The sequence below is a fragment of the Oerskovia turbata genome (assembly GCF_000718325.1).
GTDB lineage: Bacteria > Actinomycetota > Actinomycetes > Actinomycetales > Cellulomonadaceae > Oerskovia > Oerskovia turbata.
The window spans coordinates 57,672-114,351 of record NZ_JOFV01000011.1 but is presented as its reverse complement, the minus strand read 5'-3'; the positions used below and the strand labels follow the sequence as shown (position 1 = coordinate 114,351).

52 protein-coding genes (1 of these 52 running past the window's edge) are annotated in these 56,680 nt (G+C 72.4%); 33 read left to right on the top strand and 19 right to left on the bottom strand.

The annotated features are described in order from the left end of the window. From IE95_RS0113115 to csrA, 5 genes are all read left to right on the top strand, one after another. A protein-coding gene (locus IE95_RS0113115; protein ID WP_030152071.1) for a flagellar biosynthetic protein FliR crosses the window boundary here: on the top strand, nt 1-70 show its end. It extends 683 nt beyond the left edge of the window; the window shows 70 of its 753 coding nt (coding positions 684-753); its start codon lies off the left edge, out of view; the stop codon is at nt 68-70. Further along, complete coding sequence (locus IE95_RS0113110) at nt 70-1,221, top strand: EscU/YscU/HrcU family type III secretion system export apparatus switch protein (RefSeq protein WP_051703088.1); 1,152 nt, start codon at nt 70-72, stop codon at nt 1,219-1,221. The genes IE95_RS0113115 and IE95_RS0113110 overlap by 1 nt, the downstream gene beginning before the upstream one ends. A gap of 176 nt (nt 1,222-1,397) precedes the next feature. Continuing rightward, nucleotides 1,398-3,446 (top strand): flagellar biosynthesis protein FlhA, encoded by a 2,049-nt coding sequence (locus IE95_RS0113105; protein ID WP_030152069.1) that lies wholly within the window; start codon nt 1,398-1,400, stop codon nt 3,444-3,446. Continuing rightward, nucleotides 3,418-4,257, top strand: a complete 840-nt coding sequence (locus tag IE95_RS0113100) for a hypothetical protein (RefSeq protein ID WP_030152068.1) — start codon at nt 3,418-3,420, stop codon at nt 4,255-4,257. The genes IE95_RS0113105 and IE95_RS0113100 overlap by 29 nt, the downstream gene beginning before the upstream one ends. 68 nt (nt 4,258-4,325) lie before the next feature. Beyond that, nucleotides 4,326-4,562 (top strand): carbon storage regulator CsrA, encoded by a 237-nt coding sequence (gene csrA / locus IE95_RS0113095; protein WP_030152067.1) that lies wholly within the window; start codon nt 4,326-4,328, stop codon nt 4,560-4,562. 95 nt (nt 4,563-4,657) lie between these two features. Here the strand turns inward: csrA and IE95_RS19670 are convergent, their stop codons facing one another. After that, nucleotides 4,658-6,007: a lysophospholipid acyltransferase family protein gene (locus IE95_RS19670; RefSeq protein ID WP_051703087.1), complete on the bottom strand. Its 1,350-nt coding sequence runs from the start codon at nt 6,005-6,007 to the stop codon at nt 4,658-4,660. Between the two features lie 153 nt (nt 6,008-6,160). Continuing rightward, nucleotides 6,161-7,120 carry a hypothetical protein gene (locus IE95_RS0113080; protein WP_030152065.1) on the bottom strand — a complete coding sequence of 320 codons (960 nt, stop codon included), beginning with the start codon at nt 7,118-7,120 and terminating at the stop codon, nt 6,161-6,163. A gap of 383 nt (nt 7,121-7,503) precedes the next feature. On the opposite strand from IE95_RS0113080, the gene IE95_RS0113075 reads away from it, so the two are divergent. Continuing rightward, the gene (locus IE95_RS0113075) at nt 7,504-8,103 is read left to right on the top strand and encodes a hypothetical protein (protein ID WP_030152064.1); all 600 of its coding nucleotides are present in this window, start codon (nt 7,504-7,506) and stop codon (nt 8,101-8,103) included. 22 nt (nt 8,104-8,125) lie between these two features. On the opposite strand, the gene IE95_RS0113070 is transcribed toward IE95_RS0113075, so the two are convergent. From IE95_RS0113070 to IE95_RS0113050, 5 genes are all read right to left on the bottom strand, one after another. Continuing rightward, the gene (locus IE95_RS0113070) at nt 8,126-10,756 is read right to left on the bottom strand and encodes a winged helix-turn-helix domain-containing protein (protein WP_164984144.1); all 2,631 of its coding nucleotides are present in this window, start codon (nt 10,754-10,756) and stop codon (nt 8,126-8,128) included. 234 nt (nt 10,757-10,990) lie between these two features. Further along, a complete protein-coding gene (locus tag IE95_RS0113065) occupies nt 10,991-12,289 on the bottom strand; it encodes an alpha/beta fold hydrolase (protein WP_030152062.1) in 1,299 nt (432 codons plus the stop codon). An 82-nt stretch (nt 12,290-12,371) separates the two neighbouring features. After that, nucleotides 12,372-13,889, bottom strand: a complete 1,518-nt coding sequence (gene glpK, locus IE95_RS0113060) for a glycerol kinase GlpK (RefSeq protein WP_030152061.1) — start codon at nt 13,887-13,889, stop codon at nt 12,372-12,374. Between the two features lie 148 nt (nt 13,890-14,037). Beyond that, entirely contained in the window at nt 14,038-14,799 is a 762-nt protein-coding gene (locus IE95_RS0113055) for an MIP/aquaporin family protein (protein ID WP_030152060.1), read from the bottom strand. 228 nt (nt 14,800-15,027) lie between these two features. Beyond that, a complete protein-coding gene (locus IE95_RS0113050) occupies nt 15,028-16,776 on the bottom strand; it encodes a glycerol-3-phosphate dehydrogenase/oxidase (RefSeq protein ID WP_030152059.1) in 1,749 nt (582 codons plus the stop codon). 251 nt (nt 16,777-17,027) lie between these two features. On the opposite strand from IE95_RS0113050, the gene IE95_RS0113045 reads away from it, so the two are divergent. Continuing rightward, nucleotides 17,028-18,032, top strand: coding sequence for a sugar-binding transcriptional regulator (locus IE95_RS0113045; protein ID WP_030152058.1), 1,005 nt, complete (start codon nt 17,028-17,030; stop codon nt 18,030-18,032). Nucleotides 18,033-18,069: 37 nt separating this feature from the next. After that, the gene (locus IE95_RS0113040; protein WP_030152057.1) at nt 18,070-18,597 is read left to right on the top strand and encodes an amino-acid N-acetyltransferase; all 528 of its coding nucleotides are present in this window, start codon (nt 18,070-18,072) and stop codon (nt 18,595-18,597) included. 11 nt (nt 18,598-18,608) lie between these two features. Here the strand turns inward: IE95_RS0113040 and IE95_RS0113035 are convergent, their stop codons facing one another. Then, nucleotides 18,609-19,592 (bottom strand): HhH-GPD family protein, encoded by a 984-nt coding sequence (locus IE95_RS0113035; RefSeq protein ID WP_084690241.1) that lies wholly within the window; start codon nt 19,590-19,592, stop codon nt 18,609-18,611. A 156-nt stretch (nt 19,593-19,748) separates the two neighbouring features. On the opposite strand from IE95_RS0113035, the gene IE95_RS19665 reads away from it, so the two are divergent. Further along, nucleotides 19,749-20,585 (top strand): hypothetical protein, encoded by an 837-nt coding sequence (locus tag IE95_RS19665; RefSeq protein WP_129429601.1) that lies wholly within the window; start codon nt 19,749-19,751, stop codon nt 20,583-20,585. A gap of 45 nt (nt 20,586-20,630) precedes the next feature. On the opposite strand, the gene disA is transcribed toward IE95_RS19665, so the two are convergent. Together disA and radA are read right to left on the bottom strand one after the other, a co-directional pair. Beyond that, on the bottom strand, nt 20,631-21,686 hold the full coding sequence (disA, locus tag IE95_RS0113025; protein WP_129429609.1) for a DNA integrity scanning diadenylate cyclase DisA: 1,056 nt from the start codon (nt 21,684-21,686) through the stop codon (nt 20,631-20,633). A 116-nt stretch (nt 21,687-21,802) separates the two neighbouring features. Continuing rightward, the gene (gene radA / locus IE95_RS0113020) at nt 21,803-23,287 is read right to left on the bottom strand and encodes a DNA repair protein RadA (RefSeq protein WP_051703094.1); all 1,485 of its coding nucleotides are present in this window, start codon (nt 23,285-23,287) and stop codon (nt 21,803-21,805) included. Nucleotides 23,288-23,379: 92 nt separating this feature from the next. Here radA and IE95_RS0113015 point away from each other — a divergent pair, with 92 nt between their 5' ends. From IE95_RS0113015 to araA, 8 genes are all read left to right on the top strand, one after another. Further along, on the top strand, nt 23,380-23,970 hold the full coding sequence (locus IE95_RS0113015) for a potassium channel family protein (RefSeq protein ID WP_051703085.1): 591 nt from the start codon (nt 23,380-23,382) through the stop codon (nt 23,968-23,970). Between the two features lie 243 nt (nt 23,971-24,213). Continuing rightward, nucleotides 24,214-28,782 carry an Ig-like domain-containing protein gene (locus tag IE95_RS0113010; protein ID WP_240666386.1) on the top strand — a complete coding sequence of 1,523 codons (4,569 nt, stop codon included), beginning with the start codon at nt 24,214-24,216 and terminating at the stop codon, nt 28,780-28,782. Nucleotides 28,783-28,972: 190 nt separating this feature from the next. Further along, complete coding sequence (locus IE95_RS0113000) at nt 28,973-29,671, top strand: hypothetical protein (protein WP_129429600.1); 699 nt, start codon at nt 28,973-28,975, stop codon at nt 29,669-29,671. Nucleotides 29,672-29,779: 108 nt separating this feature from the next. Further along, nucleotides 29,780-30,646, top strand: a complete 867-nt coding sequence (proC, locus tag IE95_RS0112990; protein ID WP_030152049.1) for a pyrroline-5-carboxylate reductase — start codon at nt 29,780-29,782, stop codon at nt 30,644-30,646. 32 nt (nt 30,647-30,678) lie between these two features. Beyond that, entirely contained in the window at nt 30,679-31,713 is a 1,035-nt protein-coding gene (locus IE95_RS0112985) for a LacI family DNA-binding transcriptional regulator (RefSeq protein WP_030152048.1), read from the top strand. Between the two features lie 244 nt (nt 31,714-31,957). Further along, nucleotides 31,958-33,571: a xylulokinase gene (locus IE95_RS0112980; protein ID WP_030152047.1), complete on the top strand. Its 1,614-nt coding sequence runs from the start codon at nt 31,958-31,960 to the stop codon at nt 33,569-33,571. 19 nt (nt 33,572-33,590) lie between these two features. After that, a complete protein-coding gene (locus IE95_RS0112975) occupies nt 33,591-34,373 on the top strand; it encodes an L-ribulose-5-phosphate 4-epimerase (protein WP_084690236.1) in 783 nt (260 codons plus the stop codon). A 99-nt stretch (nt 34,374-34,472) separates the two neighbouring features. Beyond that, a complete protein-coding gene (araA, locus tag IE95_RS0112970; RefSeq protein WP_030152045.1) occupies nt 34,473-35,981 on the top strand; it encodes an L-arabinose isomerase in 1,509 nt (502 codons plus the stop codon). Nucleotides 35,982-36,112: 131 nt separating this feature from the next. Here the strand turns inward: araA and IE95_RS21275 are convergent, their stop codons facing one another. From IE95_RS21275 to IE95_RS0112955, 3 genes are all read right to left on the bottom strand, one after another. Then, nucleotides 36,113-36,238, bottom strand: a complete 126-nt coding sequence (locus IE95_RS21275) for a hypothetical protein (protein WP_276319055.1) — start codon at nt 36,236-36,238, stop codon at nt 36,113-36,115. An 82-nt stretch (nt 36,239-36,320) separates the two neighbouring features. Beyond that, nucleotides 36,321-36,992 (bottom strand): potassium channel family protein, encoded by a 672-nt coding sequence (locus IE95_RS0112960; protein WP_030152044.1) that lies wholly within the window; start codon nt 36,990-36,992, stop codon nt 36,321-36,323. Between the two features lie 98 nt (nt 36,993-37,090). Then, on the bottom strand, nt 37,091-38,467 hold the full coding sequence (locus IE95_RS0112955; protein ID WP_030152043.1) for a TrkH family potassium uptake protein: 1,377 nt from the start codon (nt 38,465-38,467) through the stop codon (nt 37,091-37,093). Nucleotides 38,468-38,682: 215 nt separating this feature from the next. On the opposite strand from IE95_RS0112955, the gene IE95_RS0112950 reads away from it, so the two are divergent. From IE95_RS0112950 to IE95_RS20460, 4 genes are all read left to right on the top strand, one after another. Then, nucleotides 38,683-39,879, top strand: coding sequence for an acetoin utilization protein AcuC (locus IE95_RS0112950; protein WP_030152042.1), 1,197 nt, complete (start codon nt 38,683-38,685; stop codon nt 39,877-39,879). Between the two features lie 192 nt (nt 39,880-40,071). Next, a complete protein-coding gene (locus IE95_RS20175; RefSeq protein WP_003792170.1) occupies nt 40,072-40,170 on the top strand; it encodes a 30S ribosomal protein bS22 in 99 nt (32 codons plus the stop codon). A 376-nt stretch (nt 40,171-40,546) separates the two neighbouring features. Further along, nucleotides 40,547-40,909, top strand: a complete 363-nt coding sequence (locus tag IE95_RS0112940) for a hypothetical protein (protein ID WP_129429599.1) — start codon at nt 40,547-40,549, stop codon at nt 40,907-40,909. 29 nt (nt 40,910-40,938) lie between these two features. Then, complete coding sequence (locus IE95_RS20460; protein ID WP_129429598.1) at nt 40,939-41,208, top strand: hypothetical protein; 270 nt, start codon at nt 40,939-40,941, stop codon at nt 41,206-41,208. A gap of 130 nt (nt 41,209-41,338) precedes the next feature. On the opposite strand, the gene IE95_RS0112930 is transcribed toward IE95_RS20460, so the two are convergent. Beyond that, a complete protein-coding gene (locus IE95_RS0112930) occupies nt 41,339-42,148 on the bottom strand; it encodes an HAD family hydrolase (protein ID WP_036571990.1) in 810 nt (269 codons plus the stop codon). Nucleotides 42,149-42,254: 106 nt separating this feature from the next. Between IE95_RS0112930 and IE95_RS0112925 the strand changes: the two genes are divergently transcribed. Further along, on the top strand, nt 42,255-42,590 hold the full coding sequence (locus IE95_RS0112925) for a glutaredoxin family protein (protein WP_338068459.1): 336 nt from the start codon (nt 42,255-42,257) through the stop codon (nt 42,588-42,590). A gap of 95 nt (nt 42,591-42,685) precedes the next feature. Further along, the gene (locus IE95_RS0112920; protein WP_084690235.1) at nt 42,686-43,387 is read left to right on the top strand and encodes a redox-sensing transcriptional repressor Rex; all 702 of its coding nucleotides are present in this window, start codon (nt 42,686-42,688) and stop codon (nt 43,385-43,387) included. Nucleotides 43,388-43,495: 108 nt separating this feature from the next. Here IE95_RS0112920 and IE95_RS0112915 read toward each other — a convergent pair whose 3' ends face one another. Continuing rightward, the gene (locus tag IE95_RS0112915) at nt 43,496-44,047 is read right to left on the bottom strand and encodes a YceI family protein (protein WP_030152037.1); all 552 of its coding nucleotides are present in this window, start codon (nt 44,045-44,047) and stop codon (nt 43,496-43,498) included. Nucleotides 44,048-44,241: 194 nt separating this feature from the next. Between IE95_RS0112915 and IE95_RS0112910 the strand changes: the two genes are divergently transcribed. The 7 genes from IE95_RS0112910 to IE95_RS0112880 all read left to right on the top strand — a co-directional run bounded on the left by IE95_RS0112910 (nt 44,242) and on the right by IE95_RS0112880 (nt 51,277). After that, the gene (locus tag IE95_RS0112910; protein ID WP_030152036.1) at nt 44,242-44,766 is read left to right on the top strand and encodes a MarR family winged helix-turn-helix transcriptional regulator; all 525 of its coding nucleotides are present in this window, start codon (nt 44,242-44,244) and stop codon (nt 44,764-44,766) included. Nucleotides 44,767-44,848: 82 nt separating this feature from the next. Then, a complete protein-coding gene (locus IE95_RS0112905; RefSeq protein ID WP_030152035.1) occupies nt 44,849-45,538 on the top strand; it encodes a histidine phosphatase family protein in 690 nt (229 codons plus the stop codon). A 52-nt stretch (nt 45,539-45,590) separates the two neighbouring features. After that, a complete protein-coding gene (locus IE95_RS0112900; RefSeq protein ID WP_051703083.1) occupies nt 45,591-46,208 on the top strand; it encodes a TlpA family protein disulfide reductase in 618 nt (205 codons plus the stop codon). Nucleotides 46,209-46,211: 3 nt separating this feature from the next. Next, complete coding sequence (locus IE95_RS0112895) at nt 46,212-47,036, top strand: cytochrome c biogenesis CcdA family protein (protein ID WP_030152033.1); 825 nt, start codon at nt 46,212-46,214, stop codon at nt 47,034-47,036. Further along, entirely contained in the window at nt 47,036-48,949 is a 1,914-nt protein-coding gene (resB, locus tag IE95_RS0112890; protein ID WP_084690234.1) for a cytochrome c biogenesis protein ResB, read from the top strand. The genes IE95_RS0112895 and resB overlap by 1 nt, the downstream gene beginning before the upstream one ends. Continuing rightward, nucleotides 48,946-49,911, top strand: coding sequence for a c-type cytochrome biogenesis protein CcsB (ccsB, locus tag IE95_RS0112885; protein ID WP_030152031.1), 966 nt, complete (start codon nt 48,946-48,948; stop codon nt 49,909-49,911). The genes resB and ccsB overlap by 4 nt, the downstream gene beginning before the upstream one ends. A 67-nt stretch (nt 49,912-49,978) precedes the next feature. Continuing rightward, a complete protein-coding gene (locus IE95_RS0112880; protein ID WP_051703082.1) occupies nt 49,979-51,277 on the top strand; it encodes an LCP family protein in 1,299 nt (432 codons plus the stop codon). Between the two features lie 76 nt (nt 51,278-51,353). On the opposite strand, the gene IE95_RS20170 is transcribed toward IE95_RS0112880, so the two are convergent. After that, nucleotides 51,354-51,839 (bottom strand): PLD nuclease N-terminal domain-containing protein, encoded by a 486-nt coding sequence (locus IE95_RS20170; protein ID WP_084690232.1) that lies wholly within the window; start codon nt 51,837-51,839, stop codon nt 51,354-51,356. Between the two features lie 90 nt (nt 51,840-51,929). Between IE95_RS20170 and IE95_RS0112870 the strand changes: the two genes are divergently transcribed. Continuing rightward, nucleotides 51,930-52,298, top strand: a complete 369-nt coding sequence (locus IE95_RS0112870) for a DUF4229 domain-containing protein (RefSeq protein ID WP_051703081.1) — start codon at nt 51,930-51,932, stop codon at nt 52,296-52,298. Here the strand turns inward: IE95_RS0112870 and IE95_RS0112865 are convergent. Both IE95_RS0112865 and IE95_RS0112860 read right to left on the bottom strand, forming a co-directional pair. Next, nucleotides 52,295-53,164, bottom strand: coding sequence for a 1,4-dihydroxy-2-naphthoate polyprenyltransferase (locus IE95_RS0112865; RefSeq protein ID WP_030152027.1), 870 nt, complete (start codon nt 53,162-53,164; stop codon nt 52,295-52,297). The two genes, IE95_RS0112870 and IE95_RS0112865, sit on opposite strands and share 4 nt — an antisense overlap. A 10-nt stretch (nt 53,165-53,174) precedes the next feature. Continuing rightward, complete coding sequence (locus IE95_RS0112860) at nt 53,175-54,398, bottom strand: AMP-binding protein (protein ID WP_036571989.1); 1,224 nt, start codon at nt 54,396-54,398, stop codon at nt 53,175-53,177. A 64-nt stretch (nt 54,399-54,462) separates the two neighbouring features. On the opposite strand from IE95_RS0112860, the gene IE95_RS0112855 reads away from it, so the two are divergent. Continuing rightward, a complete protein-coding gene (locus tag IE95_RS0112855) occupies nt 54,463-55,527 on the top strand; it encodes a DUF3048 domain-containing protein (RefSeq protein WP_036571988.1) in 1,065 nt (354 codons plus the stop codon). A 3-nt stretch (nt 55,528-55,530) separates the two neighbouring features. Here the strand turns inward: IE95_RS0112855 and IE95_RS0112850 are convergent, their stop codons facing one another. Then, a complete protein-coding gene (locus IE95_RS0112850; RefSeq protein ID WP_051703080.1) occupies nt 55,531-56,190 on the bottom strand; it encodes an RBBP9/YdeN family alpha/beta hydrolase in 660 nt (219 codons plus the stop codon). A gap of 186 nt (nt 56,191-56,376) precedes the next feature. On the opposite strand from IE95_RS0112850, the gene IE95_RS0112845 reads away from it, so the two are divergent. Continuing rightward, entirely contained in the window at nt 56,377-56,631 is a 255-nt protein-coding gene (locus tag IE95_RS0112845; protein WP_030152023.1) for a hypothetical protein, read from the top strand. Nucleotides 56,632-56,680 lie beyond the last annotated feature (49 nt).

Genomic DNA, 56,680 nt, shown 5'->3' with positions numbered 1-56,680 from the left:
CATCGCCCTGCCGCACGCCCTGTCCGCGCTCACGGCACAGGCCCTGGAACTGATGGGAGGGGTCGGCTGATGGCGGACACGTCCGAGGAGAGGACCGAGCAGGCCACCGAGCGCAAGATGAAGGAGGTCCGCGAGAAGGGGCAGCTCGGCCGGTCGCAGGACCTCACGGCATGGGTCGGGATCGCGGTCGCGGGTGCGCTGCTCCCGCTGACGCTCGGCAACGCGGCCGGGGCCGCGACCGAGCAGGTCCTGTCGATCCGCACCGTGATCGAGAACCCCGAGCCGGCCGTCGCGGTCGTGCTCCTGCAGGAGGCGTTGCGCTCGATCCTGCCCACGATCGGCATGCTGCTCGCGGCGGTCGCGCTCGCTGCGATCATCGGCTCGGTCGTCCAGGGCGGGCTGCACCTGAAGAAGTTCCGCGGCGAGTTCCAGCAGTTCAACCCGGTCTCGGGGTTCAAGCGGATCCTCGGTCCCCAGGCGTTGTGGAACGGCGTCAAGGCGCTCCTCAAGACGACCGTGGTCGGGGTCGTGCTGTACGTCGTGATCCAGTCGCTCATGCCCGTGCTGCTCTCGGCGGGCGGTCTGCCCGTGGCCTCGCTCCTGGAGGCCGCCGGGTCGGGGGTCAAGGCGCTGCTGCTGTGGGCGACGGCGGCAGGGATCTCGCTCGCGCTGCTCGACGTGCTCGTCGTCGCCAAGCGCAACCGCAAGAAGACGCGCATGACGAAGAAGGAGGTCAAGGACGAGCACAAGAACAGCGACGGCGACCCCATGGTGAAGTCGCAGCGCCGGTCGATGGCCCGCGCGCTGTCCCGCAACCGCATGCTCGCCGCGGTCGCGGACGCCGACGTCGTGATCGTCAACCCCACGCACGTCGCCGTCGCGATCCGGTACGAGGCGGGGAAGTCCGCGCCGCGCGTCGTCGCCAAGGGGGCGGACCACCTGGCTGCGCGCATCCGTGAGAAGGCCGAGGAGGCCCGGGTGCCGATGGTCCGCGACGTCCAGCTCGCTCGCGCGCTCCACAAGGTGTGCGACGTCGGGCAGGAGGTCCCGGTCGAGCTCTACATGGCCGTCGCGCGCGTCCTCGCGTTCGTCATGGCCCTCTCGCGCCGCGGGGCCGCGGTCTCGTCCGTGCCGCACCGGCTGGGGCGCCCGGCGATCGCGCCGGGGGAGTGGCCGGCGGACGAGGACCCCACGGGAGCGGGCGAGGCGCGCACGGCATGAGGCGCGCCGTACCCACCGCACGGCGGCCGGCGGGCGGTACCCGGCCGACACCGCCGCCGACCCTGCTGCCGACCCTGCTGCCGACGATCCGACGTGCATAGGGCCTCACGGCAGCACCTGCCACCGCTCCGGACCGGGAAGGACCAGGGTTCCGCGTGAAGAACCGCTCCCTCGCCATGATCGCCGTCCCGCTCGGCGTCGTCGGCATCGTCCTGCTGCTCGTCGTGCCGATCCCCGCAGGGATGCTCGACGTGCTCATCATCGTCAACATCCTGCTCTCGCTCGTGATCCTGCTGACGTCGATGTTCGTCACCAAGCCGCTCGACTTCTCGGTCTTCCCGTCGTTGCTGCTCGTCGCGACGCTGTTCCGCCTGGGCCTCAACGTCGCCTCGACCCGCCTCGTGCTGGGCAACGGGTACGCGGGCGAGGTCATCAGCGCGTTCGGTCACGTCGTGGTCAACGGGAACATCGTCATCGGCATGGTCGTGTTCCTGATCCTGGTGGTCATCCAGTTCCTCGTGATCACCAAGGGCGCCGAGCGCGTCGCCGAGGTCGGTGCACGCTTCACCCTCGACGCGATGCCGGGCAAGCAGATGGCGATCGACGCGGACCTCAACGCAGGGCTCATCTCAGAGACCGACGCCCGCGCACGACGCGCCGAGGTGTCCGCGGAGGCGGACTTCTACGGTGCGATGGACGGCGCCTCGAAGTTCGTCAAGGGGGACGCCATCGCGGGCGTCGTCATCACGATCATCAACCTGGTCGGCGGCATCGTCATCGGCGTCGTCATGCACGCCATGCCCGTGGGGGAGTCGGTCGACACCTACTCGATCCTGACGATCGGCGACGGTCTCGTGACCCAGGTCCCGGCGCTGCTCATGGCCGTCGCGACGGGCATGATCGTGACCCGCTCCAACTCGGGCGAGGGCGACGTCGGCTCGCAGGCCTCGAGCCAGCTCGTCCAGTCGCGCCACGCCATCGCGATCGCGGGCGTCGCCTCGTTCGCGATGGCGCTCATCGAGGGCATGCCCAAGCTGCCGTTCTTCGTCCTGGGGATCGGGCTCCTCGTCGCCGCGCAGCAGATCAAGGTGCGCCAGGAACGGGCCGAGGTCGCGCGGGCCGCTGCCGAGCAGCTCGAGAAGGGCGCGGCTGCGTCGTCGGACGGCACCGAGAACCTCATCGAGCAGATGCGCGTGCACGCCCTGGAGATCCTCCTGGCCCCCGACCTCGTCGACCTCGTCACGGGGGCGCACGACGATCTCCTGGGACGCGTGCGCGCGCTGCGACGCAAGATCGCGATGGACCTGGGCGTCGTCGTGCCGCCCGTGCGCACCCGTGACTCGATCGAGCTGGTCGCCTCGAGCTACGCCGTGCGGATCGCTGGGGTCGAGGCAGGCCGGGGACAGGCGCCCGCGGGCAAGGTCCTCGCGCTGGGCGACAACCTGGCGTCCCTGCCCGGGCAGGTCACGGTGGACCCGGTGTTCGGCATGGAGGGCAAGTGGGTGCCCGTCGAGATGCGGCACAGCGCCGAGATGGCCGGGGCGACGGTCGTCGACCGCGTCTCGGTCCTCGTCACCCACCTGTCGGCGATCATCTCGGCCAACGCCGCCAGGCTGCTCTCGCGCGAGGACGTCCGGGTGCTCACCGACGAGGTCAAGCGCACCAACCCCTCCGCGGTCGACGAGCTCACGCCGACCCTGCTGTCCCTCGCCGAGATCCAGCGCGTGCTCCAGGGGCTGCTCGAGGAGCGCGTGGCGGTCAACGACCTGCCCCGCATCTACGAGGGGCTCGCGCTCGCGGCGAGGCGCTCCACGGACGCCGAGCACCTGGTCGAGTCGGCGCGGTCCGTCCTCGGCCCCGCGATCCCGGCACGGTACACGGTCGACGGCACGATCCGCGTCGTGACGATCGCGCCCGTGCTCGAGCAGGCCATGCTGGCGGGGCGGCAGCCGGGTGGGGAGCACGGCACGGTCATCGTCGTGGACCCGGCGCGGCTCGACGCGTTCCGCACCTCGGTCGCCGACGTGGTCGAGGCCGCCCGAGGTGCCGGCCACGACGTCGTCCTGGTCTGCGCGCCGTCCCTTCGTCCGGCAGTCCGTCGCCTCGTGGCGACCCAGCTGCCCGACCTGGCGGTGCTCTCGTACACGGAGGTCACCTCGGGGAACGCCCTCATCGAGACCGTCGGGGTGGTGAACGATGCCCCGGCGCTTGCTGCTCGCGGGTGACACCCTCGAGGGCATCCTCGACGAGGCCCGGCGCGCGCACGGCCCGGACGTGCGGATCGTGTCGGCCGAGCGAGTCATCACGGGCGGCATCAAGGGACTCTTCGGCCGGCAGCACTACGAGGCCGTGATCGAGGTCTCCTCCCCGACCACGTTCGCCGTCCCCGACCACCCCGTCCGCTTCCCGGCGGCGCGCCGGGCGGGGATCGCCGCCCTGCTCGACGACGCCGACGACGCCGACCGGCTCGAGCCGTCGAGGTCCCAGGACCTCGAGGTGTCGACCGGGGGAGACGACTTCGCGGCGATGCTCGACGAGCTGATCGCCGAGACGGCCCTCCCCGAGCGTTCTGGGGGGCCGAGGGAGACGGGCCCGTCGACGGCCCCGGGCGACCTCGTCGCGCTCGTCGGCCTGGGCGACGACGCCGTGGCCGTCGCGCGCGCCATGCACGGTCGCCTCGGTCTCCTCACGGCGTCGGCAGGGCAGGCGCTCGACGTCGACGCCCCCCGGGTCGGCGACCCTCGCAGCGCGACAGAGGCGAGGGCCCGCGGCGTGCACGCCGGTACGTCGACCGTGGTCGCGGTCGGCGTCTCGACCGACCTCGCCGACGGGCTCCGGATCCTCGACGACCTCGGACCCGAGCAGGTGTGGGTCGTGGTCGACGCCTCGCGCAAGCACGCGGACACCGCCGCCTGGGTCGACGGGCTGCGCGGGGTCGTGCACGTGCATGCCATGGTGGTCGTGGGGCGGTCGCTGACCCGGACCCCCGAGACCGTCCAGCTCCTCGGGCTGCCCGAGGGGTGGGACGCGGGCTGACGGACGCCCGGCGCGCATAGGTGCACCGGAAGGTCAGGACGACATTCACGAACGTCAGGAGGACGTCGATGCTGGTGCTGGGGCGCAAGGTGGGCGAACGGATCCTCGTCGGCGAGGACATCGTCCTGACGGTGGTCTCCGCGGGACGCGACGGGGTGCGGATCGGGATCGAGGCGCCGCGCGACGTGCGGATCCACCGGGCCGAGATCGTCGACCAGGTCGCCGAGGGCAACCGTGCAGCCGTCGCGACCGAGGCGACCGCCGACGAGGTGCGTGCCCTGCTCACGCTGCGTCCGGCATCCTGAGCCCTCGACGACGCGACGCAGTCCCCAGGTCCCCGGGCCCCTCGGGAGTCGTGCGAGAGGGACGGGCTGCTGCGCTGCCGGGGCGCACGTGCGCGCTAGGGGTGCGGGACCGAGACCGCTGGGCCGTGCCGACGCTCGCTGGTGCTCCGGCCCCGGCCGAGCGACCTGTCCGACCGGTCGGTGCGGTGGCTGCTGCGACGGTCGTCGTCACGGTCACGGTCACGGTCACGGTCACGGTCCCGGTCCCGGTCCCGGTCTCCGTCGTCGTCCCGGTCGCGGTCGCCACGCCCCTGGCCCCGCTGCTCGGTGCACCCGTGCTGGTCACCACGCCGGTCGTCGTCCCGGTCGCCGCGGCGGTCGTCGTCCCGGTCCTTGTGCCGGTCCTCGTGCCGGTCGTCGCGCTCGTACCACCCTCCGCGCCCGAGGCCGTCGTGGTCGCACCAGTCGTTGTCGTTGCCGTTGCCGTTACCGGGTCGGCCGCCCTCCTGGGGCACCTGCGCGGCTCCGGTCCCGGAGCCCGGGACGGGCACAGCGGGCACAGCGGGCGCGACGGGTGGTTGGGGGACCGTCGGAACCGGTGCCTGCTGCACGGCGGGAGGCGGGGTCGTGGGGGAAGCGACGGGCACCGGCACGACGACGTCGGGGGCCTTGTCCTTGCCGTTCCCCACGAGGTTGTCCCACAAGCCGACGATGGGCATCGTGAGCCGGTCGACGAACGTCACGTTCGACGTGGTCGTGCCGTCGGCCGGACGTTCCTCGGCGGGGGCGACCGCCGCGCCGACCACGATCGTCACGGTCGACAGGAGCGCCGCCGCACTCCATCGCAGCGACGTGCGGGGCGACATGCCGTGCCCCAGGACGGTCCCGGCCCTGCCACGGGCGTGCCGGGGCGTGCCCGCCGCCCCGGCGCGCCCGTGGGCCGCGAGCTCGACCGGGATCTTCGGGACCGGAGTCGCCGCGGGCGAACCGACGGTGACCACGGCCGGTCGAGGGCTCACACGAGGGCTCGCACGAGGGGGCGCAGCAGGAGGGACGTCGGCAGCGGCCGTCTCGCGCACCGCGAGCAGGTTCGCACGCTGTGCTGCGAGACGCTGCCGGTACGGGGCCACGGCGACGACGCCCTGGGCAGCCCACCGGAGGACGGCCCGTGCCGACTCGGCGCGCACGGTAGCGACCCAGCTGCAGGGATCGATGCTCCGGCGCCCCGCCGCGATGTCGCGCAGCAGCGCCTGCTGGGCCGTCGTCACGGCGTCGAGCGCGGCCGAGCGGTCGGCCGGAGCCACCAGGTGGGCCCGCACGACGCGCCGTGCTTCGCGGGCGAGCTCGCCGGCGCGAGAGGCCCAGAACTCCGCGAGGGCACGGTCGCGGGCGCCGGCGGGCAGCGCGGCGAGGCCGGACAGGGCGTCGACCCCGAGGGGGCCGTGCGCAGGACGTGCGTCAGACATGCAGCGTTCTCCCCTGCCCACGGGTGCGCAGGCTGGTACGGCCGTCGTCGCGGCGGTGGTGCGGCAGAGCGAGGGCACGCCGGTCTGGGGTCGTCGCGCCGACGAGCGACGTGGCCGAGCCCTGCGGCGAGACGTCCGGGCGGGGGTTCGCGTTCACGCCGACTCCAGGAGGTCGGCGCCGATGCCCATCGCCCGCAGCCGTGCGGCGGCGAGCTCGCGGACCCGGTCGATGTGCGCGACGGTGCTCCGGCGGGGCAGTCCGAGCGTCCGGGAGATCCACACGACCGTGTCCTGCCCCGGGAGGGGCCCGCCGCCGTCGTACGCCTCGGCCATCCACAGGGCGGCCACCTTGCCGCGCGTCGAGCTCTCCGCCCGCGCCGCGTCGACGACCGAGCGCACCAGGGTGGGCGCCTCGGCCGGGTGCAGCACGCAGTCGAGCTCGTCCTGGACGAGACCGGGGGAGTCGAGCGCCTCGTCGAACGACAGCGCGCCGGACAGCACGAGCTCGTCGGCCTCGGTGACGACCATCCCCTGCCGCACGACGTCGGATCGGTGTGCGGCGAGCCGGTCGTTGGTCGCCTGCACGGCCTCCCGCACGGTCGGCACCGTGCCGCGCAGGGCCGCGAGCTCGGCACGTGTGCGCGCGAGCTCGCGTCGGCGTCGCTGGGCTGCGACCATGCCCGACGCGGGAGCCGTCGCGTGGTCGACGAACGAACGCACCCTCGGGCGTGCGGTGTAGACGACGATGGCGAGGAACGAGCGCATGCCGGCCAGGTAGGCCGGGTCCTGCCGCGACCTCTCGAGCATCTCCCAGACGGTCTCCACGACGATCGACTCGACGTCCTCGAGGTACTGGGCGGGCTGCACCGAGTTCGTGCGGCACAGCCGGGCGGCGATGCGTCGCCAGTGGTCGCGGTGGCCTGCGATGAAGGTGGAGACCTCGACGCCGTAGCGGGCGTCGTCGCCGAGCGCGACGATGCGCGCGACCTCCGAGCGGACCGCGTCTGCGGGCGCGTCGTGGTCGTCGTCGAGGTTCGGCTCCTCCGCGACACGCAGGGAGCGCGCTTCGCGTGCCCGATCCGGGCACGTGCCGGAGGGGGGCCGCACGTTCATGCCATCAGCATGCGGCCGCTTCGCACTACTTTCACGTCTGAACACGGTTTTCACACCGGAGTTCACCCTCGCTGGTGCTATGGGTGGTGCCATGCTGGGAGTTGCCGCGGCCCGAGCCCGGGAATTCACCCGGACGGGCGGCGGTTCATGTCGTTCGCCCCTTCTGCACCGGCACCGGGGATGGATACACTTCCGCGTCGGCGATGGCTCGCCGACCTGGGCGCGGACACGCAGACGAGCAGGAGGTGGAGCATGGGCGGCAGGACCTGCGCACCGTTGTCGGCGACGAGTCGAGGCCAGGGCGCTCGCCCGTGCGTCTCGTTCTCGTCAGGCACGCCTGCTGCCGCTGCGGGCCGACGACGACGCGCCGAGGCGATCCCGCGATGACGACCTCGGCGCCGTGGGACGACACCACGTGGGCGGCCTGGGCCGTCGGGCTCGTCGAGCCCCTGATCGATCCCTACGACCGCGTCGCCGATCTCGAGGCCATGCGGGAACAGGCCCGAGGGCAACGGCTGCGAGCCGTGACCCTCCTCGCGGGAACCCTCACCGACCTCCTCGACTCGTTGCCGGACGAAGATCCGTGGCGCCACGTGAACCCCGCGACGTTCGGGACCTACCGCGACGGGCTGGACCTCGTGCCGACCGAGGCCACCGAGATCCGGGAGGACATCGGTCTTGCCGCGCTCGCTCGTCCGCTGGGCCGCGAGGGCGCCAAGCTCATGAGCGACGCCCAGCACGGTTGGGAGAACGTCGCGCACCGGGCCAGCGAGCTCGACGACCCGGTCCCCGTGCTGGCCCGCGTCGTCTCCTGGGCGTCCTGGCGCCGCCGCGTGTACGTCGGCGAGGACACCTATCCCGTCCTGGTCGTCTTCTCGTGGCTCCGCCGCGCGGCACTGGTCGCGGCGGGCCGGCAGATCGACGACGCCGAGTCGCACGAACGGACCAGGACCTCGGCCAGGATCGTCGACGACCTCGTGTGACGCACGACGTGGTGGCCGGACGTCACCACCGCTCGTGCCGTGCGGACGCCGGGTCGACGTGGTCGGCCACGATGAGCCCCAGGTCGATCCCCTTCGCGAGAGCGTCCTCCCGGCGGCGCACGCCGAGCTTGCGGTAGACCGACCGGAGCTGGCTCTTGACGGTGTTGACCGAGACGGTCAGGCTCAACGAGATCTCGACCGCGGTCGCGTGCCGTCGCAGGCTGTCGAGCACCACGATCTCGCGGTCCGTCAGGGCCTGCGGGAAGCCCACCATCGCTGCGAACCTCTCGGGGACGGGACCCGCCGCCGCGAGGACCCGTTGCGCCGTCCGGTCCTTGCTGCGCGCGGCCAGGTCGACGAGCGCGAGGAGCTCTCGTCGCGGGGGGAGCGTGAGGGCGAAGAGCAGCTGACGGTCGTCGGCGACGGCCGCGAACTTGCCCAGCGCGTCGCAGGCGTGCGACTCGTCGGAGCCGTTGACGAGCGCCGCTGCGAGGAGCAGGGAGTGGGCGACCCTCAGGCGCGGCGACGCGTCGACCGGTGGGGTGTGTTCGACCAGGACGTCCCGTGCGACCTGCCAGGACTCGGTGAGCAGCGCGAGGTGGGCGCGCAGGAGGGGAGCGGTCGCCGACGACGAGGACGCGCCTCGCAGGGTCGCGTGGACCGCCCCGAGCCGGCCACGGGCGAGGTCGAGCAGGCCGGCGGCGTAGCCGAGCTGGTCGGTGTCCCGCACGGAGATCCGTTGCCTGCCCCGCTCGGACTCGATGTACCGGCGCAGCCGCTCGGCGCCCAGCGCCGGCTCGAACGCCAGGAGGTCGACCGAGGCCTGGGCCAGCGCGAACTGCGGTCGAGACTCGAGCGTGGAGAGGTAGGGCCGCACGGCGTCCAGGTGGGCCTGCGCGCCGCGCGCGTCGAACCGTTCGATGCGCACGAGCGCGTGCGCCAGGTGGTACAGGTCCTGGCTGCGCGGCGAGGAACGCTCGTCGTGATGGGACGCCTCGGCCGCGGCAAGGTCCCGGCGCGCCTCGGGCATGTTGCCGTGCACGGCGTGGGCGAGCGCACGGAGCGCGAGACCGTGCGGCGCGGTCGCCTCACCGGGGGACTCGCCCGGTGGGTCACCGAGGTCCTCCAGGATCGCGAGGGCCTCGTGCTCGGCACCGCCGCGAAACAACGACCGTGCGATCTCGGTGCGCAGCAGAGGCAGGTCGCGTGCCATGGAGCGACGCTCGGTGACCCGGAGCTCGTTCAGCATGCGGCCTGCGCGGCGCGCCGGGTAGAGCGCCCGCTCGGCCGATCCGGTCGCCCGCAGCGCGAGGCTCTCGAGGACCTCGAGCACCACGCGCTCGCTCGGGGTCGCGGGGCGCGGCGCGACACGCAGCCCGGCCAGTGCTGCGTGGTAGAGCTCGATCGCCTCGTCCCGTCCGCCGGGGACGGCGTCGTAGTGACGGGCGAGCGCACCCGCGAGCAGGGGCCAGGGGCGCAGCTCGGCGACCGGGACCGCCCGCAGGACGTCGAGGCTCGCCAGCGTGCGCTCCTCGAAGACCCGGGTCCAGTAGCGCGACACCGCGGCGGAGGCGATCGCGAGGTCGCCTGCCGCCACCGCGTGACGGACGGCCTCGACGGGGTAGCCGTGCTGGAGGTACCACCGGGCGGCCGCCGCCTCGACCACGCGGGACGCCTCGGGGTCCTCGAGCCGGAACGTCTCCAGGAGCAGGGATCGCACGACCGGGAAGAGCACGAAGACGCGTCCCGTAGGTCGCCGCTCCCACGTGCCGAGGCCACGCGCCTCGAGGTCGGACAGGAGCTCTGGAGCGTCCGGGTCGAGGGTGAGCGCTACCGCGAGGTCCCCGGTGAGGGTGTCGGGGACGACGCACCGCGTGAGGAACTGCTCGAGCCGGTGCTGCGTGTGCCCCTGGAGCTGCTTGTCGACCGCTGCACGCAGCAGCTCGGCCGCGACCTGGACGTGGGCGGGCGTGCCGTGGGACCCGGCGAGCTCGGCGGCGAGCATCGCGACCCGCAGGTAGAGAGGCTGGCCGCCCGTGCTCACGTGCGTCTGCGCCGGGTCGAGGTCGGCCCCGACCTGGCGCAGCATCCATGCGGTCTCGTCCAGGGTGAGCGGGAGCTGGTCGGCGGTGATCACCGTCCGGTTCATCTCGAGGCCGACGACGGGCGCCTCGAGCATCGAGCACGTGGTCGTGGCGAGCGCGACCGACAGGTTCGGGCAGGCGCGCAGCAGCGCGAGGACGTCCTCGTGGACCTCCTCGTCCCGGACGTTCTGGTAGTCGTCGACGACGACGAGAACCTCGCCCCGGACCGTGAGGAACGCCTCGGCCAGCCGTACGGTCAGGGCGCGGGTCGACAGCTCGTCGAGGCCGGTCGTCGTCTCCGAGCGCAGCAGCCCGGACTGGGTGGCCCGACGAGCGAGGGTGCGCCAGAGCTCGGTCCGGGTCGTGCCGGGTGCGGTCGCGATCCAGACCCCTTCCGCGCCCCGCCGTCGGGCCCACTCCGCGAGGAGCGAGGTCTTCCCACCCCCTGACGGGCCTCGGACGACTCGCAGGGCCGCGTCGGCGTCGAGCCGGTCGACGAGCCGTTCCCGCACGAGCTCGAGGTGAGGTGGGCGCGGAGCGCCGTGCAGTCTGCCGGGGGACGTGCTCACTACCGGCATCCCGCCTCCTGCCCTCTCCTCATGAGGTGCCCGGGCAGCCTGCCGTCGGCCGCGTCGCCTCTGGCACTGGAGCCGGCACCGCGCCGCTCTCCGAAGTGCCACTTTAAGTGACGGCGGACGATTTCGCGGGCTACGTGGTGAGCGACACCCCGTCGTCGTGCGACGACCCGCCGGGAAACGACGGTCGACGGCGTCCGGGTGGGTCGGCTGCGGGTCGGCTGCGGGTCAGCTGCGGGGCAGCGGCCCGCCCTGCTGGTCCACGAGCGGGAGCAGCCGCTCCAGGACGTCGCCCGTGCGCAGCCCGTCGTGCTCGAACTCGTTCGTGACGAGCGCCTGCACGTTCCCCACGCGGGAGGCCGTGTCGAGCGAGAGGTGCGCGTCGACGAACATGTCGTCGTAGTAGACGGCCGCGGCGACGGGGACCTCGTTGGCCGCGAGCGCCGCGAGGTCGTACAGCTCGCTCCAGTCCTCACGCAGCGCCAGCTCCTCGGCCGCGCCGCGGAAGGCGCGCAGGCCCGCGATCTCCTCGAACATCCAGGGGTAGATCATCTCGCCCGTGAAGAGCAGCGGTCGGGCTGCGGGGTCGAACTCCGGGTGCTCGGCGCGCACACGCTCGGCGGCCCAGCCCGTGGCCCCGTGGCCCGACGCGTAGATCGACTCGTGCAGCACCGCGTACAGCGGGTTCGTCCAGAAGGACGTGAGGTCTCTGACCTCGCTGAGGAACGTGTCGCTCAGGTCGTCGTCGCCGTGGTCGAACGCCTCGTCCAGCAGCCAGTGCACGCGTTCGAAGCCCGGCTTCATGCCGAAGTCCGTCCCGAGCGTCTGGAGGCGGCGTACGGAGAGCGTGTCGCCGTCGGGCAGCAGGACGTCGCCCACCGCGACCCTGTCCGCGATGCGCGCGAGGCGTGCGGCGTCGTCGGGGAAGCGCGCCGTGAAGCGGGCGTTCTTGGCCGCGGTGCGGGGGTACGTTCGGCGGTAGACCTCGGTCGCGTCGGCCTCCAGGCCCGCGAGGCCTCCGGTGACGTAGCAGGCCGAGAGCCCCTCCGGGGCGCGCGAGAGGTACGTGAGCGTGAGGAAGCCGCCGTAGCTCTGGCCGAGCGACTCCCAGCGGCGACCGCCGAACAGGGTTCGGCGCAGGTGCTCGGCGTCCGCGACGATCGAGTCGGCCCGGAAGTGCGTGAGGTGCTCGGCCTGCGCGGCCGCGTCGCCGAGGGCTGCGAGCGCACGGCCGCGCACGGCCGAGCTGCGGCCCGTGCCGCGCTGGTCGAGCAGGATCACCCGGTGGGTCGCGAGCATCGTCCCGACCCAGCCCTCCGGGCCCGTCGGACGTGGGCCCTTGCCGCCCGGGCCGCCCTGGAGGAACACGAGCAGGGGCAGGTCCTCACGTCGTCGCGCCGGGTCGACCAGCTCGCGCGCGAAGATCGTGATCCGGCGCGAGTCCCGCTCGTCGAACCAGTCGAGGGGGACCTCGACCTCGTGGTCGGTGACGTGCATCCCGGGGATCGTGGCGCTCGCGGAGGTCATGGCGACGAGCCTATACAACGTGTCAGAACCAGCGTGACCTCGAGGTCACGCTGGTTCTGACAGGTGGTGGAGGCGAGAACGACTACTTCTCGACGTCCTCGTCGACCCAGTCGAGGGTCTTGCTGACGGCCTTCTTCCAGTTACGGTAGAGGCGCTCGCGCTCGCCCTCGTCCATGGACGGGGACCAGCGCTTGTCCTCGGCCCAGTTGGCGATGACGTCCTGCTCGCCCTGCCAGAACCCGACCGCGATGCCCGCGGCGTACGCGGCACCGAGCGCCGTCGTCTCCGCGACCTTGGGCCGCACGACGTCCACGCCGAGCTGGTCCGCCTGGAACTGCATGAGCAGCTCGTTCTGGACCATGCCGCCGTCGACGCGCAGCTCGGTGAGGTCGACGCCCGAGTCCGCGTTCATGGCGTCCAGGACCTCGCGGGTCTGGAACGCGACGGCCTCGAGCGCGGCGCGCGCGATGTGGTTCTTGTTGACGTAGCGTGTGAGGCCCACGAGTGCGCCACGCGCGTCGGGACGCCAGTACGGCGCGAACAGGCCCGAGAACGCGGGCACGAAGTACGCGCCACCGTTGTCGTCGACCTTCCGCGCGAGCCACTCGACGTCGGGCGCGTCCGAGAACATGCCGAGGTTGTCACGCAGCCACTGGATGAGCGAGCCCGTGACGGCGATCGAGCCCTCGAGCGCGTAGCGGGCCGGCTGGTCGCCGATCTTGTAGCAGACCGTGGTCAGCAGGCCGTTCTCGCTCATGACCTTCTCGGTGCCCGTGTTGAGCAGCATGAAGTTGCCCGTGCCGTACGTGTTCTTGGCGGTGCCCTTCTCGAAGCACGCCTGGCCGAACGTCGCGGCCTGCTGGTCGCCCAGGATGCCCGCGATCGGGACGCCCGGGACCATCCCACGCTGACGGCCGTGGCCGTACACCTCGGACGAGGACTTGATCTCCGGCAGCATCGACATCGGGATGCCCATGTCGGCCGCGATGTCCTCGCGCCAGCTCAGGGTGTCGAGGTCCATGAGCATGGTGCGCGACGCGTTGGTCACGTCGGTGACGTGCACGCCGCCGTCGACGCCGCCCGTCATGTTCCACAGGACCCAGGTGTCGGTGTTGCCGAACACGAGGTCGCCGGCGTCGGCCGCTTCGCGGGCACCCTCGACGTTGTCGAGGATCCACTTGACCTTGGGGCCGGAGAAGTAGGTCGCGAGCGGGAGGCCCACGATCGCCTTGTACTTCTCGGGGCCCGCGTCGCCGCCGAGCTCGTCGACGATCTTCTGCGTGCGGGTGTCCTGCCAGACGATCGCGTTGTAGACGGGCTTGCCCGTCTTCCTGTTCCACACGACCGCGGTCTCGCGCTGGTTGGTGATGCCGACCGCGGCGATGTCGGTGTACGTGACGTTGGCGCGGGTCAGGGCCAGGCCGACGGCCTCGCGGACGTTGTTCCAGATCTGCTCGGGGTTGTGCTCGACCCAGCCGGCTCGCGGGAAGATCTGGTCGTGCTCGAGCTGGCCGGAGGAGACGATCTCCCCGGAGTGGTTGAAGACGATGGCCCGGGAGCTGGTGGTTCCCTGGTCGATGGCGAGAACGTAGTCGGCCATGGTGTGTCAGTCCTTCACGTCGGTGTGGTTGAGCGGGTGTCGCGCGGTCCGCGACCGGGCGTCGGGCCGCGGGCGTCGGGACGTGCCCGACGGCGGTTGGTCGCGTGACCGGGGCGGGTCGCCCCGGTCACGCGGGAGGTGAGTGGGATCAGCCCCAGGCTGCCCCGAGGAGGCCGGCGAGCACGCCGCCGACGAGCGGACCCGCGACGGGGACCCACGAGTAGCCCCAGTCGCTCGACCCCTTGCCCTTGATGGGCAGCAGGGCGTGGGCGATGCGCGGCCCGAGGTCACGGGCAGGGTTGATGGCGTACCCGGTCGGGCCACCGATGGAGGCACCGATACCGACGACGACGAGCGCGACGGCGAGCGGGCCGAGCCCCGACGGGGTGTTGCCCGACGCGACGACGAAGAACACGAGCACGAACGTCGCGATGACCTCGGTGATGAAGTTCCAGCCGTACGAGCGGATCTCGGGGCCGGTCGAGAACACGGCGAGCTTGGTGGCAGCGGGCGCCTCCTCGTCGAAGTGCTTCTTGTAGGCGACGAACGCGAGCACGGCACCGAGGATCGCACCGATCATCTGCGCACCGAAGTAGATGAACATCGTGCTGACCGTCGGTTCGATCGTCGCGGTGACGAGCCCTTCAGGCCCGGTGACCGAGTAGAAGGGGCGGTCCGCGGTGAACAGGCCGATGGTCACGGCCGGGTTGAGGTGCGCCCCGGACTTGTACGCGACGTAGACGCCGGTGAAGACGGCGAGGCCCCATCCGAAGTTGATGAGGAGCCAACCGCCGTTGAAGCCCTTGGTCTTGGGGAGGATCACGTTGGCTACGACGCCGGCACCCATCAGGATCAGGGTCGCGGTGCCGAGTATCTCGGACCAGAAGGCGTTGAGGATGAGTGTGTCCATCAGCTTCTCTCTTTCTTGGTGGACTTCGTTGTCGCAACCACCCCGGCGCATCCGTGCGGCGGGGCCTCGGTGTGCGTCGCGGTGCGCGCACCCGTGAGGTTGAGGGGGTGCCGGTCCGGCTCCGCCTCGCGCGAGTCGAGGCGGGCCGGGCCGGGGGTCGGGCTATGAAGTTGTCCTCGGGGGAGCCTGCACGGCTCCCGGTGGTTCAGGTCGGGGATGCGGGGTTCGTCAGGATCCGGTGAGGGGCTTGAGCGGGGCGACGTCGTCGGCGGTGAGGCGCGTGCGTTCCGCCGTGGCGTCGTCGGGCTCCTGCTCCGCGGCCTCCTCGGCGGCTGCCCGCGCGGTGTAGGACGCGATCTCCGCGGCCTTGCGCTCGTCGTCCCAGCCGAGGAGCGGCGCCGCGATGTCGGCGATCTCCGGGAGGGCGCCGAGCCCGCGGTCGAGCACCTCGTAGTTCAGGCGCGTGCGGTGCAGCAGCAGGTCCTCGAGGTGCAGGGCGCCCTCGTGGGTCACGCCGTAGCTGATCTCGGCCCGCAGGTAGGCGGGCGCGTGCTCGAGCGGCGTGGCGAGCGTGGGGTCGGCCTCGCACAGGGCGACGATGTCGCGCAGGTTGGAGCCGTAGCGGTGCAGGAGGTGGTCGACCATCTGCGGGGTCCAGCCGAACTTCGACGCCCACGGCCGGGCCTGCCGACGGACCGCGCCGAGTCCGACGGCGCCGACCAGCGGGATCTTGTCCGTGATCGAGGGCAGGGCTGCGGCGCGCTGGCCGATCGCGAAGTCGACGGCGTCCTTGGCCATGACCCGGTAGGTCGTGAGCTTGCCGCCCGCGATGACCGTGAGGCCGGGGGTCGGGGAGGCAGTGGTGTGCTCGCGCGAGACCTTGGCCGAGCTCGTGCCCTCCTTGGTCCCGGGCTGGAGCAGCGGGCGCAGGCCCGCGTAGGTGCCGATGATGTCGTCGCGCGTCAGGGGCTGGGCGAGGACCGCGTTGGCGTGCTCGAGGATGTAGTCGATGTCGGCGGCCGTCGCGACGGGGTGCGTGAGCTCCTGCTCCCAGGGCGTGTCGGTCGTGCCGATGACCCAGTAGCGCGACCACGGGATGATGAACAGGACGGACTTCTCGGTCTGCAGGATCAGGCCGACCTGGCCCTTGATGCGCTCGCGCGGGACGACGATGTGGACGCCCTTGGAGGCGAGGACGCGCAGGCCGCCCTCGGAGCCGGCGAGGGCCTCGGTGTCCTCGGTCCACACGCCTGTCGCGTTGATGACGGCGCGGGCGCGGACCGTGATGCGCCTGCCCGTCTCGAGGTCCTCGAGGATCGCGCCGTTGACCGCTCCGGTCGAGCCCTTGGTCAGCTCGACGACCTGGGTGCGGGACGCGGCGTGCGCGCCGTAGGAGGTCGCGGTGCGGATGAGCGTCGAGACCAGCCGGGCGTCGTCGACCGAGGCGTCCCAGTACTGCACGGCGCCGATCGCGGCGTCGTGCGCGAGGTCGGGGAACTTGCGCTCCATCTGCTTGCGCGAGAGGTGGCGGTGCAGCGGCAGGGCGCGCTTGCCGGGAGCCATGCTCGCGAGCGTGTCGTACAGCGCGATGCCGGCGCCGACATAGGCGCGCTCCCACACGCGGTGCTCGAGCGGGTAGAGGAAGGGGACCGGCCGCACGAGGTGCGGGGCCAGGTCCTTGATGAGGAGGTCGCGCTCGGTGAGGGCCTCGTGGACGAGGTGGAAGTCGAGCATCTGGAGGTAGCGCAGACCCCCGTGGACCAGCTTGCTCGAGCGGCTCGACGTGCCGGACGCCCAGTCCTGGCCCTCGACGATCGCGGTCGAGAGCCCGCGGGTCACGGCGTCGAGGGCGATCCCGGCCCCGGTCACGCCGCCGCCGATCACGAGGACGTCGAGCTCCTGGTCCGCGCTCGTGCTCGCCTCGAGCGCGCTGAGCGCCCGCTGGCGAGACTCTGCGGTGAGTCTGCTGGAAGTCATCCGATGGCCTTCTCTCGTCGTCGATCTGGTGCGTCACCGGCCGGGTCCGTGAAGGAGCTCCTCCTGTGACGTTCCCACGGCTCCGCGTCCCGCGCTAGCGGTACGCGGCGGGACCCAGGAGGGCACCGTGCCGCGGCGCAGCGCTGTCGGAACGGCGCTGCACGTATTAACGTCAACATGTCAGGAACGTACGCGCAAGCGCAGTGCACAAACGTGCAGAACGAGCACCACCAGCGGCAGGAGACCAGCAGATGGCCGATCGGGAGCAGGACGTCCTCCGGGCGGCCTCGATGTACTACCTCCAGGACATGAAGATGGAGGCGATCGCCAAGCACCTGCGCACCTCGCGCTCGACGGTCTCGCGCTTGGTCAAGAGAGCGCGTGAGACGGGTCTGGTGGAGATCACGCTCCGGCCCACGCAGAGCCGTGCTCCCGGTCTCGGGGCGCACATCTCCGCCACCTACGGCATCGACGCCTACGTCGTGCCGGTCCCGGACTCGACGCAGCAGGTCGACCGGCTCGACCAGGTGGCCCTCACCACGGCCCGCCTGCTCGGGTCGTGGTTCGACTCCGACATGGTCCTCGGCATCGCGTGGGGCACGACGCTCGCGGCGATCTCGCGGCACCTGAGCCGCAAGCCGACGCGGGGCTCCGCCGTCGTGCAGCTCAACGGGGCGGCCAACACCCGGACCTCGGGCGTGCACTACGCGGGCGATCTCATCGCCGGGTTCGGCGAGGCGTTCGACGCCCACGTGCACCATTTCCCAGTGCCCGCGTTCTTCGACTACGCCGAGACCAAGCAGGCGATGTGGCGCGAGCGGTCGGTCCGGCGCGTGCTCGACGTCCAGAGACGGGCCGACGTCGCGCTGTTCTCGGTGGGCGCCGTCTCGGGCGGGGTGCCCAGCCATGTGTACTCGGCCGGCTACCTGGAGGCCGAGGACATCGCGGTCCTGGAGGCCGAGGGGGTGGTCGGTGACGTGTGCACGGTCTTCCTGCGGGCCGACGGCACCTACAAGGACATCGCGCTCAACGAGCGGGCCACGGGACCCGGGCCAGACGAGCTCAAGCGCATCCCGCAGCGCATCTGCGCGGTCGCGGGGGACAACAAGGTCGCCCCGCTGCGGGCCGCGCTGCGGGCCGGCGTGGTCACGCACCTCGTCGTGGACGAGATCACGGCCTCGCACCTGATCGAGCAGGAGACGGGGCGCATCGCCGTCGCCCGGACGCGACTCGAAGGTATGCAGTCGGGTGCATGAGTACGCACCGAGCGTCGAGGAGGCGTAGATTGTCGGCGTGACGAGCAGCCCCACGCCCACCCTGACGCTCCGCCCTGCCCTCCCGGCGGACGTGCGGGCCATCCGCGGGCTCGTCGAGCCCTACGCCGAGGAGCGCATCCTTCTCGCCAAGGAGATGGTCGGCTACTACGAAGCCGTCCAGGAGTTCGTGGTCGCCGACGCCGGAGGACCGGGAGCAGCGCACGTCGTCGGGTGCGGCGCGCTGCACGTCATGTGGGACGACCTGGCCGAGATCCGCACGCTCGCGGTCGACCGTGCGTGGCTCGGCACCGGCGTGGGCCACCGCCTCGTGGTCGAGCTCCTCGAGCGGGCCCGCGCCCTCGGGCTGGCGCGGGTCTTCTGCCTGACGTTCGAGGTCGACTTCTTCCGCGCGCACGGGTTCGAGGCGATCGAGGGCACCCCCGTGTCGCCCGACGTCTACGCCGAGCTCCTGCGCTCGCACGACGACGGCGTCGCCGAGTTCCTCGACCTCGCCCGGGTCAAGCCCAACACCCTCGGCAACACCCGGATGCTGATCACCCTCTGATCGCCCGCGCCTCAGGCCGGGAGGCGGTACACGTCGCCGTCCTGCTCGAGCAGCCCGTCCTCGACCAGGCTCGCGACGCACCGCCCGAGCTGGGCCGCGTCGGGCCACAGCCCCGCGACCACGTCGCGGTGCACGGGACCGTCCGACCCGCGCAGCGCGGCCATGACCCGGCCCCGCGCCTGCCGGTCCGTGCCCTCCCAGGCCTGGGTCCGGCGTCGGGCGCCGTGCTCGTCCGGCGGGCTGCCCGCAGCACGCCACGCGCACAGGTCCGCGACCGGGCACGCCTCGCACCGCGGCGAGCGCGCCGTGCACACGAGCGCCCCCAGCTCCATCGAGGCCGCGGCCCACAGCGCGGCCTCGGCGTCCTCGGCGGGAGCGACCTGCGTCGCGAGCCGGCGCTCGGCCGCGGTGTACGACGGCGCGGGCAGCGCCGTCCCCGACACCGCGCGGGCCAGGACCCGCCGCACGTTCGTGTCGACGACGACCGCGCGCCGCCCGTGCGCGAAGGCCGTGACCGCCGCAGCCGTGTACTCCCCGACGCCAGGCAGCGCGAGCAGCGCGTCGGAGCCATGCGGGACGCGGCCCGTGTGGCGCTCGACGATCGCCCGCGCGCAGTCCTGCAGGCGCAGCGCACGCCGCGGGTACCCCAGGCGCCCCCAGGCGCGCAGGACGTCGGCCGTCGCCGCCGCCGCGAGGTCCGCGGGGTCGGGCCACCGCTCCATCCAGGCGCGCCACGCGGGCTCGACCCGCACCACGGGCGTCTGCTGCAGCATGACCTCGCTGACCAGGACGCCCCAGGGGGAGCAGTCGTCGCGACGCCACGGCAGGTCGCGCGCGTTCGCGCCGAACCACTGCCCGACGGCGTCGCGCAGGTCCGCGTACGGGTCCGGTCCGGGAAGGCTCGTCAGTGCCGCGCGAGGGTCGGTCGTGCGAGCGGCCGTCGTGCGAGGTCCGGTCGTGGGGCCGACGGCGGAGGTGGTGGAGGAGGGCGACATGGTCCGACCATTCTCGCCGACCCGGGCGGCCCGGACCGGCACCCCGACGAGGGGGGAGCGTCCGCGCGGTGTGGCAGTGCGCGAACCGTCGTCACGGCGACGTACCGTTGCCCCAGCGCAGGAAGGGCCCGCGCCGACCGTCGAACGGAGCCGCACGTGAGCACGCCGCAGGGCACCCGGCCACCCACCGGGGCGACCCCGGTCCAGGGGCGGTCCTCGGACGGGTCCGGCGCCGAGCCGTCCGGCAGGCCGACGTCCAGGACCCTGCGGCTCCGCCGGGGCATGGCCCTCGTCCTGCTCGCAGTGATCGTCGTCGGCGTCGTGATGCTGCTCAAGGCCGCGATCGCGTTCGGGGCGGGCCTGCTCGCCGACGAGCCGCAGGGCAAGGTGGCGCCGCCCGAGCCCCAGGAGGTCTCGGCGACCGGGTACAAGGACTGCCAGGCCAAGGACGTGACGCTCGGGCTCGCGGCGTCCAAGGCCGAGTACGCGGTCGGGGAGAAGCCCTCCTTCACGGTGACGCTGACCCACGTGGGCTCCCGGCCGTGCCTGATCGACGCGTCGCCGGCCGTCCAGGAGATCACGATCACCTCCGGCAGCGAACGCATCTGGTCGTCGGCGGACTGCCCGGCGGAGTCCACGGACCTTCTCATGGCCCCGGGGGACGAATGGCCGACGAGCGTGACGTGGCAGAGGGACCGGTCGGCCCCCGAGTGCACCACCGGGCTGCCCGCAGCGCTCCCCGGCACCTACAGCGCGGTCGTGGCGTCGAACGAGGCCGACGGACTCACGAGCCCCGCCGTGACCTTCACGCTCGTAGCCCCTGCGCCGCCGCCCGAGGCGCCACCCGCGACCGAGCCCCCCGCAGAGGGAGAGCCGCCCGCGGACGGGAGCGCCGAGGTGCCCGCCGAGGGCGCGGAGCCTCCCGCGGACGGGGCGACCACGCCCGAGGAAGGGGCCGTCCCTCCCGAAGGCGACGCGCCGCCCCAGGGGTGAGGGCCGCTGACAGCCCCAGGGGTGAGGGCCGCTGACGGGGGAGGGTTACACGTACCGCTCGAGGATGCTCGACTCGGCGAGGCGCGACAGGCCCTCACGGACCGCGCGCGCCCGCTGCTCGCCGACGCCGTCCACGGCCATGAGGTCGTCGATGCTCGCGGCGAGAAGCTTCTGGAGCCCGCCGAAGTGCGAGACCAGGCGGTCGATGATGGTGCCGGGCAGGCGCGGGACCTTCGACAGGAGCCGGTACCCGTGAGGAGCGACCGCGGCGTCGAGAGCCTCGCCACCGCCGGGGAGGTCGAGGACCCTCCCGATGAGCGTGAGGTCGAGGAGCTGGGTCGAGTCGAGCGCCCCGAGCGCGTTCTTGACGTCCGTGAGGGAACGGTCCTTGCGCTCGAGCTCGACGTAGTCACGGATGACGGACTCGCGGTCCGAGCCGATCCCGCCGATGAGCTCGTCGAGCTGGAGGGCGAGCAGACGACCGTCCGTGCCGAGCTCGACCACGTAGCCCGCGATCTCCTCGGAGATGCGGCCCACCATCTCGAGGCGCTGCACCACCGCGCACACGTCCCGGACCGTGACGAGGTCCTCGATCTCGAGGGCCGAGAGCGTCCCGCTGACCTCGTCGAGGCGGGCGCGGTAGCGCTCGAGCGTCGCGAGAGCCTGGTTGGCGCGCGACAGGATCGTGTCCGAGTCCTCCAGGACGTAGCGCTGCCCGCCCACGTACAGCGCGACGATCCGCATGGACTGGCTCACCGAGATCACAGGGAACCCGCACTGCTTCGCGACGCGCTCGGCCGTGCGGTGGCGCGTGCCGGACTCGGTCGTCTCGATCGTCGCGTCCGGCAGGAGCTGGACCGCGGCACGCAGGATGCGGTTCGCGTCCCGGTCGAGGACCACGGCGCCGTCCATCTTGGAGAGCTCGCGCAGGCGGGTCGCGGAGAAACCGACGTCCAGGACGAAGCCGCCCGAGCACATGGTCTCGACGACCTTGTCCAGGCCGAGGACGATCAGTGCGCCCGTCCGGCCGCGCAGGATGCGCTCGAGGCCGTCGCGGAGCTCGGTGCCCGGAGCCACTGCTGCGAGGGTCTCCCGGAGCATGTCGTCAGGGTGCACGGGGGAGTTGGCCACGTGGGCATCCTACGCTGCCGGGCCGTCCCAGGGGCGAGAAGACACCGTTCCCGGGGCGTCGAAAGGTCACGATGGCGCAACGGCCCTCACTCGTCGAAGCGCGTGCGCTCCTGCTGCGGCGGGAGGTGGCCACCACGGGCGATCTCGACGGCCTCGCCCAGGTGCTGGGCGGGCAGCACGGTCATCCCCGCAGGGGGCTTGGGCGAGGAGCCACGAGGCACCACGGCCCGGGTGAAGCCGAGGCGCGCGGCCTCGCCCAGGCGCCGGTCCAGGCCCGAGACGGGGCGGATGTCGCCCGCGAGCCCGACCTCGCCGATCGCGATGGTCCCGGGCGGCATGACCTGGTCCTCACGCGCCGAGAAGGTCGCGAGCGCGATCGCGAGGTCCGCGGCCGGCTCGGTCACGCGGGCGCCCCCGATCGTCGAGACGTACACGTCCTGGTCGACGAGCCGGACCCCGGCGTGCCGGTGCATCACGGCGAGGATCATCGCGAGCCGGCTCGAGTCGACGCCGCTCGTGGTGCGCCGCGGGTTGGTCAGCGAGCTGGGGACCACGAGCGACTGGATCTCGAGCGCGAGCGGGCGACGCCCCTCGAGCGTCACGGTGATGAACGTGCCGGGCGCTCCGGCCCCCGCGTGCGACATGAACAGCCCGCTGGGGTCCGCGAGGCCCACGATCCCGGTCTCCGACAGGTCGAAGCAGCCGACCTCGTCGGTCGGGCCGTAGCGGTTCTTGATCGCCCGCACGAGGCGAAGGCGCGAGTGCCGGTCGCCCTCGAACTGGCACACGACGTCCACGAGGTGCTCGAGCGTGCGCGGCCCGGCGACCGACCCGTCCTTGGTCACGTGCCCCACCAGGATCACCGGCAGGTCCCGCTCCTTGGCCGCGGCGATCAGTGCTGCGGCGACCTCGCGGACCTGGCTCACTCCTCCCGGCGAGCCGTCGACCTGGGCCGAGGCGATCGTTTGGACCGAGTCGACCACGAGCAGCGCCGGGTCGGTCGCCTCGATGTGCCCGAGCACGGTCGCCAGGTCGGTCTCGGCGGCGAGCAGCAGCGCCGGGGCCAGGGCCCCGACGCGCTCGGCACGCAGCCTGACCTGCCCGGCCGACTCCTCGCCCGTGACGTACAGGACGGTGCGCGGTCTGGGGGCCGGACCCGTGGCGTCGTCCGGCGACGCGGCCTTGTCGCTCACGCCCGCCGCGACGTTGCTCGCGACCTTGAGCAGCAGCGTCGACTTGCCGACGCCGGGCTCGCCCGCGAGCAGGACCACGGCCCCGGGGACGAGGCCGCCGCCCAGCACGCGGTCGAACTCGGCGACGCCCGTGGGGGTGGCACGCGCGGTCTCGACGTCGATCTCCCCGATGGGCCGTGCCGGGTTGCGGGTCGGGGTGACGGCAGCGGTGCGCGGCCCGGCGCTCGCCGCGGCCTCCTCCGTGACGGTGCCCCACTCCTGGCACTCGCCGCAGCGGCCCACCCACTTGGCGGTGGTCCAGCCGCACTCGCTGCACCGGTAGGCGGGCTTGGCCGGGCGCTTGCTCGTGGCGCGCGAGGCGGAGGTCGATGTGGTCACGGCCGTCACGGTAGCCGTCGGTACCGACACGCGACCTGGCCACGGGCGAGGTCCCGATGGCGCACGGGCGCGCTCGTGCCCATCATGAACCCATGCGTCGGCTCCGGAAGGACAGTCCGTGGTGGACCGTCATCACCACGCTCGGCTCGCTCGCGGCGTGCCTGCTCCTCTACTACGGCGTGCCGCTGGGGGACGCCGACCGCGCGTGGGTGCAGATCCTGCTGTTCGCGGTCGGGTTCGTGGGGCTGTGCTACCTCGTCAGGTTCCAGGTGCGCCGCCAGCTCCGTGCGGGTCGGGAGCCGAGCGTGCGGGTCCAGTCCGTCGTGGGGCTCCTCTCCCCGATCATCGTCTTCTTCTCGATCGCCTACTACCTCCTGGCCATCAACAGCGACGCCGAGTTCGTCGGGATCGAGACCCGGACGGACGCGCTGTACTTCACGGTCGTCACGCTCGGGACCGTCGGGTACGGCGACGTCCATCCCGTGGGGCAGGCGGCGCGCGTCATCACGATGGTCCAGATCCTGTTCGACCTCGCGGTCATCGGCGTGCTCGTCGCCGTCGCGACCCAACGGCTCAAGGAACGTGTCGAGCGGCACGACCGGACCGGCCCGCACCGCGAGCCCGGCGAGCCCGGCCCGCACCGCGAGCCCGGCGAGCCCGCGGCTGAACGTCGCGAGCGCTGACGCAACGACGCACAGCCCACCGAAAAGTTGCGGCGAGATATTTTCGGGGCGGGGCGTCGTCGTGACGCTCCCGAACCGCCCTCTCGTCACATCGTCGCAGGTCACGACGTTGGTACTGCGACATACGGGCACTCAGAACGGGCAGGCGGAAGCGGGCGAATTGCCGAAAACCATTGCGTTCCACGTTTCTGTGTGCCATCTTTCCGGGGACCGAACCATCTCGACGAGGAGAGGTGTACGCCCGTGAAGAAGCGAGCGCCCAGACCCCAGCACGTCCCGGGCGGCAGAGCCCGGCTGACGATCGCGAGCACGTTGACCCTTGCCGTCGCCACGACGGGACTCCTCGTCCCCTCGCCGGCCCAGGCCGCTCCGAACGCGGACGTGGGGTACCCCGTGTTCAGCGGGGACGCGAAGCCCGTCCCCGCGGAGGGGACCGGCTACCACGTGCGCAACCAGCTCCAGGCGATCTTCGACGCCGACGTCGCGGCCGGAGCCGGGAGCGGGACCGACAAGGATTTCTGGATCGACAAGATGCTCGCCCGCACGGGCAACACGCCAGGCGGCTCGAACGGCGACGCGAACCAGTGGCTGTTCAGCCGTGGCCGTGCGGTCTTCATGAAGACCCACCAGCCCGCCACGCTCGGTTTCGGCGGAGAGGTCGCGTACTGGGAGTCGCTCGCGGGCGGCCAGGGTGCGTACACCCTCACGCTCGACGTCGACGGGGTGGCCGTGACCCTCACCGAGGACGCGTCGGCCCGCAAGCAGACCCCCAGCTACTGGCGCAGCACGTTCGACAACACCGCACAGGGACTGCGCGTGGTGCAGACCAAGTTCATCACCGACGCCAACGTGGCCGTCACGAACCTCACGGTCTCGAGCACGGACGGCACGGCCAAGCAGGTCCGGATCTCGGCCGCGTCGTCGTTCGCCCAGACCCCCGAGGGCGACGAGCTCACGGGCTCGGTCCAGGCGTTCAACAAGCTGACCACGGTCTTCCCACGCCTCTCGGGCGACGGCTTCTCCCCGGCCGACGGCGCGATCACGCGCACGCTCGACGTCCCCGCGACGGGCTCGGCGAGCACCAAGGTCCAGCTCGGGTTCGTCACCGAGGAGATCCCCGAGTCGCGCACCGACTACGACGCGTTCCGCGCGGCGACCCCGGGGGCCGCCTACACCGAGCACGTCTCGGCCTACAACCAGTGGTGGGCCGACAACGTGCCCTACCTGGACACGCCCGAGGACAACATCGACAAGACGCTCTTCTACCGCTGGTGGCTGATGCGCTTCAACTTCCTCGACGCGAACATCCCGGGCAACGACTTCCAGTTCCCCACCTCGATGGAAGGCGTGCTGGGCTACAACAACAACATCGTCCTGACCACGGGCATGTTCATCGACGACCTCAAGTACTTCCGTGACCCCGTCTACTCGTACGGACCCTGGGTCTCCGCGGGCGAGGTCGCCAAGAGCGGCAAGTACGTCGACAACCCGGGCGACCCCGCGAACTGGTCCAACAGCTACACGCAGTACATCTCCGAGGCCGCGTGGCGCTCGTACCAGCTGCACGGCGGACCGACCGTGATCGCCCAGAACCTCGCGCAGTACGCCGAGCGGGACGTCAAGGACCTGCAGGCGTCCTTCGACGACGACGGCAACGGCCTCATCGAGTACAACTGGGGCGCCATGACGGGCAACGACGCCGACGCGGTGTCGTTCCACTGGCGCGCGGGCAACATGGACCGCACCGAGAACGCCTACCTGTACTCCAACGCCAAGGCGTCGGCCGCGGCCTACCGGACCGCGGGCGACGAGACCAAGGCGGCCGAGATGGACGCCTTCGCCGAGCAGATCAAGGCAGCCGTCCTGGAGCACCTGTGGGAGCCCGAGCGCGAGACGCCCGACGAGGTGGGCCTGAAGGGCAACCTCCTCAAGCACCGTCACGTCGCGACCGACGCGCTGGTGCCGTGGAAGGAGATCAACAACTACTACCCGTTCAGCGTGGGCCTCATGCCCAAGCCGGGGGACGCGGACTACGACCAGCCGTATGTCGAGGCCCTGCGTCTCTTCGCGGACGACGAGCAGTACCCCGTCTTCCCGTTCTTCACCGCCAACCAGGCGGACCAGGCGGCCTACGGCGGACCGGGCAGCAACAACTTCTCGGTCATCAACTCGACCGTGTCGTTCCGGATGCTCTCGAGCGTCCTGCGCGACTACCCGAACGACTACGTGGACGCCGAGCTGTACAAGAAGCTTCTCTACTGGAACGCCTGGTCGCACTACCAGAACAACGGCGACAACCGGTACCCGGACCAGAACGAGTTCTGGTCGAACGGCACGGCCGACCCGCAGGACATCGGCTACCGCTCGTGGATCCACCACACGATCCTCGGCACGACGAACTTCACCATGATCGAGGACGCGATGGGCCTGCGTCCGCGCTCGGACGACAAGATCGAGCTCGCCCCCATCGACATCGACTGGGACCACTTCACGGTCAACAACGTCCGCTACCGCGACAAGGACCTCACGATCACGTGGGACGCCCCGGGGGGCGAGAAGCACTACGGCGCCGACGTCCCCGAGGGGTACTCGGTCTTCCTCGACGGTGAGCTCGCGTTCACGGTCGACGAGCTCGCGCACGTGACCTACGACCCGTCCACGGGCACGGTCGACGCCCCTGCCGGTGTCACGGTGACCACGGTCGAGGAGCGTCAGGTCCAGGCTCCGCAGGACGTCGTGTTCGCCGCGGACGCCCGCGTCGTGGACATGATGGCCAAGGCGGGCGCCGACGTCTCCCCGGCATCGGCCGGCTCGCCGAACCTCGCCCAGGGCAAGCCCGTCACGGCCTCGTTCTCCGCGGCCGGCCGTGGTCCGGCGGGTGCCGTCGACGGCACGACGGTCAACGAGCCCTTCTGGGGCACCGCGGGCTCGCCGAACGCCAAGGACTCGCTCGAGGTGGACCTGGGCTCGGCCCAGAAGGTCGACGACGTGCGCGTCTACTTCTACCGTTCGTCCTCGACCGCGACCGTCGCGGGCTACTCGGCCCCCGCTCTCTACACGGTCGAGTACCTCGACGGGACGCAGTGGAAGCCCGTGCCGGCGCAGTCGCGCGCCCCGCTGTTCCCGCAGGGCAACTTCAACCACGTGCAGTTCCCCGAGGTCACGACCTCGAAGCTGCGCGTCACGGTGACCCACGCGGCGGGCACCAGGACCGGGATCAAGGAGGTCCAGGCCTTCTCGACCGGGGTCGAGGCGCCCGCCTCGACGAACCAGGCGCCCAAGGCCGACGCGTGGACGGACTCGACGTACAACCAGGCCGGTTCGGCCCGCCTGGTGGGCACGGCCCAGGACGACGGCCTGCCGAACGGGGAGATCACGTCGGGCTGGTCCGTCGAGGCGGCTCCCGAGGGCGGCAGCGCGGTGTTCGACGACCCGAGGGCCACGACGTCGGTCGTGCGCTTCACGGCGTCCGGCGCCTACACCCTGCGCCTGACGGTGTCGGACGGCGAGCTCACGTCGACCAAGGACGTCGTCGTCCAGGCGACCGCGCTCTCGGACGGCGAGATCAACGTCGCCTCCACGGCCACCCCGACCGCGGACTACACCGCGGGGTGGAACGACGTCAACGCCGTGAACGACGGCAAGCCGTCGTTCTTCACGGGTGGGGCCGGCACGGACCTGTGGGCCACCTGGTCGGGCTCCCGCCCCGCGAGCCGGTGGCTGCAGTACGACTTCGAGGCCCCGGTCCGGGTGGACAAGGCGTCGATCGACTTCTGGACCGACACGACCACGGGTGGTGACGGTGTGGCCGTGCCCAAGGAGTGGAAGCTCCAGTACTGGGACGCGGCCGGAGAGGGCACGTGGAAGGACGTGACGAACCCGTCGGCGTACGGCACCGAGCGCCTCAAGACCAACGAGGTGACGTTCGACGCCGTCACGACGAGCCGGCTGCGCGCCGTCTTCACGGCCCTGCCCAACGCGGGCGGCACGAGCCGCTCGGCGGTCGGGGTGTCCGAGTGGCGCGTCTTCGCGGCTCCCGCGGTCTCGGCCGCCGCCGTCCACGTGCGGACCGCCGTCGGGGCCCTGCCCCAGCTGCCGGGCACCGTCGCGGTGACCTACGCGGACGGCTCGGTCGTCGAGAACGCCGTCGCCTGGGGTGCCGTGGACGCGGCACAGGTCGAGCAGATCGGCGACTTCGCGGTCCAGGGTTTCGTGTCCGGGACGACCCTGGTCGCCCAGGCGACCGTCTGGGTGCGTGGCCCGGACGCCGTCCAGATCAACACGATCGCCGACACCGCGGTCTCGACCGCGGTCGGTACCGCGCCGGTCCTCCCTGCCTCGGTCACGGTCCAGTACAACGACGGTTCGCAGCAGAGCGGGATCGCCGTGACCTGGGACGCGGTCGAGCCCGGGAAGTACGCCAAGGACGGCACGTTCGAGGTCACGGGGGCGGTCGAGGGCACCGACAAGCGGGCCAGGGCGACCGTCACGGTCGGCACCGGCGAGGGCCGGCCCGAGCCGGACGTCGCGGTCACGGTGACCGCGAGGTCGCAGTGCACGGGCAAGGTCGCGGGGCTCTCGGTCCGCGTGGTGAACGACGAGGAGGTCCCGGTGGACGTCAGGGTCACGACGCCGCTCGGCACCAAGACGTTCGCCGGTGTCGTGCCGGGCAGGTCGGCCAGCCAGACCTTCAGCGCCCGCAAGGACACGCTCGAGGCTGGGACCGTGAGCGTCGTCGCGACCGCGACGGTCGACGGCGCCCCGGTCACGACCAGCGTCGAGCAGGCGTTCGACGCCGTCGGCTGCGGGTAGGTACCGAACGACCGTCGGGGGCGGCTGCACACGCCGCCCCCGACGGTGCCGGACCGCGCGCTCTCGGCCCGCTCCGCCGGTGCCGAGGCGGGGGGCGTGACGGTGGTCGACGCTTCCGCGCGGCTCCGCGGTCGCGGAGGGCGCGCGCACTAGTCTGGCGCGGTCACAGCGTCGCCACGAGGAGAGTGTCATGAGCCAGCAGACGGGACGCCCGCGTCCGTCGTCCCCGACAGGGTCGGGTGGGCGGGGCAGTCGTCCCCAGCAGGGGCCGTCGTCGGCCGTCTATGCCCGACGGCGCCTCGTCGCCCTGGTCGTGCTGCTCGCCGTCGTGGGTGGGGTCGTCGCGTTCCTCGCGCTCGTCTGGCCGGGGTTCGCGGTGGGCGGAGACTCCGAAGCGCCCGCCGAGCTCACCGTGACCGCGCCGCCCGCGACGCCGACGATCGAGCCGGTCGAACGGACCGCGACGACCGAGCTGGCCAAGGCGCTGCCCGGGAGCGTCCTGCAGTTCGCGCTCCGTGCCGAGGCGCCGACCGACGCCTTCGCCGACGTGGACGCGATCGAGGGCCACGAGCTGACCTACGCGGACGCCGAGGGAGACGGGGCGACCAGCATCACGGTGCGCGCCGGGCAGTGGGGCACCGACGACGAGGCGAAGGCCGCCTACGACGAGCTGCTCGCAGCAGCCGTCGAGGCCGGGGGCGAGGTCACGTCGACCGGACCCGTCGAGGTCGACGGCGAGCCCGCGGGGACCTTCGCCGTCACGCCGGTCGCCCCGGTCGACGGGGCGGTGGCCTCGGCGACCGTCACCTGGTACAACGGCACCGTCGTGCTGCAGGCGACGGGGCCCGTCGACGAGATCGAGACGTTCTACACCGCGTTCCCCCTCTAGTCTGCGACGAGGCGCACCGGGTGACCTTCGGTGCTCGTCGTCGGGCTCGCCCTCGGGCGGGTCGACGCGGCTGACCGGGACGCACGACCAGGAAGCAGGAGGACGACCATGTCCACTTCGAGCACGACGACCCGGCGGGCCGAGCCCTCGGTCCCCACCCCGCGCCTCGCGGTCCTCGGGACCGGTGTCATGGGCGAGACGGTTCTTGCCGGGGCGCTGCGCGCCGGCTGGTCGGCGTCGGAGGTGGTCGCGACCGTGCGGCGCCCCGAGCGCGGCCAGGAGCTGTACGAGCGCCACGGCGTGGGCACGACGACCGACAACGTCGAGGCCGTGCGCGGCGCGGGCCTGGTCGTGGTCGCGGTCAAGCCCAAGGACGTGGCGGCGCTGCTCGCGGAGGTCTCGGCGCACCTGGGCGAGGGGGCGGTCGTGGTGAGCGTCGTCGTCGGGCTCCGGGCGCGCTTCTACGAGGACCGGCTCCCGGCCGGGACGTCGGTCGTGCGCGTCATGCCCAACACCCCGTCCGTGATCGGCGCCGGGGTCAGCGCGGTCAGCGGCGGCGCAGCCGCGAGCGACGACGACGTGGCGCTCGTCGAGCGGCTCCTCGGGCAGACCGGCCTCGTGGTGCGGGTCCCGGAGAAGGACCAGGACGCGGTCGGTGCGCTGTCGGGATCGGGTCCCGCGTACGTCTTCTACGTCGTCGACGCGCTCGCGGAGGCCGGGGTGCTGCTCGGCCTGACCCGGGCCGTGGCGCTCGAGCTCGCCACGGCGACCGTGCTCGGCTCGGCACGGATGCTCGACGAGACGGGGGAGCATCCCGTGATCCTGCGCGAGAAGGTCTCCTCGCCGGGCGGGACCACGGTCGCGGCGCTGCGCGCGCTCGACGAGGGTGGTGTCCGGGCGGCGTTCCTGTCCGCGCTCGAGGCGGCCCGGGACCGGTCGCAGGAGCTGGCGGCGGCCCTCGAGGAGCGGCCGTGACCGGGGACGCGGGGCGGGCTCGCCCGCCGGCGATGTCCGACGTCGCGGAGCTCGCAGGGGTCTCGCACCAGACGGTGTCACGGGTCCTCAACGACCACCCGAGCGTGCGACCGCAGACGCGCGAGCGGGTCCTGGACGCGATCGCGACGCTCGGGTACCGGCGCAACAGCGCGGCCCGCGCGCTGGTCACGGCGCGTTCGGGGACGATCGGCGTCGTGACGACGGGCTCGGCGCTGTACGGGCCGACGAGCACGCTCATCGCGGTCGAGGAGGCGGCACGCGAGCACGGCTACTTCGTGTCCGTCGCGACGATCCGCAGCTACGACGCGCAGACCATGAACACGGTCCTCGAGCACTTCATGGCCCAGGCCGTCGAGGGGATCGTGGTCATCGCTCCCCAGACGGACGTCGCGTCGGCGGTCGACTCGTTCCGGGCCCCCGTGCCGATCATCCTCATCGCAGCCCGCGAGCCGAACGAGGTGCACGCGGGAGCGCCCGGGACGGGGGCGGGGAGCATCCTGCCGATCGCGGTCGACCAGCGGCTCGGCGCGCACGTCGCCACCGAGCACCTGCTCGACCTGGGGCACCGCTCGGTGATCCACCTCGCCGGCCCGCTCGACTGGTTCGACGCGCGCGAGCGGGCCAGGGGATGGAGCGACGCGCTGGCCGCGTGGGCGGTCCCGGAGCCGGAGCGGGAGATGATCCGGTGCACGTGGTCGTCGGACGCGGGCTACGAGGTCGGTCGTGACCTCGCGCGCCGGGTCGCGGACGGGAACGGGCCGACAGCGGTCTTCGCGGGCAACGATCATCTCGCCCTCGGTGTGCTCCAGGCGTTCTGGGAGGCCGGGGTCGTGGTCCCGCGCGACGTGTCGGTCGTCGGGTTCGACGACGTCGAGGGCTCGGCGCACTTCATCCCGCCGCTCACGACGGTCCGTCAGCCGTTCGACGAGCTGGGGCGCCGGTGCATGGCGCTGCTGCTCGACGCGTTCGCCGGGGCGACCCCGGAGTCCGCGCAGATCCCGCCGGTCCTCGTGACGCGGGCGAGCGCGGCCGTGCCGCGCGCGTGAGTCGCCCGGCTCTGCGGGGACGCGAGAAGGGCCGACGGCACCGCGCCCCCGTGCGCTCCTGACGCGTCTCCTGCGCGACGCGTCTCCTGCGCGGCCCGCCCCCTCGGCGCTCGTGCCGTGCGGCGCTCCAAGGAACCTCGATCCTTCCGACAGGCCGTCGACGGGGTGGCGGAACACCGTATGTGAGCGCTAACATTCAGCCAGGACATAGCCGGGCGCGACGATGCGACGAGGAGTGACAGCAATGGTGCAGCAGGACGAGGTGGTCGACCTCCGGGCGTCGATCGTCGCCGGGAACACCGCACTGGGGATCGAGCTCGGCTCGACACGGATCAAGGCGTGCCTGATCGGCCCGGACGGAACCCCCGTCGCGAGCGGCAGCCACGCGTGGGAGAACGAGTACGTCGACCGCACCTGGACGTACTCGCTCGACGACGTGCGCGAGGGGATGCAGCGCTGCTACGTCGACCTGGTCGCCGACGTCGAGCGACGGTACGGCGTGCGCCCGACGACGTTCGGCACGATCGGCGTCTCCGCCATGATGCACGGCTACCTCGCGTTCGACGCCGACGGCGAGCAGCTCGTCCCTTTCCGGACCTGGCGGAACACGACCACGGGCAAGGCTGCGGCCGAGCTCTCGGAGCTGTTCGACCACAACGTCCCCCTCCGCTGGTCCGTCGCCCACCTGTTCCAGGCGATCCTCGACGACGAGCCGCACGTGCCCCGGGTGGCGTCCCTCACGACGCTCGCCGGGTACGTCCACCGCGTCCTCACCGGTCGGTCGGCGCTCGGGGTGGGGGACGCGTCCGGGATGTTCCCCGTCGACCCCGCGACGCGGACCTACGACCGCCGCATGATCGAGGCGTTCGACGGGCTCGTGGCCACCCGCACGCCCGGCCTCGCGATCGCGTCCCTGTTGCCCGAGGTCCTCGTCGCGGGACAGGATGCCGGGAGCCTCTCCCCCGAGGGCGCGGCCTGGCTCGACCCCACGGGCACCCTCCGTCCCGGCGTGCCGCTCTGCCCACCAGAAGGCGACGCCGGGACGGGCATGGTCGCGACGAGCTCGGTCGCGCCGCGGACCGGGAACGTCAGCGCCGGCACGAGCATCTTCGCGATGGTCGTGCTCGAGCGCGCGCTCGCCGCACGCCACCACGAGCTCGACCTGGTCACGACTCCCGCGGGCGACCTCGTCGCGATGGTCCACTGCAACAACGGGGCGAGCGAGCTCGCCGCCTGGGCCGACCTGTTCGGTGAGGTCACGGCCGCGCTCGGGGCCCCCGCAGCGCCCGACGAGGTCTTCGGCGCGATCCTGCGCGCCGCGCTCGACGGTGACGCCGACGGCGGCGGGTTGCTCGCGTACAACTACCTGTCGGGTGAGCCCGTCACCGGGCTCGAGGAGGGGCGCCCCCTGTTCGTCCGGACGCCCGGCAGCAGGCTGACCCTCGCCAACTTCATGCGGTCGCAGGTCTACAGCGTGCTCGGCACGCTCGCGCTCGGCATGCGCGTGCTCGCCGCCGAAGGCGTCGCGCTCGACGCGATGTTCGCGCACGGCGGGATCTTCCGGACCGAGGGAGTGGCCCAACGGCTGCTCGCCGCGGCGATCGGCGCGCCCGTGACCGTGGGGCGGACCGCGGGTGAGGGCGGGGCGTGGGGCATCGCCCTGCTCGCGGCCTACGCGCGCTCGGTCGCCGGCGGGAACGGGCAGGACCTCGGCACGTACCTCCGCGAGCACGTGTTCGCGACCGCGGAGCTGGGTACCGCCCAGCCCGACCCCGTGGACGCAGCGGGCTTCGCCGCCTACCTCGACCGCTACGACGCCGGCCTCGCGGTCGAGCGCGCCGCCGTCGACGCGCTCTGACCCCGACGAAGGAGACCCCATGAGCACCCTGCCCACGACGACCGGGGCAGCCGATCCTGCCCACCCTGCCGCTCAACCGGCCGGCACCCCGGCGAGCCGATCCCCGGGCGTGCCCGCCCACCTGCGCGCCGCGGTCGACGCCGCCAAGGAGCGCGTCGCCGCGCTGCACGCCGAGCTGCCCCGATGGGAGCTCGTGGTGTGGACCGCGGGCAACGTGTCCGAGCGGGTGCGCGCAACCGACGGCCTCGGCGACCTCCTCGTCATCAAGCCGTCGGGGCTGTCGTACGACGACATCACGCCCGAGACGATGGTCGTGTGCGACCTCGACGGGAACCTCGTCGAGGGGGACCGGGCGCCGTCGTCGGACACCGCGGCCCACGCCTACGTCTACCGGCACATGCCCGAGGTCGGCGGGGTCGTGCACACGCACTCGACGTACGCCACGGCGTGGGCCGCGCGCGCCGAGCCCGTGCCGTGCACGCTGACGATGATGGCCGACGAGTTCGGCGGGGACATCCCGGTCGGACCGTTCGCGCTCATCGGCGACGACTCGATCGGACGAGGCATCGTCGAGACCCTGCGCGAGTCCCGCAGCCCGGCGGTGCTCATGCGCAACCACGGCCCGTTCACGATCGGCAAGGACGCCCGCTCGGCCGTCAAGGCGGCCGTGATGTGCGAGGAGGTCGCCCGGACCGTGCACATCAGCCGCCAGCTCGGCGACCCGACCCGGATCGAGCAGCCCGACGTCGACGCGCTGTACGCGCGCTACCAGCACGTCTACGGGCAGCCGCCCGCGCACTGACACGCGGCGGCGGCGCGGTCGCGCGCATCCCCTCACCCGTACGCCCGGCCCCGCACCGACGCGGGGGCCGACCCCACCGACACGAAGGATGTGGACCCCATGAGCAAGCCCTACGCGGACCGCGAGATCTGGTTCCTCACCGGCAGCCAGGACCTGTACGGCGAGGAGACGCTCCGCCAGGTCGCGGAGCAGTCGCAGGAGGTCGCGCGCGCCCTCGACGCGTCGTCCGACGTCCCCGCGAACGTCGTCTGGAAGCCCGTCCTGAAGGATGCGTCGTCGATCCGGCGTGCGATGCTCGACGCCGACGCGGACGACCGCGTGCTCGGCGTCGTGACGTGGATGCACACGTTCAGCCCCGCGAAGATGTGGATCGGTGGGCTCGACGCGCTGCGCAAGCCTCTCCTGCACCTGCACACGCAGGCGAACGTCGAGCTCCCGTGGGACTCGATCGACTTCGACTTCATGAACCTCAACCAGGCCGCGCACGGCGACCGCGAGTACGCGTACATGGCGACGCGGCTCGGGGTGGCGCGCACGACCGTGGTCGGGCACGTGTCCAACCCGGCCGTCACGGCGCGCGTCGGGTCGTGGGTGCGCGGGGCTGCGGGCTGGGCGGCGACGCACGAGCTGCGCCTGGCCCGCTTCGGCGACAACATGCGCAACGTCGCCGTGACCGAGGGCGACAAGACCGAGGCAGAGCTGCGCTTCGGTGTGAGCGTGAACACGTGGGGGGTCAACGATCTCGTGGCGGCAGTGGACGCCGTCTCCGACGCCGACGTGGACGCCGTCGTGGCCGAGTACGAGGACCTCTACGACGTGGCCGAGGAGCTGCGCAAGGACGGCGACCGGCACGAGTCGCTGCGCTATGCGGCCCGCCAGGAGATCGCGCTCGAGACGTTCCTCGAGTCGGTCGGCGCCAAGGCCTTCACGACCAGCTTCGAGGACCTGGGCGACCTGCGCCAGCTCCCCGGCATCGCGGTCCAGCGCCTCATGTCGAAGGGCTACGGGTTCGGCGCCGAGGGCGACTGGAAGACGGCCGTGCTCGTCCGCGCCGCCAAGGTCATGGGTGAGGGGCTGCCCGGCGGCGCCTCGCTCATGGAGGACTACACGTACGACCTCACGCCCGGCAGCGAGAAGATCCTGGGCGCCCACATGCTCGAGGTCTGCCCGTCCCTGACGACGTCGACCCCGCGCGTGGAGATCCACCCGCTCGGGATCGGCGGCAAGGAGGACCCGGTCCGCATGGTGTTCGACGCCGACCCCGGCGTGGGCGTCGTCGTCTCGCTCGCCGACATGCGCGACCGCTTCCGCCTCACGGCCAACGTCGTCGACGTCGTGCCGCCGAGCGCGCCGCTGCCGCACCTGCCCGTGGCGCGCGCCGTCTGGGAGCCGCGACCCGACTTCGTGACGTCGGCCGAGGCCTGGCTCACCGCAGGCGGCGCGCACCACACGGTGCTCTCGACCGCCGCGGGCATCGACGCGTTCGAGGTGTTCGCCGAGATGGCGCGCACCGAGCTGCTCGTGATCGACGAGAGCACCACGCGCCGCGGCTTCCGCGACCAGGTCCGCTGGAACCAGGTCTACTTCCGCGTCGCGCAGGGCCTGTGACCGCGAGACCCTGCACTGCTCGCTCGGCCCGGGGTGTGCCGCCATTCCGGACAGCTCCCGCCGAGGGCGGCGTCGACCTCGGTGCTCGGCCGGAGGACGGACTCGAGCGGGCGCGAGATCGCCACGAACCGTCAGCGCACGATGTACGCCACGACGCGGGCCACCGCCACGGTCGCTGCGACGGCACCCGTCGAGCCCGAGCCCGACCTCGCGGTCGAGGCGGGGGTCGTCACGAGCACGGCGAGCACGGCCAGCACGGCGGGTGCTTCCTGCCCGACGCCGCAGCGCACCCGGGAGCGCGGGTGCGCTCCGCCGTCGGGCAGGATCGCGGCATGACCGCTACGGGCGGGCCGCGAACCGCTCCAGCAGCTCGGCGTGCCCCGAGACGATGAGCAGGTCGTTCGCCGAGATGCGTGTGCTCGGGTCCGCGTAGACGAAGTCCTGCCCCGGCGACTTCACCCCGATGACCGTCACGCCGTAGCGTTCGCGGACCTTGGTCTGCTCGATCGTGAAGCCCTGCGTCTCCTTCGGGGGCCGCATCTTGACGATCGTGAAGCCGTCCTCGACCTCGATGTAGTCGAGCAGCTTGCCCGAGACGAGGTGTGCCACGCGGCTGCCTGCGTCGGCCTCGGGGTAGACCACGTGGTGGGCACCGATGCGCTGGAGGATGCGTCCGTGCTCGGCCGAGATGGCCTTGGCCCAGATCTGCGGGGTCCCGAGGTCCACGAGGTTGCCCGTGATGAGCACGCTGGCCTCGAGCGACGTACCTACGCCGACCACGGCCACGGGGAAGTCGCGAGCGCCGAGCTGCTCGAGCGCGGTCGGGTTCGACGCGTCGGCCTCCACGAGAGGGATCTGCCCGGACCACTGGGCGATGAGGTCGGGCGAACGCTCGACCGCGAGCACGTCCTGGCCGAGCCGGTCGAGCGTCGCCGCGATCGCAGAACCGAACCGGCCGAGGCCGATCACGAGCACGCCGGCATTCTTCTCGGGGGCCTTCTTGTCGGGCACCTGGGGGCCTTTCGTCGGGAGGTGGAGGGAGGTCGGCTTGACGTCCGGACGGACCGTGCACCGCACGGAGAGCGGTGCGTGGAGCGCGGTGCGGGCGGTCAGCCGATGATCGGACGTTCCTCGGGGTAGCGGATGACGCGGCGCCGGTCGCGCAGCGCGAGCGCCGCCGCCAGAGTCATGGTCCCGGTACGGCCGATGAACATCAAGACGACGAGCACGTACTTTCCCGCGGTGGGCAGGTCGGCGGTCACCCCCGTCGAGAGCCCCACGGTCGCGAACGCCGAGATGGTCTCGAAGAGGATCACGTCGAGCGTCCACCCGGTGATCTCCAGGAGCAGGAGGCTGGAGACGAGCACCGCCGTCGCGCCGACGAACGACACCGCCACCGCGAGGCGCAGGGTCTCGCGCGGAACGCGTCGCCCGAAGGCCTCCATGTCCCGGTCGCCTCGAGCCTCGGAGACGATCGCGAGCAGCATGACGGCGAGCGTCGTGACCTTGATGCCGCCCGCCGTGGACGCGCTGCCGCCACCGACGAACATGAGCGCGTCGGTGATGAGCCAGCTCGACTCGTGCATGGCCCCGATGTCGACGGTCGAGAAGCCGCCCGAGCGGGGCATGACGCCGGCGAACAACGAGGCGAGGGCCTTCTCGCCCAGGCTCAGGGGCCCGAGCGTCTCCGCGTTGCGCCACTCGAAGGCCGCGAACAGGACCGTGCCGACCACCACGAGGCCCACGCTCATGGTGAGGGTCAGCTTGGTGTGCAGGCTCCACTTCACGACGCGCCCACGGTTGCGCATGACGTTGAGGATCACGGGGAAGCCGAGCGACCCGATGAAGACGCCGAGGATGATCGGAAGGCACAGCATCCAGTCGCCCACGTAGGGGGCCAACCCCTCGGGGGTCGGGACGAACCCTGCGTTGTTGAACGCCGAGATCCCGTAGAACAGGCCGTGCCAGGCGGCTTCGCCGAACGACTCCTCGAGCACGATGAACCGGGGCAGGAGCAGCAGCGCGATGAGGAGCTCGATGCTCGTCGAGGTGATGATGACGACGCGCACGAGCGACCCGACCTCGCCCAGGCGGGTCGTCTTCGTCTCCGAGGCGGTCAACAGCTTCTGCGTCAGACCGATCCGTCGTGAGACGGCCATGCCGAGGATCGAGGCGAGCGTCATGACACCCAGGCCACCGACCTTGATCCCGACGAGGATCACGACCTGACCGTAGAAGGACCAGTAGGTCCCCGTCGGGACGACGACGAGCCCGGTCACGCACACCGCCGACGTCGCGGTGAAGAGCGCGTCGATCAGCGAAGCCGACTTTCCCGACGTCGTGGCCCACGGCGCCAGGAGGAGCAGGGTGAACAGCGAGATCACGGCGGCGAAGACCGTCACCGCGAGCCGTGCCGGGGAATGGCGGGCGACACGGTCGACGAGCTCGCGACCGGCGAAGAACCGCCCGGAGGCGCCCTGGGCCATCGGTCCTCCGTCTCCCTGTCCGTGCGTCCTCGTCCGGGTGGACGGGCGGCGCCGGGTCCCGTCAGGGCTCTACCGGTCGCCGTGCGTGCCGATGCGTCGCCCAACTCTGCCACAGGAGCACCGGTGCTCACCGGCTGAACCGCGGGACGCCGTCGTGCCCCCGGGGGGATACCGTGTCTCCTGCCCGCCACCGACCACCGGACCGAGGAGCGCACGTGACCGAGCCAGACGCCGCGCCGTTCGCCGCGCAGGTCGTGTGGAGCCCGGACCTGCTGGGCTACGACTTCGGGCACGGGCACCCCATGTCCCCGACCAGGCTCGACCTGACGATGCGCCTCGTGCGGGCGCTCGGGCTGCTCGACGCGCCGGGCGTCGAGGTCGTCGGCACGTCGCCCGCGTCCGACGAGGTGCTCGGCCTCGTCCACGACCCTGCCTACGTCGCCGCGGTTCACGCCGCCTCGGAGCACGGCGTCGAGAACCCCGCCCTGGGCCTGGGCACGGAGGACGACCCCGTCTTCGCGGGCATGCACGAGGCCGCGGCCCGCATCCTGTCGGGCTCGTACGAGGCCGCCGGCGCCGTGTGGTCGGGACGCGCGCTGCACGCCGTCAACATCGCCGGGGGCATGCACCACGCACGGCACGGGGCGGCGTCGGGCTTCTGCATCTACAACGACGCCGCGGCCGCGGTCCGCCGTCTGCTCGACGACGGCGCGGAGCGGGTCGCGTACGTGGACCTGGACGCGCACCACGGCGACGGCGTCGAGCAGGCTTTCTGGGACGACCCGCGGGTCCTGACGGTCTCGGTGCACCAGAGCGGCGCGACGCTGTTCCCCGGCACGGGGCACGCCACCGACACCGGCGGACCAGGCGCCACAGGTACCGCGGTCAACGTCGCCCTGCCGCGTCGCACCGACGGCGAGCGCTGGCTCCGGGCCGTGGACGCCGTGGTGCCGCCCGTGCTCCGGGCGTTCCGGCCGCAGGTCGTCGTGTCCCAGCACGGGTGCGACGCGCACGGGCACGACCCGTTGAGCGACCTCGACGTGAGCGTCGACGCGCAGCGCGCGGCCGTGCACTGGATCCACGAGCTCGCGCACGAGCTCGCGGACGGCCGCTGGGTCGCCCTGGGCGGAGGCGGGTACTCGGTCACCTCGGTCGTCCCCTACGCGTGGTCGAACGTCGTGGCCGAGGTCGTGCACGCGCCGGTGGCCCCTTCGACGCCCGTCCCGGGAGCCTGGCGGGACCACATCGGCGCGGTCGCGCACCGCGAGACGCCGTCGCTCATGGGCGACGGCGAGGTCGAGTTCACCGCGTGGGACAAGGGCTACGACCCCGAGGACGAGGTGGACCGCGCCGTGGTCGCGACCCGCAAGGCCGTCTTCCCGCTCCTGGGCCTCGACGCGCACTTCGACTGACCTGCGCCTCGCCGGGCGCACACCCGTCCCCACGGCCCGACGACGTCACCCGGCGTCGATTTCGAGCCACCCGCCGGGAGCAGGTAGTCTAGGAGACGGACTTTTTCTCGTGTTGGTCGGTTCCCGATCAGCCGTGGACCACCATGATCGGGGCGATCCCGATCGCACACCGATCCAGCATTGTGAGGACCCATGGGCTCCGTCATCAAGAAGCGCCGCAAGCGTATGGCCAAGAAGAAGCACCGCAAGCTGCTTCGCAAGACGCGCCACCAGCGTCGCAACAAGAAGTAGCAGCGCCGCGCGGCGACGCGCATGCTGTCGCGAGAGCCCGGAACCCTCAGGGGTGCCGGGCTCTTGGCGTCTTTCGGGCTGCGTGCTGGTCGTTCCGGTGCCGCCCGGAGCGGGTTCGGGCGAGGCCTGCGTCGAGCCGTTGCTCGGTGCTCGTGCCCGTCGGTCGTGCGGCGCCGGATGCCGAGGGTGAGCGTCTCGCGCAGGGCGGGTCAGGGAAGATCGGCGGTGCAATGACCGCATCCACGGCTGACGTCGACACAGTGTTCAGGGGGCTGGAGGGCGAACGGTTGAGGATTGACCTTGCCGCTCTCCATCCATACGTTGTGCAGCGGCTTGAGGCAACCGCATCAGGCTGCTGAATCAACAGGGGGATTCAATGCGCTTGAACCTGCGTTTTCGTTCGTTGTGCACGGTGGTCGTCGCCGCTGCGTTGACGGGAGGGGTGGTTGCTCCGGCGGGTGCCGCTGAAACCGCTCCGGATCTTGTGGCGATCATCAGCCAGTCCGCACCCGAGGTGCTGGAGAACGTGGCTGCGGCGGAGAGTGTTGATACTGGTGCGCCGGGCTCGGTCGCGACCTTCGTGGAAGTTCCTGAGCATCAGGCGTCGGTCGCAGTGCCGAACGATCCCCAGGACCCGATCACCCTCGTCAGCGGTGACAAGCACGCTCTGAGCGTCACGCTGCCCAAGGCGAGTGAGGCCAGCGACGCGAAGCTTCTCGCTGATGGGTGCAACTGGTAAAGAGAGGGCGACAGGAAAGGGTCTGCATCATGCCCATCAAACAGCTAGTCGCAGGGTCGGCAGCTCTCTCCGGTGTCGGATTGCTGGCAGTGATTGTACTTCAGGTGTTATCCGGATTGGAGTACCGTGCCGCAGAACAGGCCGGCCTCGAGCCTGGGAATGCTCCTGAATGGATCGTGCTCGGGACGAATGCAGGGCTCGTGGTCCTTGCCGTCGGCATTATTTCGCTGGTGGTGTCGGCCGTCCTCCTCGCGGTCCGAAAGAAGTCGGAAACGGAGTTGCTGACTCCCCAGGACTGACAGCGGATCCGACATCGCGTAGCACAAGAGTGAAGGAAGCGACCCCTGGCCCGGCCGGCCAGGGGTCGCTCTCTTGTCGGGGGACATCGGTGCGTAGCCGTGGGCGCTGGTCGTCCGGCGATGCTCGCCGTCAGAGCCCCGCGCGGTTCTTGAGCGAGCGCCGGATCGAGCGCAGCACGAGCCCGAGGACCCATGCGGCCCCGGCCCAGCTCGCGGTCTTGACTCCCCGCCCGGCGACCCGGCGCCGTCGCCCGCGGAACTCGCGGATCGGCCAGCCCACGTCCTTGGCGTGCCGACGCAGGCGCGCGTCGGGGTTGATGGCGCACGGGTGGCCGACGGCCTGCATCATCGTCACGTCGTTGAGGGAGTCGCCGTACGCGTAGGACGCCGACAGGTCGATCCCGTGCCGCTCGGCGAGCTCTCGGACACCCGCGGCCTTGGCCCGCCCGTGCATCATGTCGCCCACGAGCCGCCCCGTGTAGAGGCCCTCCTCGTGCTCGGCGACGGTGCCCAGCGCTCCCGTCGCGCCGAGACGACGCGCGATGAGCTGCCCGATCTCGAGCGGCGTCGCGGACACGAGCCACACCTGGTGGCCGGCCGCGATGTGCTCGTCGAGGAGCTTCTGGGTGCCGGGGTAGATGCGCAGCGCGAGGACCTGGTCGTAGACCTCTTCGCCGATCGCGACGACCTCCGCGACCGAGCGGCCTGCGACGAGGTCGAGGGCCCGGGTGCGGACCTGGTCGATCTGGCGCTTGTTCTCCCCGAGCAGCAGGTAGCGCGCCTGGTGGAAGGCGAACGTCACCAGGTCCGGGGTGGAGAAGAAGCCCCGCTGGTACAGCGCCCGCGCCAGGTGGAACGAGCTGGCGCCGCGGATGATGGTGTTGTCGACGTCGAAGAAGGCTGCCGTGGGATGGGTGGACCCAGGAGCAGACGTCGGCATGTCGTCCACTCTATCGGCGCTCGCAGACCCCCGCCGACGGCGCCCACCGGGCGGGGTCGCCTGCCGGGCGGCGTGAGGGGGTGTCCGAGATGCGTAGGCTGGGGTCGTGAGCCCCGCAGATCCCGCCGCAGGACAGGTTCCTGAGCCCGCCGCCGGACATGACGCAGACCAGGCCACGAGCGCGCCCGTGCGCGTCGTGCTCTACGGCCGCGTCGGGTGCCACCTGTGCGAGGAGGCCCGCGAGGTGGTCGGGGCGGTGTGCGCCGACCAGGGCGTGGGCTGGACCGAGGTCGACGTGGACTCCGACCCGTCCGGCGCCCTCGCGGCGCAGTACGGTGACTACGTCCCCGTCGTGACGGTGGACGGCGTCCAGCAGGGGTTCTGGTGGGTCGACGGGGCGAGGCTCGCCAGAGCGCTCTCGAGGCGGCGCGCCACCGGCTGACGTTGCGAGCCCGGGCGCCGAGCCTGGGATGATCCGAGACAGCAGGACAGCGAGAGCGTCAGCGACGACGACACGACGAAGCATGGGTGGTTCGGGTGGCAGAGACCCTGGGTGATACCGGTATTCCTGGCGCGACCGTGGCGCGACTTCCCGCGTACCTGCGTGCGCTGCGCGACCTCGAGGGGCGAGGCGTCGAGACGACGTCGTCGACCGAGCTCGCGGAGCTCGCGGGCGTCGGGTCGGCGCAGCTGCGCAAGGACCTGTCGTTCCTGGGGTCCTACGGCACGCGCGGGGTCGGCTACGTCGTCGACTCGCTCGCGACCTACATCACCTCGGCCCTGGGCGTCGAGGACGAGCACCGGATCGCGATCGTCGGCATCGGCTCCCTCGGGCACGCGCTCGCGAACTACTCGGGCTACGGCACGCGTGGGTTCGAGGTCGCGGCCCTGCTGGACGCCTCGCCGGACGTGGTCGGCACCGAGGCTGCGGGGCTCGTGATCGAGCACGTCGACGTGCTCGAGGAGGTCTTCGCCCGCGAGAACGTGACGATCGTCGTCCTGGCGACCCCGGCGCACGTGGCGCAGGACGTCGCCGAGCGGGTCGTCGAGGCCGGGGTCCGGGAGATCCTGAACTTCGCGCCGCGCGCGCTCCAGCTCCCTGAGGACGTGATCGTGCGGTCGGTCGACGTGGGCAGCGAGCTGCAGATCCTGGCGTTCCACGCGCAGGCGCGCGCGCTCGCGAACCGCGGCAGGGGCGAGGAGGGCCGAGGAGCGGAGACGCAGAGCGCGGGCGCCTAGCACCGGACCGCTCATGACAGCACAGGAGCCGGCGACCCGTGAGGGGTCGCCGGCTCCTGGCGTACCGGGCCGCGCCGGGGACGCGGAGGCCGGTCAGGTGCGGGAGGCTCAGGCCTGCTTGATCGCCGAGAGGTCGAGCGCGATCTTGATCTTGTCGCCGACGAGCACGCCGCCGGCCTCGAGGGCCACGTTCCAGGTCAGGCCGAACTCCTTGCGGGAGATCTCGGTCTCGGCCTCGAACCCGGCGCGCGAGTTGCCGTAGGCGTCGACGGCGGTGCCCGTGAACTCGGTCTCGAGCTTGACCGGCTTGGTCACGCCGTTGATGGTGAGGTCGCCCGCGATGACGAAGTCGTCGTCGTCGGCCTCGACGGCGGTCGAGACGAAGTTCCAGGTGGGGTTCTTCTCGGCGTCCCAGAAGTCGGCCGACTGGAGGTGGCCGTCGCGCCCTGCGTCGCCGGTGTTGACGGACTTGGCGTCGATCGCGGCGACGACGTTGGACGACTCGACGTCGTCACCGATGTTCAGCGTGCCCTCGGCGATCGCGAGCGAGCCGCGGACCTTGGAGATGCCTGCGTGGCGGACGGTGAAGGTCGCCTGCGAGTGCGAGGGGTCGATCGCGTAGGTGCCTGCGGTCAGCCCGGCGGGGAGGTTCGTGGCCATGGGTGTTCTCCTGAGAGGTCGTGGTGCGTGTGCGTCAGGCGCGCCGTCGACGTGCCATTAGTTGAAGATTCAACTTCATACGAACGCATCAACGCAAGCCCACGTCCCTCTATTCCCTGGTGAGCGAACCTGTTCCCGGGTGGGAGACTGGGACGGTTGTTCGGACGGTGGGGGCGTGGCGGATGAAGGTGGAGATGACGGTTCAGCAGGACAGGCGCGCGGCCGCGCCGCAGGACGCACCCTGGCTCGACGAGGGCCAGCAGTACTCGTGGCGGCAGTACCTCGACGGCACGGCGCGGTTCGTCGAGGCGCTCAGCAGGGACCACGAGGAGCACTCGGCGCTCACGCTCGGCGAGTACGAGCTGCTCGTGCGCCTCTCCGAGGCCCGCGACCACACGATGCGCATGTCGGCCCTCGCCGACGGCCTCGCCCGGTCGCGGTCGCGCGTCACGCACACCGTCCACCGCATGGAGCAGCGCGGGCTCGTCCGCCGGTCCGCGAACGAGACCGACCGTCGCGGGGTGAACTGCGTCATGACCGACGCGGGCTACGCCGAGCTCGTCGCGTCCGCCCCGGGGCACGTGCGGGCCGTGCGTCGCTTCATGGTCGACGTCCTGACCCCCGAGCAGCTTCGCAACCTCGGCGACGCCATGGCCGCGATCGCCGAGGCCTGCCGCGTCGTGGACGAGCGCGTCGTGGACGAGCGCGAGAGCCGGTAGCGACGGCACCCGGCCGGTCTGTGTCCGGGAGCACGCCGCCCGGGTGCACCGTGCGCGGAAGAACTTTGGGACACTGGTCCCCATGGTCGCAACCACGGTCCACCTCATGCGTCACGGCGAAGTCTTCAACCCGGACGGCATCCTCTACGGTCGAATTCCCGGCTACCACCTCTCGGAGCTCGGGCACACCATGGCGCGTCGCGTCGCGGGGCACCTGTCGGGCAAGCCGGCCGAGGGTGCCCCCGCCCTGCCCGACGACGTCGCTCCCGAGCCCTTCGACGTCGCCCTGGTCATCGCGTCCCCGCTCCAGCGGGCACAGGAGACCGCGACGCCCGTCGCGGAGGCCTTCGGGCTGCCGCTCGGGACGGACGAGCGCCTCATCGAGGCCGGCAACCACTTCGAGGGCATGAAGTTCGGCGTGGGCGACGGCTCGTTGCGGCACCCGGGCCACTGGCCCTACCTGTGGAACCCGATGCGCCCCTCGTGGGGTGAGCCCTACAAGCAGCAGGTCGCGCGCATGCACGCCGCGATCCACGACGCCCGCGCCCAGGCGGAGGGGCGCGAGGTCGTGCTCGTGAGCCACCAGCTCCCCATCTGGATCTCCCGCCTCGCGTTCGAGGGCAAGCGCCTGTGGCACGACCCGCGCAACCGTCAGTGCTCGCTCGCCTCGCTCACGTCGCTGCGCTTCGACGGCGACCGCCTCGTCGGCATCCACTACACCGAGCCGGTCGCGGACCTGCTGCCCGGTGCCGCGAAGGTCTCGGGCGCGTGAGGCACCAGCCGCTTCTCAGGTTGTGCCCAGGCAGGTGAGAGACAGTGCTGCCATGATCCGCCCCTTCCGTGCCCGGCACGGTCGCGCCCGCGCGACCTCCGGGATCGTCGCCCTCGTCTCGCTCGGCCTGGTCCTCACCGCCTGCTCCCAGGAGTCGGGGGCCACGAGCCCCGACGACGTCGTGGGCCAGGGATACGTCTCGGGCGACGGCTCGGTCAAGACCTGGGACGTCTCCGACCGGGACGAGCCCGTGGTCCTGACGGGCACGGACTTCGAGGGCGGCGCGGTCGACACCTCGCAGTGGCTGGGCGACGTCGTCGTCGTCAACACCTGGTACGCCTCGTGCGCCCCCTGCCGGGCCGAGGCGCCGGACCTGGTCGCGCTCGCGAACGACCGTGCGGCTGAGGGAGTGCACCTGCTCGGCATCAACAGCACCGACGACGCCGGGGCCGCGCTCGCCTTCGAGCGCACGTTCGAGGTGCCCTACCCCTCGATCGAGGACACGCGCGGCGAGGCCATCGCGACGCTCGAGGGAGCCGTCCCGCTCCAGGCAGTACCGACGACCGTCGTGCTCGACCGCGAGGGCCGGGTCGCCGCGCGCGTGATCGGTCGGGCCGAAGGGTCGACGCTCGGCGCCCTCGTCGACGACCTGCTCGCCGAGAGCGCCTGACGCATGGGTCCCCTCTCGTTCGCCGGTGACCTCGGCTCCACGTTCGCCACGACCGCGTTCAGCGGCTCGATGCTGCTCGCCGTGCCCGTCGCGATCCTCGCAGGGCTCGTGTCGTTCGCGTCACCGTGCGTGCTTCCGCTCGTCCCGGGCTACGTCGGCTACGTGAGCGGGCTCGCGGCGGCCAACGCCGGGACGGCCGGCACGCGTGCGGGGGGCGGAGGCACCGCCCTGAAGACGGCCAGGACCACCGGCCGGTGGCGCGTCGTGACCGGCGTGGGCCTGTTCGTCGCGGGCTTCACGCTCGTGTTCGTGCTGCTCATGGTGGCCGCGGGCGCCGTGGGCGTCCACGTCAAGGAGTGGGAGGACGTCATCACGCGTGTCCTCGGGGTCGTCGTGATCCTCATGGGCTTCGCGTTCATGGGCGCCATGCCGTTCCTCCAGCGGGACCGTCGCCTCCACGTGAGCCCCACCGCCGGACTGTGGGGGGCGCCCCTGCTCGGCATCGTGTTCGGCCTCGGGTGGGCGCCGTGCATCGGCCCGACCCTCACGGCCGTCATGGCGCTCTCGCTCGACGAGGCCACGGCCGGCCGCGGCGCGGTCCTCGGGATCGCCTACAGCCTGGGGCTGGGCGTCCCGTTCCTGCTCATCGGGATCGGGCTCGAGCGCTCCAAGAAGGCCGTGGCCTTCCTCCGGCGCCACCGCGTCGCGATCATGCGCCTCGGCGGCGGCATGCTCATCCTCATCGGGCTCGCCCTCGTGACGGGCGTCTGGGGAACCTGGACCGCGCGTCTCAGCGGGCTCATCACGGGCTTCGAGACGGTGATCTGATGAGCGACAAGGACCTGTACCGCCCCGAGGGCATCGACGACACCTACAGCCACCCCGAGCCCGAGGCGAGCACTGCCGAGGAGGAGGCCGCGCCCGTGACGGGAGCGGCGCCGTCGGGCCGGAAGGGACGCGCCGGGTCCGCCGACGACGCCACGCCCGCCGGTACCGACTCGCCCGGCGGTACCGACTCGCCCGGCGGCCCGGCCCCGCAGCTGCCCGCGCTCGGCCTGCGCGGCACGCTGCGCTGGGTGTGGCGCCAGGTGACCAGCATGCGTGTCGCGCTCATGCTGCTCATGCTGCTCGCCGTCGCCGCCGTGCCCGGCTCGGTGCTGCCCCAGCGCCCCCAGGACCCGGCCGCCGTCCTGACGTACCTCCAGGACAACCCCGGCACCGGGGAGTGGCTCGACCGGCTCGGGTTCTTCGACGTCTACGCGTCGGTGTGGTTCTCCGCGATCTACATCCTGCTGTTCGTCTCGCTCGTGGGCTGCATCCTGCCGCGCACCGCTGCGCACCTGCACGCCGTGCGCAACCGGCCGCCCCGCACACCCCGCAGGTTCGACCGCTTCCCGGCCAAGGCCGAGACGACCAGCACCGCGACGCCCGAGGCGGTCGTGGACGCGGCGGCGAAGCACCTGCGTGGCCGGCTGCGCTGGCTGCCGACGTTCCGCGTCGACGTCGGGGTCGAGCCCGCCGACCCGGACCGTGGCCTGCCCGAGCGGCGGACCGTGGCCGCCGAGCGGGGCTACCTGCGCGAGACCGGGAACCTCGTCTTCCACCTGTCCCTGCTGGGGCTGCTCGTCGCGGTCGCCACGGGCCAGCTCCTGCACTTCCGCGGCCAGGCGATCATCACCGAGGGGCGCGGGTTCGCGAACGCGGTCGTCGACTACGACACGTTCGAGAACGGCTCGCTGTTCAGCCCGGCCTCGCTCGTCCCGTTCTCCATGACGCTCGACTCGTTCGACGCGCAGTTCGCGATGGACGCCGTGGCGTTCGCGCAGTCGCGCGACTTCACGGCCCACGTCACGGTGCGTGACCCCGACGGCACGTCCGCGCAGGAGCAGATCAAGGTCAACCACCCCATCGTCGCGGGCGGCGCCAAGATCTACCTCCAGGGCAACGGCTACGCCCCCGAGATCACGATCCACGACGCCGAGGGCCAGGTCGCGTTCGCCGGCCGCGTGCCCTTCCTGCCCGAGGACACCATGTACACCTCGCGCGGCGTCGTGAAGGTGCCGGACACGTCGCCGGGCCTCGACCAGATCGGCCTGGTCGGGTACTTCCTGCCCACGGCCGAGGTCGACGAGGTGGGCGCGCGCTCGACCTTCCCGCAACCGATCAATCCGCTGCTCGTCCTCGAGGTCTACCGGGGCGACCTGGGGCTCGACGAGGGCCTGCCGCAGAACGTGTACCGCCTCAACACGGACACGCTCACGCCCTCGGTCGACGCCGAGGGGGAGCGCGTCCGGGTGCTCGTCGCCCCGGGTGAGACCGTCGACCTGCCCGACGGCCTGGGCACCATCACGTTCGCCGAGGGCGCGGTCCCGCGCTACGTCGCCCTCGACCTGCGCCACGACCCCGCGCTCGTGTGGATCCTCGTCTTCTCGCTCGGCGCTCTCGCAGGCCTCGCCGTCTCGCTCTTCACGCCTCGCCGTCGCGTGTGGCTGCGGGTGTGGGACGAGGAGACGCCCGACGGCGCCACGCCCGAGCGGCGTACCGTCGTGAGCGTCGCGGGGCTCGCCCGCGGGGACGACGCCGGGCTCCAGGGCGAGGTCGACCGGTTGGTCGAGTCGCTGCCCGGGACACCACCCACGAACGACCCACCAGCCGAGCGCGCCGCCACGCCGCGCACCGCGTCCTCCCCCCGCACCGACGGTCAGGCTCGACCCGACCGACCACGAAAGGCTGACCGATGACCGTTGCCGACCTGAGCTCCGACCTGGTGTGGGCGGCCGCGACCGCCCTCACGGTCGCGTTCGTCGCGTTCGCGATCGACCTGTCCCGGTTGGGGGCCAAGGAACCTGCCGCCGAACCCGTGACCGCCGACGCCTCCGGTGACACCGACGCCCCGGTCGCCGTCGCCGTGGACACCCCGCCCACGCCGGTCTCGCGCAAGGCCGCGGGCATCGGCATCTCCACGGGGTGGCTCGGGACGATCCTGCTGCTCGCGGCGATCGTGACCCGCGGCATCGCGGCCGGCCGTGCGCCCTGGGCCAACATGTACGAGTTCACGCTCGTGGGCGCGTTCGTCGCGATGGCGGTCTTCCTCGGGGTGAGCCTTCGCCGCGACGTGCGGTTCCTCGGGGCGTTCGTGACGGGGCTCGTGGTGCTGTTCCTCGTGGTCGCGCAGAACTCGTTCTTCCTCGACGCCACGGGGGTCCAGCCTGCGCTCCAGTCGTACTGGCTCGTCATCCACGTGGGCGTCGCGATCATCGCCACGGGCATCTTCACGGTCGCGTTCGTCATGTCCGCTATCCAGCTCCTGCGTGACTCGCGCGAGAACGGCAACGGGTTCCTGGGGCACCCGGCCTGGCGGTGGCTCGACACGACGCCGAGGCCCGCGCAGCTCGAGGCGCTGAGCTTCCGGCTCAACGCGGTCGCGTTCGTGCTGTGGACCTTCACGCTCATCGGCGGCGCGATCTGGGCCGAGCACGCCTGGGGCCGTTACTGGGGCTGGGACCCCAAGGAGGTCTGGAGCTTCGTCGTCTGGGTCGTGTACGCGGCCTACCTGCACGCCCGCACCACGCGCGGGTGGTCCGGGCGACGCGCGGCGTACTTCGTGCTCGTCGGTTACGCGTGCGTGCTGTTCAACTTCACGGGCGTCAACCTGATCTTCAACGGCAAGCACTCGTACTCGGGCATCACGACGCAGGAGTGAGCCACGGGGCGCGGCTCCGCGGCGAGGTCCCCGGTGCGCGCGGGTGGGGCGGCTAGGCTCTGCCCTCGTGACCGACACCCAGGGGGACGACCTGCCGACCGACGGCGCCGAGGGTGCCCGCGGCGCGCGGGGCGACGGCCGGGCGGTGACGGGCCGAGGCGGCGTCCGGCACGTCCGGGCGTGGCGCGAGCACCGTACGCTGCGGGCCGTCGGGCTCGTCACGACGGCAGTCCTCGCGTTCGGGGCCTCGGGCGCGACGGCGGTGCTCGTCTCGACGCTGGAGAACGTCCAGCAGGTGGACAACGAGGCGCTCATGGCTCCCGAGACCGAGCGCCCGCCGCCCCCGGTCCCCGACCCGCAGGACCCGCTCGCGGGGCTCCCCGTGAACCTGGTCCTGATCGGGTCGGACGACCGCTCCGGGGCGAACGAGGCCATCGGGGGAGCCGAGGAGGGCATGCGCTCGGACACCACGATGCTGCTGCACATCTCGGCGGACCGCTCGCGGGTCGAGCTGGTCTCGGTCCCGCGCGACCTGCGGATCGCCATCCCGTCGTGCGCGGTCACCGGGGGCGGGACGACGCGGGCGTCGTCCCGGGCGACCTTCAACGAGGCGTTCTCCCGGGGCTGGCTCGGGGGCAAGGACCTCGCGTCGGCGGCGACGTGCACCCAGATGACGGTCGAGCAGATGTCAGGGGTGCGGACGGACGGCTTCATGGTCGTGGACTTCGTCGGGTTCCAGACCATGGTCGACGCCCTTGACGGGGTGCCGATGTGCATCCCCGAGGACATGGACGACGAGGATGCCGACCTGCACCTCAGCGCGGGGACGCAGACTCTGACGGGGTCTCAGGCGCTCGCGCTCGCGCGGGCCCGGCACGGCCTGAGCGACGGGTCCGACACCTATCGCATGGGTCGTCAGCAGGCGCTGCTCGCGGCGATGACGAAGTCGGTCCTCTCCCAGAACGTCCTCACGGACCTGCCCAACCTGCTGCAGTTCCTGGACGCCGCGACGAGCTCGCTCTCGATCAGCGGAGGGGTCGATCTCACGGGTCTCGCGTTCTCTCTGCGGTCGGTGCGGCCCGACGCCGTGACCTTCCTGACCATCCCGTCGGGCCCCCAGCCGGGCAACGTCAACCGCGTGGTCCTGACGGCCGAGGCCGCAGACGTGTGGGCGCGGGTCGCGGCGGACCAGCCGGTCGTCCCGGAGGTGGCGGCGCCGCCCGTGCCGCCCCAGGGGACGAGCGTCCCGGGTGGTGCTGACCCGGTCGTCCCGGCGACCCCTGAGCAGGGGGCACCTGTCGACCCCCTGGCCGACCGCACGCCTGGTGAGGCGATCACCTCGGCGGACGCCCAGGCGACGTGCTGAGCGCGCGCGTCACCTGAGCGTCGTTCGGACCGATCGACACTGCCAGGCCGTGGGTGCACGGCCTCGCCCAGGGAGCCTAGGAGGGGTCGGAGCTGCCCGACGACGGTGCACCGGGTGCCCCGTCCGTCTCGCCCGACGGGTTCTTCCGCGGGGCGTCGTCGTCCGACGTGCCGTCCGTCGCGTCCGCGGCGCGACCGGGGGTGGGGCCCGCCGTCGGGCGCTCTCCGGTGCCCTCGCCGCGTGCCTCCCGGCGTCGCTGCTGCTCGAGCTTCCACAGGAAGTCGGGGTCGTCGTCCGGGGCCAGCGGCGCCGCCGGGCGCCGTCGCGCCCCGGGGCGCCCACGACCCGGGGCGGGGGCGCCGCCTGCGGTCGCGTGCCGGGTGCGCTGCGTGCGCGAGACGACGATCCAGGCGAGCGGCCCCACGAACGGCAGGAAGATGATCATCACGATCCACAGTCCCTTGGGGATCCCGCTCCGGTCGTTCTCGTCGCTCGTGGCGCAGTCGGAGAGGGCGTAGACCGCGAGGCCTACGGCGAGCAGGGTCAGCAGGACGCGGGACATGACCCCAGCCTATGCGGCCTGGCAACCCGCAGGCACGAGAGGGCTCGGTTCCGTGCACCCAGGTCGGGCGCCTACCCTGGACGGGTGCCTATGGTCATCTACTCCGCGCTGCGCCTGGCGATCTTCGCGGTCCTCTTCGTCGTCCTGTACGCCCTGAACCTGGGCCACTGGGTCGTGTGCGCGGTCATCGCGGCCGTCCTGGCGTTCCTCGTCTCCTACCTCGTGCTGCGCGGCCCGCGCGAGCGCGCCGCGGTCCACCTCGCGGAGCGTGCCGCGCGACGCAAGGCGACCGGCGAGCAGTTCTCGCGCGAGATCGAGGACGACGCGGCGTTCGAGGACGCCGCCGTGGATGCGGCGGAGTCGGCCGGCCCGGCGGAGCCGACCGACTCCGCGGAGTCGGCCGAACCTGCCGAGCAGCGCACCGACCGCTCGGGTCGTGCGCAGACCTCGAGCTCCTAGAGCGCGAGCCCCAGCCCCAGCAGCACCCCGTACCCGAGCTCGAACATCCCGGTCCCGGCGAGGACCGGGACGAGCAGCGGGCCGCGGGCTCCGGCGATCACGGGCAGCGTGAGCAGCACCGCGGGCAGCAGCAGGAGCAGCACGAGCAGCGACCAGGGTGCGGCGAACGCGCACACCACGCCCAGCAGGAGCGGGACCCAGATCATGGCGACGTACGCGCGTCGGGCCCGGAAGTCGCCCAGGCGCACGGCGACGGTGCGCTTTCCCGCGAGCACGTCCGTGGGGATGTCCCGCACGTTGTTGATCATCAGGAGCGCGCACGCGAGCAGGCCCACGGCCACGGCCCCGACCCCCGCGACCCACGTCACCCGGTCGGCCTGCGTGTAGGTCGTGCCGAGGACCGCGACGAGCCCGAAGAAAACGAACACCCCGACCTCCCCGAGGCCTCGGTACCCGTACGGGTTCTTGCCTCCGGTGTAGAACCACGCGGCGACGATCGCGAGCGCACCGACGGCCAGGAGCCACCAGTGCCCCGTGAGGGCCACGAGCCCCAGGCCGAGCACCGCGGCGACGCCGAAGCAGACGAACGCCGCGTTGCGCACCTGGGACGCGAGCGCGGCCCCCGACGCGGTGAGCCGCATGGGTCCGACCCGGTCGACGTCCGTCCCGCGCACCCCGTCCGAGTAGTCGTTCGCGTAGTTCACCCCGACCTGGAGCGCGAGCGCGACGCCCAGCGCCAGGAGCGCGGGCCAGAACGCGAAGGAGTCGACCTGGGCGGCAGCGCCCGAGCCGACGAGGACGGGTGCGGCCGCCGCGGGGAGGGTGCGCAGGCGTGCGCCGGCGACCCATTCGGCAGAGGTGGCCATGGTGCTCCGTTCAGTGGGTGCGTGGTGCTGTGCGGGTGGCGAGGTCGGTCACGGCCGCCCGGTCGATCTTGCCCGGCCCGCGGCGGGGCAGGTCCGCCACGACGAGCAGGTCGCGAGGCGCGGCGGGCGGTCCCAGCGTAGTCGCGACGGCGCGGCGGGCGCGGCCCAGCAGGTCGCGTGCACGGTCGCCGTCCTCGTCCTGCCCGGCCGCGGGGCGCACCTCCACGACCGCCAGGACCCGCTGCCCCCACTCGTGGTCAGGGACACCGACCACGCAGACCTCGCCGAGACCCTCGACTCCTGCGAGCGCAGCCGCGAGCACGGCCTCGACCGCGGCCGGGGCCACGTTGACCCCGCCCGTGACGATCACGTCGTCCGCCCGCCCCAGCACCGTGAGCGTCCCGTCGGGCGCGAGGGAGCCCAGGTCGCTCGTGCGCAGCCACCGGGACCCGTCGGCGTCGGTGCGGAACGTGGCGGCCGTGAGCGCCTCCTCGCCCAGGTACCCCGTGGCCAGCACGGGGCCCGCGATCTCGACGACCCCGGCGGCGTCGGGCGGGAGCAGGCGCCCCGACGACCCGTCGACGACCTGCACCCGGACGCCCGCGAGAGGTACGCCGTCGTACACGCAGCCGCCGCTCGTCTCGGTCATGCCGTACGTGGTCACGACCGCGGCGCCCGCGTCGCGCGCGGTCGCGAGGAGCGCGGGCGACGCCGCCGCACCACCGAGGAGGATCGCGTCGAACGAGAGCAGCGCGTCGAGCGCGGCCCCGCTCCCCGGACCGGGGTGCAGGAGGCGGTGGAGCTGGGTCGGGACGAGCGAGACGTACCGACGGCCCGTGCCCATGCGGGCCGTCGCGGCGGCGAACCCGTGCGCGGTGAACGGGGAGTCGAGGTCCGCGGTGACGAGCTCCGTCCCGGCGACGACCGACCGCAGGACGACCTGGAGCCCGGCCACGTGCGTGGGGGGCAGGGTCAGGAGCCACTGCGCGTCGCCGCCGAGCCGGTCGTGCGTCGCGCGTGCGGACGCGACGAGGGCGTCCGCGCTCAGCGCGACCTCGCGCGGCAGCCCGGTCGAGCCCGAGGTGCGCAGCACGAGCGCCGTGCCGTCGGGCAGCGGACCCGAGTACGCGAGCGGCGTGGGCGCGAGTGCCGGGCCTCGCCCGCGCAGGGCGTCGGCGACCGCGGTCCGCAGGTCCGTGACGTCGGCAGGTGCGGGTCCGTCGGCGCGTGGCATCCCTCCAGCCTAGGTCGCGTCGTAGTGTGACGAGGAACCGGCTGGACGACGTGTGAGGACTGGGATGAACTGGGTGAGGACGTCACGAGCCGTGTGGTCCGTGACCGTGGTGGCGGGACTGCTGGCGCTCGCGGGGTGTGGGGGCGCACCGACGGACGCGCCGAGCAGCACCGTCCCGGCGGTCGACGGTGCCGCCAAAGGCAGCCCACCCGCACCGGCGGTCCCGCCCGCCTGGCCGCTGACGGGGGTCCCGTCCGACGACGTCGCGGTGCGCCCCGCGCTGGCCGTCAAGATCGAGAACCTCCCGCAGGCGCGCCCCCAGACGGGCCTCGACGCGGCCGACATCGTGTGGGAGGAGGTGGTCGAGGGGGGCATCACGCGGTTCGTCGCGGTGTTCCACTCCGAGGCACCCGAGACGGTGGGGCCGATCCGCTCGGTCCGCCCCATGGACCCGGCGATCGTCGCACCTCTGCAGGGGATCCTGGCGTACACGGGGGCCCAGCAGCCGTTCATCGACGCGGTGGACGCCGCCGGCATCCAGTCGATCATCATGGACCAGGGCGACGGCGGGTTCTTCAAGCAGCGGGGCAAGCGCGCGCCGCACAACGTCTTCGGGACGACCGCCGACTTCTGGGACCAGGCAGACGAGGAGCGGACGAGCCCGCCGCCGGCACAGTTCGGTTACACGCGGGTCGCCGGGCGCGGGACGGCGACGACCGCGGGCGCACCGGTCGCGCTGCTCGACGTGAGGCTGTCGGGCGGTTCGCGCCCGCAGTGGACCTGGGGGGCGGACGAGAACGCCTTCCTGCGCAGCGAGGGCACGACGCCCGCGGTCTCGGTGGACGGCGTGCGGCTGTCGGCGGCGAACGTCGTCGTGCTGAGCGTCGAGATGGTGAGCACGACGTTCAAGGATCCTGCGGGCAACCCGGTGCCGGAGACCAAGCTCGTCGGTACGGGGGAGGGGCTCGTGGCGAGCGGTGGCAAGCAGGTCGCGGTGACGTGGTCCAAGGACGCGGTCGAGTCGCCGCTCGTCCTCACGGGGCCCGACGGCGTGCCCGTCCTCCTGGAGCAGGGCGCGACCTGGGTCGAGCTGGTCCCGCGCGGGTCGGGGAGCTACTCGGTCAGCTGACGGTCACGGGGCGCTCGCCCGCCGGGGCGTCCAGGCGTCCAGGACGTCCTCGAGCGCGGGCAACCGGTCGAAGCCGCCGCCCGCGACGAAGTGCCCGCCGCCCTCGACGACCGTCAGGTCGGCGTCGAGGACGCGGGCGAGCGTCTCGGTGAGGTGCCGCGGGACGACGGGGTCGTCGTCGGCGACGACGACGTGACGCCGCAGGGTGCGCGCCGTGAGGCCGGCCGGGTCGAGGGGGCGAGCGACGAAGTGGTCGACCTCGGGGATGCCGGGGACCTCCTCGACGAACCCTGCGACCAGGGCGAGCCCGCCGAGCCGCCACTCGTCCTGCCGGGCGGCGAGGTGCTGGAGGATGCTGACGCACCCCAGGCTGTGCCCCACGAGCACGGTCCCCTCGTCGAGGGGACCGATCGCCTCGGCGAGGGCGTCGAGCCACGCGTCGAGGTCCGGCGCCTGCGAGCGCGGCAGGTCGGGCACGACGACCTCGAGGCCGTGGGGCGTGTAGCGGTCGCGGACAGCTCCGAACCAGTGGTCGTCGGACGAGGCCCCCAGGCCGTGCACGACCACGATCCGGGTCACGATCCGGGTCACGGGCGGGGGAGCGTCGTGGGGCTGTGCGCGGGGCAGGTCGGTCGTCGCGGCGTCGTCGTCGAGAACGGTCATGCCCGGAACGCTATCGCCTGTCGCGTCGACCGCGTGCCACCCGGCGCAGCCCGACGTCGCGACCGGCCGGTGCGCGGCTCATCCTCCCGGGGGAGGACCCGCTCACCCCTGGGACTGACCGCGAGGGCGCGAGGTCGAGCCGGTGGGCCGATGTGGTGACCGTGGGGTTCGCGGGAACGTAGAGGCATGGCAACGATCAACCCCACCCAGAGCCCGTTCGAGCCCACGTCCACGGTCACCCCGTTCCCGCCCTCGATCGCCCCTGCCCGCCCTGCCCTGCGCTCCGAGGACCAGGACGACGACGAGACCGGCGCACGCCCGGCCGCGTCGGTCGGGCCTGTCGTCGTCTCGATCGTCCTGCTGTTCGGGCTGGCGGTCGCGGTGGCCTTCGCGGGTCGCGGGATCGTCGAGATGCTCGCCACGTTCGCGTCCGGGTCCTGACCCTCGGCACGGCCGTCCCGGTCGCCTGGTCCAGCCCTGGTCGTCCCCG

Excerpts from the sequence above, each read along its gene's own strand:
- IE95_RS0112905 (WP_030152035.1), top strand. The coding sequence starts at position 44,849 with ATGGTCGCAACCACGGTCCACCTCATGCGTCACGGCGAAGTCTTCAAC.
- IE95_RS0112940 (WP_129429599.1), top strand. The coding sequence starts at position 40,547 with ATGCGCTTGAACCTGCGTTTTCGTTCGTTGTGCACGGTGGTCGTCGCC.
- IE95_RS0112915 (WP_030152037.1), bottom strand. The coding sequence starts at position 44,047 with ATGGCCACGAACCTCCCCGCCGGGCTGACCGCAGGCACCTACGCGATC.
- IE95_RS0113050 (WP_030152059.1), bottom strand. The coding sequence starts at position 16,776 with ATGACTTCCAGCAGACTCACCGCAGAGTCTCGCCAGCGGGCGCTCAGC.
- IE95_RS0112930 (WP_036571990.1), bottom strand. The coding sequence starts at position 42,148 with ATGCCGACGTCTGCTCCTGGGTCCACCCATCCCACGGCAGCCTTCTTC.
- IE95_RS0112985 (WP_030152048.1), top strand. The coding sequence starts at position 30,679 with ATGTCCGACGTCGCGGAGCTCGCAGGGGTCTCGCACCAGACGGTGTCA.
- IE95_RS0112870 (WP_051703081.1), top strand. The coding sequence starts at position 51,930 with ATGGTCATCTACTCCGCGCTGCGCCTGGCGATCTTCGCGGTCCTCTTC.
- ccsB (WP_030152031.1), top strand. The coding sequence starts at position 48,946 with ATGACCGTTGCCGACCTGAGCTCCGACCTGGTGTGGGCGGCCGCGACC.
- IE95_RS0113110 (WP_051703088.1), top strand. The coding sequence starts at position 70 with ATGGCGGACACGTCCGAGGAGAGGACCGAGCAGGCCACCGAGCGCAAG.
- IE95_RS0113035 (WP_084690241.1), bottom strand. The coding sequence starts at position 19,592 with ATGTCGCCCTCCTCCACCACCTCCGCCGTCGGCCCCACGACCGGACCT.
- IE95_RS0112845 (WP_030152023.1), top strand. The coding sequence starts at position 56,377 with ATGGCAACGATCAACCCCACCCAGAGCCCGTTCGAGCCCACGTCCACG.
- IE95_RS0112895 (WP_030152033.1), top strand. The coding sequence starts at position 46,212 with ATGGGTCCCCTCTCGTTCGCCGGTGACCTCGGCTCCACGTTCGCCACG.
- IE95_RS0112860 (WP_036571989.1), bottom strand. The coding sequence starts at position 54,398 with ATGCCACGCGCCGACGGACCCGCACCTGCCGACGTCACGGACCTGCGG.
- IE95_RS19670 (WP_051703087.1), bottom strand. The coding sequence starts at position 6,007 with ATGTCTGACGCACGTCCTGCGCACGGCCCCCTCGGGGTCGACGCCCTG.
- IE95_RS0113105 (WP_030152069.1), top strand. The coding sequence starts at position 1,398 with ATGATCGCCGTCCCGCTCGGCGTCGTCGGCATCGTCCTGCTGCTCGTC.
- IE95_RS0113000 (WP_129429600.1), top strand. The coding sequence starts at position 28,973 with ATGAGCCAGCAGACGGGACGCCCGCGTCCGTCGTCCCCGACAGGGTCG.
- IE95_RS0112900 (WP_051703083.1), top strand. The coding sequence starts at position 45,591 with ATGATCCGCCCCTTCCGTGCCCGGCACGGTCGCGCCCGCGCGACCTCC.
- csrA (WP_030152067.1), top strand. The coding sequence starts at position 4,326 with ATGCTGGTGCTGGGGCGCAAGGTGGGCGAACGGATCCTCGTCGGCGAG.
- IE95_RS0112855 (WP_036571988.1), top strand. The coding sequence starts at position 54,463 with ATGAACTGGGTGAGGACGTCACGAGCCGTGTGGTCCGTGACCGTGGTG.
- IE95_RS0112865 (WP_030152027.1), bottom strand. The coding sequence starts at position 53,164 with ATGGCCACCTCTGCCGAATGGGTCGCCGGCGCACGCCTGCGCACCCTC.
- IE95_RS0113100 (WP_030152068.1), top strand. The coding sequence starts at position 3,418 with ATGCCCCGGCGCTTGCTGCTCGCGGGTGACACCCTCGAGGGCATCCTC.
- IE95_RS0113075 (WP_030152064.1), top strand. The coding sequence starts at position 7,504 with ATGACGACCTCGGCGCCGTGGGACGACACCACGTGGGCGGCCTGGGCC.
- IE95_RS20460 (WP_129429598.1), top strand. The coding sequence starts at position 40,939 with ATGCCCATCAAACAGCTAGTCGCAGGGTCGGCAGCTCTCTCCGGTGTC.
- proC (WP_030152049.1), top strand. The coding sequence starts at position 29,780 with ATGTCCACTTCGAGCACGACGACCCGGCGGGCCGAGCCCTCGGTCCCC.
- IE95_RS0112850 (WP_051703080.1), bottom strand. The coding sequence starts at position 56,190 with ATGACCGTTCTCGACGACGACGCCGCGACGACCGACCTGCCCCGCGCA.
- resB (WP_084690234.1), top strand. The coding sequence starts at position 47,036 with ATGAGCGACAAGGACCTGTACCGCCCCGAGGGCATCGACGACACCTAC.
- IE95_RS0113065 (WP_030152062.1), bottom strand. The coding sequence starts at position 12,289 with ATGACCTCCGCGAGCGCCACGATCCCCGGGATGCACGTCACCGACCAC.
- araA (WP_030152045.1), top strand. The coding sequence starts at position 34,473 with ATGAGCAAGCCCTACGCGGACCGCGAGATCTGGTTCCTCACCGGCAGC.
- IE95_RS0112910 (WP_030152036.1), top strand. The coding sequence starts at position 44,242 with ATGACGGTTCAGCAGGACAGGCGCGCGGCCGCGCCGCAGGACGCACCC.
- IE95_RS0112980 (WP_030152047.1), top strand. The coding sequence starts at position 31,958 with ATGGTGCAGCAGGACGAGGTGGTCGACCTCCGGGCGTCGATCGTCGCC.
- IE95_RS20170 (WP_084690232.1), bottom strand. The coding sequence starts at position 51,839 with ATGTCCCGCGTCCTGCTGACCCTGCTCGCCGTAGGCCTCGCGGTCTAC.
- IE95_RS0112975 (WP_084690236.1), top strand. The coding sequence starts at position 33,591 with ATGAGCACCCTGCCCACGACGACCGGGGCAGCCGATCCTGCCCACCCT.
- IE95_RS0113055 (WP_030152060.1), bottom strand. The coding sequence starts at position 14,799 with ATGGACACACTCATCCTCAACGCCTTCTGGTCCGAGATACTCGGCACC.
- IE95_RS0113045 (WP_030152058.1), top strand. The coding sequence starts at position 17,028 with ATGGCCGATCGGGAGCAGGACGTCCTCCGGGCGGCCTCGATGTACTAC.
- IE95_RS0112955 (WP_030152043.1), bottom strand. The coding sequence starts at position 38,467 with ATGGCCCAGGGCGCCTCCGGGCGGTTCTTCGCCGGTCGCGAGCTCGTC.
- disA (WP_129429609.1), bottom strand. The coding sequence starts at position 21,686 with ATGCTCCGGGAGACCCTCGCAGCAGTGGCTCCGGGCACCGAGCTCCGC.
- IE95_RS0113080 (WP_030152065.1), bottom strand. The coding sequence starts at position 7,120 with ATGAACGTGCGGCCCCCCTCCGGCACGTGCCCGGATCGGGCACGCGAA.
- IE95_RS0113015 (WP_051703085.1), top strand. The coding sequence starts at position 23,380 with ATGCGTCGGCTCCGGAAGGACAGTCCGTGGTGGACCGTCATCACCACG.
- IE95_RS20175 (WP_003792170.1), top strand. The coding sequence starts at position 40,072 with ATGGGCTCCGTCATCAAGAAGCGCCGCAAGCGTATGGCCAAGAAGAAG.
- glpK (WP_030152061.1), bottom strand. The coding sequence starts at position 13,889 with ATGGCCGACTACGTTCTCGCCATCGACCAGGGAACCACCAGCTCCCGG.